This window comes from Syntrophobacter fumaroxidans MPOB, from assembly GCF_000014965.1.
GTDB classification, from domain to species: domain Bacteria; phylum Desulfobacterota; class Syntrophobacteria; order Syntrophobacterales; family Syntrophobacteraceae; genus Syntrophobacter; species Syntrophobacter fumaroxidans.
This window is the reverse complement of sequence record NC_008554.1, coordinates 4941478-4990251: the sequence shown is the minus strand read 5'-3', so window position 1 is coordinate 4990251 and position 48774 is coordinate 4941478. Positions and strand designations below refer to the sequence as shown.

General features: G+C 60.7%; 37 protein-coding genes and 2 pseudogenes (1 of these 39 only partly in view). 14 read left to right on the top strand and 25 right to left on the bottom strand.

The window, feature by feature from the left end; all coding sequences use genetic code 11:
* Positions 1-663 precede the first annotated feature (663 nt).
* Positions 664-1254 carry an HD domain-containing protein gene (locus tag SFUM_RS21145; protein WP_011700881.1) on the top strand — a complete coding sequence of 197 codons (591 nt, stop codon included), beginning with the start codon at positions 664-666 and terminating at the stop codon, positions 1252-1254.
* Entirely contained in the window at positions 1244-2179 is a 936-nt protein-coding gene (locus SFUM_RS21140) for a D-alanine--D-alanine ligase family protein (protein ID WP_011700880.1), read from the top strand. Before SFUM_RS21145 ends, SFUM_RS21140 begins: the two co-directional genes overlap by 11 nt.
* Before the next feature lie 3 nt (positions 2180-2182).
* Here the strand turns inward: SFUM_RS21140 and SFUM_RS21135 are convergent, their stop codons facing one another.
* The 4 genes from SFUM_RS21135 to SFUM_RS22250 all read right to left on the bottom strand — a co-directional run bounded on the left by SFUM_RS21135 (position 2183) and on the right by SFUM_RS22250 (position 6102).
* Positions 2183-3772 carry a bifunctional aminoglycoside phosphotransferase/ATP-binding protein gene (locus SFUM_RS21135; RefSeq protein ID WP_011700879.1) on the bottom strand — a complete coding sequence of 530 codons (1590 nt, stop codon included), beginning with the start codon at positions 3770-3772 and terminating at the stop codon, positions 2183-2185.
* An 81-nt stretch (positions 3773-3853) separates the two neighbouring features.
* The gene (gene folE2, locus SFUM_RS21130) at positions 3854-4627 is read right to left on the bottom strand and encodes a GTP cyclohydrolase FolE2 (protein WP_011700878.1); all 774 of its coding nucleotides are present in this window, start codon (positions 4625-4627) and stop codon (positions 3854-3856) included.
* A 43-nt stretch (positions 4628-4670) separates the two neighbouring features.
* Positions 4671-5435 (bottom strand): ATP-binding protein, encoded by a 765-nt coding sequence (locus SFUM_RS21125; protein ID WP_011700877.1) that lies wholly within the window; start codon positions 5433-5435, stop codon positions 4671-4673.
* A 10-nt stretch (positions 5436-5445) separates the two neighbouring features.
* Entirely contained in the window at positions 5446-6102 is a 657-nt protein-coding gene (locus tag SFUM_RS22250; protein WP_011700876.1) for a DUF3786 domain-containing protein, read from the bottom strand.
* Between the two features lie 625 nt (positions 6103-6727).
* On the opposite strand from SFUM_RS22250, the gene SFUM_RS21110 reads away from it, so the two are divergent.
* Positions 6728-7180: a thioredoxin family protein gene (locus tag SFUM_RS21110; RefSeq protein ID WP_011700874.1), complete on the top strand. Its 453-nt coding sequence runs from the start codon at positions 6728-6730 to the stop codon at positions 7178-7180.
* Between the two features lie 162 nt (positions 7181-7342).
* Here SFUM_RS21110 and SFUM_RS21105 read toward each other — a convergent pair whose 3' ends face one another.
* From SFUM_RS21105 to SFUM_RS21090, 4 genes are all read right to left on the bottom strand, one after another.
* Complete coding sequence (locus SFUM_RS21105) at positions 7343-9010, bottom strand: FAD-binding protein (RefSeq protein WP_011700873.1); 1668 nt, start codon at positions 9008-9010, stop codon at positions 7343-7345.
* Between the two features lie 64 nt (positions 9011-9074).
* Positions 9075-9869: a 4Fe-4S dicluster domain-containing protein gene (locus SFUM_RS21100; protein WP_011700872.1), complete on the bottom strand. Its 795-nt coding sequence runs from the start codon at positions 9867-9869 to the stop codon at positions 9075-9077.
* Between the two features lie 69 nt (positions 9870-9938).
* Complete coding sequence (locus SFUM_RS21095; RefSeq protein WP_011700871.1) at positions 9939-10829, bottom strand: CoB--CoM heterodisulfide reductase iron-sulfur subunit B family protein; 891 nt, start codon at positions 10827-10829, stop codon at positions 9939-9941.
* A gap of 8 nt (positions 10830-10837) precedes the next feature.
* Complete coding sequence (locus SFUM_RS21090) at positions 10838-11245, bottom strand: 4Fe-4S dicluster domain-containing protein (RefSeq protein ID WP_167321388.1); 408 nt, start codon at positions 11243-11245, stop codon at positions 10838-10840.
* Positions 11246-12650: 1405 nt separating this feature from the next.
* Here SFUM_RS21090 and SFUM_RS21075 point away from each other — a divergent pair.
* From SFUM_RS21075 to SFUM_RS21060, 4 genes are all read left to right on the top strand, one after another.
* Positions 12651-13418, top strand: a complete 768-nt coding sequence (locus SFUM_RS21075; protein ID WP_011700867.1) for an MBL fold metallo-hydrolase — start codon at positions 12651-12653, stop codon at positions 13416-13418.
* Positions 13419-13471: 53 nt separating this feature from the next.
* Positions 13472-16645, top strand: a complete 3174-nt coding sequence (locus SFUM_RS21070) for a 6-pyruvoyl-tetrahydropterin synthase-related protein (protein WP_011700866.1) — start codon at positions 13472-13474, stop codon at positions 16643-16645.
* A 230-nt stretch (positions 16646-16875) separates the two neighbouring features.
* Positions 16876-18252: a B12-binding domain-containing radical SAM protein gene (locus SFUM_RS21065; RefSeq protein ID WP_011700865.1), complete on the top strand. Its 1377-nt coding sequence runs from the start codon at positions 16876-16878 to the stop codon at positions 18250-18252.
* Positions 18249-18956: a glycosyltransferase family 2 protein gene (locus SFUM_RS21060; protein ID WP_011700864.1), complete on the top strand. Its 708-nt coding sequence runs from the start codon at positions 18249-18251 to the stop codon at positions 18954-18956. Before SFUM_RS21065 ends, SFUM_RS21060 begins: the two co-directional genes overlap by 4 nt.
* A gap of 6 nt (positions 18957-18962) precedes the next feature.
* On the opposite strand, the gene SFUM_RS22245 is transcribed toward SFUM_RS21060, so the two are convergent.
* Together SFUM_RS22245 and SFUM_RS21050 are read right to left on the bottom strand one after the other, a co-directional pair.
* On the bottom strand, positions 18963-21203 hold the full coding sequence (locus SFUM_RS22245) for a CHASE2 domain-containing protein (RefSeq protein WP_011700863.1): 2241 nt from the start codon (positions 21201-21203) through the stop codon (positions 18963-18965).
* Positions 21204-21399: 196 nt separating this feature from the next.
* Entirely contained in the window at positions 21400-22578 is a 1179-nt protein-coding gene (locus SFUM_RS21050; RefSeq protein WP_011700862.1) for a hypothetical protein, read from the bottom strand.
* 133 nt (positions 22579-22711) lie between these two features.
* On the opposite strand from SFUM_RS21050, the gene SFUM_RS23870 reads away from it, so the two are divergent.
* Complete coding sequence (locus tag SFUM_RS23870) at positions 22712-23212, top strand: hypothetical protein (RefSeq protein WP_244148086.1); 501 nt, start codon at positions 22712-22714, stop codon at positions 23210-23212.
* Between the two features lie 128 nt (positions 23213-23340).
* On the opposite strand, the pseudogene SFUM_RS24180 reads toward SFUM_RS23870, so the two are convergent.
* Positions 23341-23757, bottom strand: a pseudogene (locus SFUM_RS24180) (FecR family protein); the annotation flags it as partial.
* 35 nt (positions 23758-23792) lie between these two features.
* A complete protein-coding gene (locus tag SFUM_RS21035; RefSeq protein WP_011700860.1) occupies positions 23793-25322 on the bottom strand; it encodes a tetratricopeptide repeat protein in 1530 nt (509 codons plus the stop codon).
* A 955-nt stretch (positions 25323-26277) separates the two neighbouring features.
* Here SFUM_RS21035 and SFUM_RS21030 point away from each other — a divergent pair.
* Positions 26278-27099 (top strand): hypothetical protein, encoded by an 822-nt coding sequence (locus SFUM_RS21030; protein ID WP_011700859.1) that lies wholly within the window; start codon positions 26278-26280, stop codon positions 27097-27099.
* A gap of 267 nt (positions 27100-27366) precedes the next feature.
* On the opposite strand, the gene SFUM_RS21025 is transcribed toward SFUM_RS21030, so the two are convergent.
* Complete coding sequence (locus SFUM_RS21025) at positions 27367-27675, bottom strand: DUF167 domain-containing protein (RefSeq protein ID WP_049766480.1); 309 nt, start codon at positions 27673-27675, stop codon at positions 27367-27369.
* A 531-nt stretch (positions 27676-28206) separates the two neighbouring features.
* Between SFUM_RS21025 and SFUM_RS21020 the strand changes: the two genes are divergently transcribed.
* The 3 genes from SFUM_RS21020 to sfsA all read left to right on the top strand — a co-directional run bounded on the left by SFUM_RS21020 (position 28207) and on the right by sfsA (position 31765).
* Positions 28207-29943 carry an aldehyde ferredoxin oxidoreductase family protein gene (locus SFUM_RS21020; RefSeq protein WP_011700857.1) on the top strand — a complete coding sequence of 579 codons (1737 nt, stop codon included), beginning with the start codon at positions 28207-28209 and terminating at the stop codon, positions 29941-29943.
* A 349-nt stretch (positions 29944-30292) separates the two neighbouring features.
* Positions 30293-30877, top strand: coding sequence for a DUF4412 domain-containing protein (locus SFUM_RS21015; protein ID WP_011700856.1), 585 nt, complete (start codon positions 30293-30295; stop codon positions 30875-30877).
* Positions 30878-30979: 102 nt separating this feature from the next.
* The gene (gene sfsA, locus SFUM_RS21010; protein ID WP_011700855.1) at positions 30980-31765 is read left to right on the top strand and encodes a DNA/RNA nuclease SfsA; all 786 of its coding nucleotides are present in this window, start codon (positions 30980-30982) and stop codon (positions 31763-31765) included.
* A 167-nt stretch (positions 31766-31932) separates the two neighbouring features.
* On the opposite strand, the gene SFUM_RS21005 is transcribed toward sfsA, so the two are convergent.
* The 8 genes from SFUM_RS21005 to SFUM_RS20970 form a co-directional block, all read right to left on the bottom strand.
* Positions 31933-32550: an indolepyruvate oxidoreductase subunit beta gene (locus tag SFUM_RS21005; RefSeq protein ID WP_011700854.1), complete on the bottom strand. Its 618-nt coding sequence runs from the start codon at positions 32548-32550 to the stop codon at positions 31933-31935.
* On the bottom strand, positions 32550-34430 hold the full coding sequence (gene iorA / locus SFUM_RS21000) for an indolepyruvate ferredoxin oxidoreductase subunit alpha (RefSeq protein WP_011700853.1): 1881 nt from the start codon (positions 34428-34430) through the stop codon (positions 32550-32552). Before iorA ends, SFUM_RS21005 begins: the two co-directional genes overlap by 1 nt.
* 21 nt (positions 34431-34451) lie before the next feature.
* The gene (locus SFUM_RS20995) at positions 34452-35765 is read right to left on the bottom strand and encodes a phenylacetate--CoA ligase family protein (protein ID WP_011700852.1); all 1314 of its coding nucleotides are present in this window, start codon (positions 35763-35765) and stop codon (positions 34452-34454) included.
* A 163-nt stretch (positions 35766-35928) separates the two neighbouring features.
* On the bottom strand, positions 35929-36660 hold the full coding sequence (locus tag SFUM_RS20990) for an ABC transporter ATP-binding protein (protein WP_011700851.1): 732 nt from the start codon (positions 36658-36660) through the stop codon (positions 35929-35931).
* Between the two features lie 60 nt (positions 36661-36720).
* Positions 36721-37506, bottom strand: coding sequence for an ABC transporter ATP-binding protein (locus tag SFUM_RS20985; protein WP_011700850.1), 786 nt, complete (start codon positions 37504-37506; stop codon positions 36721-36723).
* On the bottom strand, positions 37503-38486 hold the full coding sequence (locus SFUM_RS20980) for a branched-chain amino acid ABC transporter permease (RefSeq protein WP_011700849.1): 984 nt from the start codon (positions 38484-38486) through the stop codon (positions 37503-37505). The genes SFUM_RS20985 and SFUM_RS20980 overlap by 4 nt, the downstream gene beginning before the upstream one ends.
* Positions 38487-38499: 13 nt before the next feature.
* Complete coding sequence (locus SFUM_RS20975; protein WP_011700848.1) at positions 38500-39387, bottom strand: branched-chain amino acid ABC transporter permease; 888 nt, start codon at positions 39385-39387, stop codon at positions 38500-38502.
* Positions 39388-39805: 418 nt separating this feature from the next.
* Complete coding sequence (locus tag SFUM_RS20970) at positions 39806-40987, bottom strand: ABC transporter substrate-binding protein (RefSeq protein WP_011700847.1); 1182 nt, start codon at positions 40985-40987, stop codon at positions 39806-39808.
* A gap of 571 nt (positions 40988-41558) precedes the next feature.
* Between SFUM_RS20970 and SFUM_RS20965 the strand changes: the two genes are divergently transcribed.
* Positions 41559-42857, top strand: coding sequence for a helix-turn-helix domain-containing protein (locus SFUM_RS20965; protein WP_011700846.1), 1299 nt, complete (start codon positions 41559-41561; stop codon positions 42855-42857).
* Between the two features lie 88 nt (positions 42858-42945).
* On the opposite strand, the gene SFUM_RS20960 is transcribed toward SFUM_RS20965, so the two are convergent.
* Positions 42946-44538, bottom strand: a complete 1593-nt coding sequence (locus SFUM_RS20960) for an FMN-binding glutamate synthase family protein (RefSeq protein WP_011700845.1) — start codon at positions 44536-44538, stop codon at positions 42946-42948.
* 668 nt (positions 44539-45206) lie between these two features.
* Here SFUM_RS20960 and SFUM_RS20955 point away from each other — a divergent pair.
* Positions 45207-45980: a polyprenol monophosphomannose synthase gene (locus tag SFUM_RS20955; RefSeq protein WP_011700844.1), complete on the top strand. Its 774-nt coding sequence runs from the start codon at positions 45207-45209 to the stop codon at positions 45978-45980.
* Here the strand turns inward: SFUM_RS20955 and SFUM_RS20950 are convergent.
* From SFUM_RS20950 to SFUM_RS20940, 3 genes and pseudogenes are all read right to left on the bottom strand, one after another.
* The gene (locus tag SFUM_RS20950; protein WP_041441191.1) at positions 45893-47899 is read right to left on the bottom strand and encodes a glycosyltransferase family 39 protein; all 2007 of its coding nucleotides are present in this window, start codon (positions 47897-47899) and stop codon (positions 45893-45895) included. The genes SFUM_RS20955 and SFUM_RS20950 overlap by 88 nt on opposite strands.
* Positions 47900-48011: 112 nt before the next feature.
* Positions 48012-48662: pseudogene (locus SFUM_RS20945) on the bottom strand (RHS repeat-associated core domain-containing protein); the annotation flags it as partial.
* Positions 48663-48750: 88 nt separating this feature from the next.
* Positions 48751-48774, bottom strand: the 3' portion of a protein-coding gene (locus tag SFUM_RS20940) for a hypothetical protein (protein ID WP_041441188.1). The gene runs 312 nt beyond the window's last position; the window shows 24 of its 336 coding nt (coding positions 313-336); its start codon lies beyond the right edge, outside the window; the stop codon is at positions 48751-48753.

Below are 48774 nucleotides of genomic sequence, written 5' to 3'. Positions count from 1 at the left end.
GCCATGATTGCAGGCTCTTATATTGTTTCGGAGAGTCAGTTCTCCGAAAAGCCGTAGATTGAACTTCTCTTTTCTCCATTTTTCACACAAAATCGTCATCTCATCGTAACAATCGTGAGCGGCGTCCCCCAAGTGGTTCCTCCAGGCTCGGAAACCCCGGCAGGGTGAGTTGTTTTAGACATATTGTTTATTTCCAAGTACTTGGAGCAAACTCATCCTCAGGATCCCGATTCTGAAAGGCTATACGGCGCATCATGAAAATATTTTGAATTTTCCGATTTTCCAGGATTTCATATTTTTAATGCTTGCCAGCGCCGATGACCCCAAGCCGGCTTTCGGCCGCCGGTTGTCGAAGCTTGGGCCTTCCCAAGCGAGCGTATTTTGACTATATTGTAACGACTAACATGCAGCCGGAAAACCGGTTCCCCGGGAATTGCGGGAAGAGGCGGGTTCGCGTCGAGGCCCGGCACCGGAAACAGCCACTTCGTCTGAAAATCGATGCATGCAGCGTCTTCGGATGCGCTTCACATCCCGGCTGGGCGCGAGCGGGGCAGGCGCAGCGAACCCGTCTGAAGGTCTCCGAATGGAGCTGGTTTTTCGGACGAAGACGGACCGTGCATGTGCTTTATTGCAGCCAGCTATCGAAAAGGACGCCGGTTCCCCATGATTATTCCCTCGAGGGTTGAGTGTCTGGCGTTGATGAGCCGGATGGAAATGCCCGTTCATATTCGCAAGCACAGCATGATGGTTGCCATAACGGCCGTGTTCCTGGGCCGGATGCTCAACGGAAACGGCGTTAGACTCGACCTCCGGTTGCTGGAAGCCGGCGCGCTCCTCCACGACATCGCCAAGGCAAGGGGCCTGCAAACCGGAGAGAACCACAGCCAACTGGGAGCGAAGATGGTGGGCGAGCTCGGATTCGAGCTTCTGGCTCCCATCGTCGAGGATCATGCCACGCTCGACGAGGCGAAGCTCCGGGGACCAGTCGACGAATCCCTGCTGGTCAACTACGCGGACAAGAGAGTCAAGCACGACCGGATCGTCACCATCAGCGACCGGTTCGAGGACCTCGTCCGAAGGTATGCGAAGACGGAGAGCCACCTGAGATTCATGCGGGAGAAACTCATCCTGTACCAGGAACTGGAATTGAGGATTTTCGAGCATCTGAGTGTGACTCCCGACAGCCGGGAGATCATGGGTCTTTCCTTGAACGACAACAGCTACGAAACCGGATCGGAGCATTATGAGCACTGAAAAATTGACCGTCGCGCTGCTCTCGGGTGGGGCGTCCGCGGAACGTGAAGTTTCGTTGAAAAGCGGGGAACAGGTTTTCAATGCGCTGGACAAGCAGCGTTACCTCGTCCTCCGCTACGACCCGGCTCACGATCTGACGCGCCTTGCGGCAGACGCGGAAAAGATCGACGTGGCGCTGATCATTCTGCACGGCAGAATGGGCGAAGACGGAACGATCCAGGGACTGCTCGAGTCTCTGGGAATTCCCTACCAGGGGAGCGGCGTTCTGGGGAGCGCCGTGGCAATGAACAAGATTTTGAGCAAGCAGCTTTACATCCACGCCGGCCTCCCGGTCGCTCCACACCTGGTGGCGGACCGGCGGGAACCGCCGGATCTCGATACCGTGGCGGACCGTCTCGGGCTGCCGGTGGTGGTCAAGCCGGAGCACGAAGGGTCGAGCATCGGGCTGAGCATCGTCAGGAACCGGGACCAGCTCGCTGCAGCGGTCGAAACCGGCTGGCAATACGACCGACGCTGCCTCATCGAGAAATACGTTCACGGCATCGAGATAACGGGCGGGGTGCTGGGAAATGATCATCTGCAGGCGCTGCCGCTGATCGAAATCATCCCCGGCGAAGCCTATGAGTTTTTCGACTACAAAGCGAAGTACACTCCCGGAGCCTCCAGGGAAATCTGTCCTGCCAGGCTCTCCGACACCATCACGGCCAAAGCGCAGGAATACGCGAGGAAAGCGCACCAGGCGCTGTGCTGCAAGGGGTACAGCAGAACCGACATGATCGTGTCGGGCAATGACATCTTCATTCTCGAGACCAACACGATCCCCGGCATGACTGCAACCAGCCTGTTTCCACAGGCGGCGGCGGTGGCCGGCATTTCCTTTTCCGCTCTACTGGATCGCCTGATCGAACTGGCTCTGGAAGACTGAATCTCACAGCACCGATGAAACCTGGCCACATATCAGAATGTAGGCGCGTTCGAGCAATTCGACCAGCGTCCCGGCGGCGGGTTCGTCGGTATCCACCCGCAGACGGTTCGCGGGCGGCACCTCGTCGGGCGGCTGATAGTGTGCCATGATTTCGGGCAGTTGCAGCAGGCGCGCATCCGATTCACCCTTTTCCCGCCCGCGTTTCTCCAGCCTGTCGCGAATGCTCTCCATCCTCGCGGCGCATTCGACGAAAACCAGGTTCGCGTCAAGATCCCGTGCCAGGCGCGCCGCTTCATCGCGCCAATGGCGCTCCCCGAAGGTGGCGTCCAAAATGACCGAATGCCCGCTTTTCAGCTGGTCCTGGGCCAGGGCCAGGAGCCTTGAATAAACCCGCCCCCTCATTTCGGGACGGTAGATGCCCTGCCCGTAAGGAACCACGTGTTCTCCGGGAATCGTTTGCTTTCGGACGGAGTCCGAGCTGAAGCGCCGCAGCCTGAGCGGCCCGGAAACTGCCGCCGCAAGCGAGGTCTTCCCCGTCGCCGGCAGCCCGCAGAAAACCCAGAGCGTGGGTCGGCTGAACCGGATCGCATATCGATAGGCCAGTTCCTCGTATGTCCTGACGAGCGCCGCCGCGTTCGCCCTGGCTGCCTCCTCCTCCAGCGCGTCGTACCCCAGGCAGGCCACCTTGAGTTTCACGACGGCGCGATAGGCGGCGTAGAAGTCCAGGAGGGCATACAGTTCGGGATCATCCGCCTGCCGGACGTATGCGGCCATCACTGCCCGGCTCAGGTCCGCATGCCCCAGCCTTTCCATGTCCATGTGCAGAAAAGCCAGATCGATTGCCGCGTCGCCGTAACGGAAGCGATCGTTGAACTCGATGCAGTCGATGATCTGAAGTCCTCCGTGCCAGTAGATGTGCTCGACTCTCAGATCACCGTGACCGTCCCGGATGCGGCCGTCCCGGATGCGGTCGAGAAAGAGTGCTTCCCGGTTCACCAGAAACGTGCGGCTCACCTGGCGGATGAATTCCCACTCTTCCGCCTTCACGAGGCTCCCGACATACGGTTCCACCTGATCGAAGTTTTCCTCCATGTTGTACCCGACGACTTCCGGATGACCGTATCGATCGATTTCCCGGCCGACGGCGCAACATTGGTAGAAGATCGCCAGATGCCGCCCCAGGGCTTCCATCTCGGCGCGCCCCGCGACGTTCCGCTCCAGGAGATTCCCCAGGCACGCTTCTTCGGGGAGTTGCTTCATTTTGACCGCGACTTCGACCGTCCGGCCGCTCCCCTCCAGGGACAGCCGTCCGGACTCGTCCCGGCGGACAGCGACGACCCCCATATAGACATCGTGGGTGAGCCTCTGGTTGAGGGACACTTCCTGCCGGCACAGTCGCTGACGCTCTTCGAGCGTGGTGAAATCGAGAAAACCGAAGTTGACCGGTTTTTTTATCTTGTAGGCCCAGTCGCCGGTGAGAAATACCGTGGAAATGTGCGTGTCGCGGCGCTCCAGGCGGGTCACCCGGTGAGGGTAGAAATCGCGGTCGGACATGGCCCGACAGACTGCTTCGAATGATTCCGATCTATGCATCGGCTGGTCCGGCGAAAGGTCCCGGGTGAAGGCAAAGTAAGGTTCAAAGGAATTCGGAGGAGTCACGGCCGGCAGGCGGGATCATTTGCTGCGCTCGATGCACGCGTAAGCGCTGTGATTGTGTATCGATTCGAAATTCTCCACATCCACCAGGAACCAGCTGATGTTCTGGTCTGCCTTGAGCTCCTTGGCGATGTCGCGCACCACGTCCTCGACGAATTTGGGGTTGTCGAAAGCGCTTTCCGTCACGAATTTTTCGTCGGGCCGTTTCAGCACGGAGTAAACTTCCGATGACGCCGCGCACTCCACCAGCCTCACCAGGTCTTCAATCCAGACGAATTTCTTGAACCGCACCGCCAGTCGGACCATCCCCCTCTGATTGTGGGCGCCGTAGCTGCTGATTTCCTTCGAACAGGGGCAGACCGTGGAAATCGGCACGTTGACTTCCAGGACCAGATCATGCCCACGATTGGAGTCCAGGGAGCCGGCCACCCGACAGCCGTATTCCATCAGCCCGGCACAGCCCGTAACCGGAGACAGCTTCTTGATGAAGTAGGAGAAACTGAGCTCCAGGTGAGCGGATTCGGCGCTCAGGTGCTCCTGGACGGATTGCAGTATGGACGGAAACTCCCGGATGTCAAGGTTTCCGTGGAATTCGTTGAGGATTTCAATGAATCGGCTCATGTGAGTCCCTTTGAATTCACGCGGAAGATTCACGTACATATTGACGGACGCCACCGTGTGCTGGATCCCGTTGGTCTTGTCCATCACGGTGATCGGATAACGGATGTCCTTGACACCCACCTTGTCCACCCTGATGTTGCGGCTATCGAATCGGCTCTGTACGTCTATCATCAATCCAAACCTTTTCCTGCACCCAATTCGGGGGGGGGTGCCGTCAGGCCGCTATTCCCACGGCGATTTCTTCAAACGCAGCTTTGGTTTCAGGCTTCACCGTTTCAGGGAAAACCCCTTGCAAATCCGCTTCCACGAGTTCTTCATCATAGGGTATGAAACCGAGGAATCGGAAGTCCTTCAAGCTGCCGGCAAGGAACTCGCGATCCCGCGGCCCCCGTGTCTTGTTCCCCACAAGACAGACCCGCGTGAGCCCGAGGTCTTTCCCGAGAGCCCTTATTCTGCCCGCGGTCTCGATGCTCCGCCTGCCCGGCTCGACAACGATGATGAGGCAATCCACTCCCTTCGACGTCCCCCGGCCCAGGTGCTCGATTCCCGCTTCCATGTCCATGATCACCACGTCGTCGCGCCTGAGAACCAGGTGCTGCATCAGGTTCTTGATCAGCACGCTCTCCGGGCACACGCAGCCCGATCCCCCTTTCTTGACGCCGCCCATGACCATGAGCCGGATATGTTCTCCCGCCCGGATCGCCAGCTTTTCCGGCAGATCGTCGACCTTCGGATTGAGTTTGAAGAACCCGCCGTAGCTCCCCGGAACGGATTCCGTCCTCTCGGCCACCAGTTCCTTCATCTCCGAAATGGGGGTGATTCCGGTTGGATTGGGAAGTCCAAGACCCTGGGCAAGGTTCGCATCGGGGTCGGCGTCGATGGCCAGCACCTCTTTCCCCTTCGAGGCAAACCACTTCACCAGAAATGCCGAGAGGGTGGTCTTGCCGACCCCACCCTTACCGCTGACGGCGATTTTCAAGTCACACTCCTTACGATGTGCATTTCAGTTCCGGATATAGTTTGCAGGCCAGGCCCACGAGCCGGTAGACGAGCATCCCGCTGAGCACCGCGATGTCTTCTGCGGATAGCCGGGTCTGGATGCTCTCGTCGAAGAGGACACTGGCCTCCGAGGGGAAATCCTCATCCCCCTGCCACAACACCAGCTGCACCGTTACGTGGGGCAGCAGGTCGAACTCCATGCCCACGTCCCCCACCGGCACCGGTCTCCCGCCCACCGTGGTCGCGCAGGTTCTGAACAGGTCGGCGTTGTTGCCGAAGGTCACCAGGAACGGGTCGCGGGCACGCCTCTGGAATGCTTCGAAATAGAACATTCCGTCCGGTATCTGCCGGTAGGAAATCATCTTCCCGGTCGGGCAAATCCCGCTGGCCCCGAGCAGGTAATGGACGATGAGAATCCTTTCCGGAAGCGACATGTCCTTCTCGCTGTCCTCTCGCATCACCTCCACCCGGTCGCCGACCCAGATCAGTATCGGAGTGCCGAAGAACAGGAGCCGCAAAGCGGTTGTGCCGTCTTCCAGTTTCTTGAACTGCGCCCCGGCGCTCTCAGCGATCTCGACCAGGTCCGACTGCCGCAGCTCCTCCGAGGCCAGCCTGAACGATTCGATGTAGTCATCTATCCGTGCCATTTCTTCTCCTCCTCTGATCGCTATCGCCGCGACACGCCCTCAAGGCATCCAAGGCGGGTGCCATTCTTCCTCGCCCCATCCGACACGTTCACTCGATGCCGAAACCGGCGCCGGCCGCCCCGGCGTCGATGCTGAAAACCGCATTCCCCCAACCCCGACTCCGTCACCTCGAGGAGAATTGCTTCGGGCCCTGCACTCACCACCGTGAACGGCCATGATCGGGGACAGCACAACGAAACGTCGGGATGTGGCAGCCCAGGGCATATGCTCGCGGACAGCTCGGCCTCGGAATCCGCATGCACGGCCATGGAGCACCCGCCCCGCAAGAATCCCGGGAAATCGGTTTCCCCGGGCGAACACCGTGCAATTATAAGGTTCGCCCGTTGCGCAAATCAACCGCCGGTTCCGGTAAAGATTTCAGGAACGGCACGCAGGGGTGCATCTGCCTTGAACTCGGCATCAAGCGTGATTATCGGTATGCAGAAGCCTGTGACCGGGTGTTCGCCTGGAACGATGTGAAGCGCGGGAGATGAAATCCATAGGAGATGGTGTCAGAGAACAACGGATACGACCACCATTATAAGTCCTCTTTCAAAAACCTCCAGTCATCCGAGGACATTCTGAGATGAACGGTCGGAATATCATCGCAAAATGCGACAAGTGCGGAGCCCGAAATCGGATTCCCGAAAACCGAATGCGGGACAGACCGGTTTGCGGCAAGTGCCGCGCGCCTCTTACCACGACTTTGATTTATCCTGAATATCCCCTCAATGTCAATGACCAATCATTTTTCAACGAGGTTGTACAGTTCCCCGGAGCGGCGGCGGCCTTTTTCTGGGCCCCTTCGTGCCCGCACTGTGTGAGGATGTTGCCGGTCATCGACGAACTGGCGAAACAGTACGCCGGGAAAATCAAATTCGTGAAACTGGTGACCGAGCAGAGCCCTGCGACCGCTTCCCGGTTCGACGTCCTGGGCGTTCCCACCCTGATCCTTTTCAAAGCGGGAAGGCAGGTCAACCGGCTTTTCGGGGCCATCCCGAAGGAACAGCTGGAGTACCATCTCCACGCTTTGCTGTAGGCTTCGAGGCCGAGCGGTCCCGCAGCCGGCCTCCGGAGAGAGGCGCAACGGACCTTCAGGGGAAACGGGAAAAACAGGAGAGGGCATCCGGGACAAGTCCCGAATACCCTCTTTATGACTGAAGCCGACTTCGCGTTCAGCACCTCGACGCCGTATTCTTCCCTATTCGGCTTCCTGAATCGCTTCGGCCATCCTGCGGCTCGCAACCTCGTCGGTGGCGTAGTCGGGCAGCAGGATCGGGGCAACCATCGGGTTGTCGATTCCCGCCTCGGCCAGTTCCTTTTCGTACCCGGCCACGTGGTCCAGCGTCAGCTTCTTGAGCTCGACGCCCTTTTTCACGTATGCGGCGGCACTGACGCCCGCCCGGCGGCCGAAGGTGATGACGTCCTGCAGGCTGTTCCCCATGAGGCGGTTTTCGCCGTGGACGCCGCCCGTGCACTCGCCGGCGCTGTAAAGACCCGGGATGACGGTTTCGCAGTCGGCGTTGATGGCAATGCCGCCGTTCTGGTAGTGCAGGGTCGGGTAGACCAGCATCGGTTCCTTGCTGATGTCGATGCCGTGCCGCGCGAACTGGATGAACTTTGCAGGCAGTTCCCTGCGGACCGTGCCTTCGCCGTGCAGCAGGTCGATCATGGGCGAGTCCAGCCAGAGGCCGTAGCGACCGGTGGGCGTGAGCACGGCTTTCTGCACTTCGACGGCTTCCTTGATCAGCTCGGCGGATTCGACGTCGCGCGGCTCGAGGGGGAAGCAGAACTGCTCGCCTTCGTTGTTGAGGACGTGTGCGCCCAGGCCGCGGACCTTTTCGGTGATGAGCAGGCCGACGTTCTGCTCCGGGTAGGCCACGCCCGTGGGATGATACTGGGTCGAAGGCAGGCAGGTGGTGCCCACCCCGGCCCGGTAGCACATGACCACGCCGTCCATGGTTGCGCCGTAATGGTTCGTGGTGGCAAAGCCTTTGATGTGGAGACGCCCGTTGCCGCCGGTGGCGATCACCACGGCCTTGGCGCGCGCAATGAAGAATTCCCGGGTTTCCATGTTGTAGAGGATGGCGCCCGCGCACTTTCCGGTTTCATCCAGGAGCAGTTCCACGGCGGGACAGAATTCGAGCACCGTGATTCGGTCGCGACGGTTCCTCACCTCGTCTCTCAGCACGCGCATGATTTCAGCTCCGGTCATGTCGCCGGAGGAATTCATGCGTTTGCGGGAGGAGCCGCCGAAGTGCCGTGCGTCGAGCCGTCCGTCGGGAAGCTTGTTGAAGATCATGCCCAGGGATTCCAGCCAGGCGATGGAGAGCGGTGCGTCATGGGCGAGGGCCGCGACCAGGTCGGGCTGATTGGTGAAATGACCGCCGCCTATGGTGTCCAGGTAATGATAGAAGGGGGAATCACATTCCTGGGTGGCCGCCTGGATGCCGCCTTCGGCCATCATCGTGTTGGCGTCGCCGTGACGGAGCTTGGTGGCCATGATGACCTTGAGGCCGGAATTGGAAGCGAGAAGCGCCGCGGAAGAACCGCCTCCCCCCGCGCCCACGATGAGCACGTCGGTGTCGAAATCGATCTTGGTGAGGTCCACCTTGTCGGGGCGCAGCATGGAGCGTGATTCCAGCATTGTGGCGATTTCGTCCGGGAGAACCAGCCCCTTGTCCCGTCCGACCCGCACCGCGCGGCGGCCCTCCTTCTGGTAGTCGGGATGGAACTTCTCCAGCACCACGGCACGCTCTTCCAGGCTCAATGCCGGGAAATTCTCTCCGCGTCGGGCTCTTTCCACGCGCGCCGGCCGCGTTGCCTCAACCCGTTTGATCAATTCTTTCATTTCCGGAGTGTAACCCATAACTATTCTCCTCAAAATCCCCGGAGTCGGGGAATGATTGGTTTCGTCCTCGAAAATCCCGTTCCTACAGATACTGAGTGTCCTTGGGCATCCAGGTGCCAAGAGGCGCCATATCGGGTTCGCGCTCGCGCTCCTTGTACAGCTTCTCCAGCTTTTCCTTGTCCATGCTCTGCAGGTCTTTCAGCGTCGCATCGTATTTTCCGGATTCGATTTCGGCAACGCGCTTCTCCAGGTGTTCGGCCCGGGGCTGGATGTACTTCCCGTAGATCCTGCGGGTCAACTGGGCGATGTGATACTGCGGCAGCTCACCCATGCAGCGACTGGCGCACATTCCGCACTGAATGCAGTCGAAAGACAGCCTGGCGGCCCTGGCGATGTCGCCCTGCTTGATGGCCGAGATGTAGTCCAGGACCTCGACGCCCATGGGGCAGGCCTTGGTGCAGTTGTTACAGGCCACGCAACGGAACAGCTCGGGGTAGAGCGCATGGATGGATTCGGCCGCAGGCTTGATCGTATCGATCTCGTATTGGGCGCGGTTGGCAGGATAGAAGGGAATCTGCGCAAGGTACATATTGGGTTCGACCACCGTCTGACAGGCGAGGCCGAAATAGAGTTTGTAGTCGCCTTCCTTGCGATAGACGGTCGGGCACGCGCCGCAGATCCCGCCGCGACACCCGGCCCCTCTCAGAAACTTGAAGCCCGCGAATTCCATCGCCTTCATGATGGTCAGGGTCTCGGGCACTTCGTACCGCTTGCCCATGACGTAAATGGGGATCGTTCTGGCCCCTTCCGGCAGAATTGCGCGGTCACCCGTGGCGACCTGCCTTGGCGTTGCACAGCTGCATTCTTGCTTGGACATCGTCTGCTTCTCCTTGATGTGTAACTGTTTAATCCCGCATTCCGTTCGTTATCGGATCGTCCCCTGCGTTCAGACCGAGGCTGCGACGGGAACGTTCTTGGCCTTCAGGAACTCGACGGCGCTCTTCTCGTTGAGATCGAACCGGCAGGCTTCTCCACCCAGTCCGAGCGCGACGGCCAGGAGCTGCGTGAAATAGAATACCGGAATCTTTTTTGCGATCTTGTTGCTTTCCAGGAGATGCTCCTGCTTTTTGGCCAGGTTGTACTCACACAGGGGGCAGCTCAGGATGAGGGCATCGGCTCCCGCCGAAACGGCGCTCCCCAGGATGCCGGAAACCACGTCCAGGGCGGCCTCCGGGTTGGAGAGGATCTGATAGGAACCGCAGCACAGCGTGGCGTCCGGGAAATCGACCGGGGTCGCCCCGAGCGCCTCCAGGAAACTTTTCATCAGCTGACGGTCGCCCGTCGGTTCGATGGACACGTCCCGGGGCCGGACCAGCGTGCAGCCATAGTACGTGGCCACCTTGAGGCCGTTGAGAGGGGTCTTCACTTTGGCGCGCAGGGCGTCGAATCCAACCTGGTCCCGCAGAAAGGTCAGGAAATGCAGGACTTCGACTTCCCCGTGATAGTCTTTCTCTTCACTCATGAAGTCGTTGATCGTCTTTCGCTTCGTCTCGTCCTGCCTCATCAGCATGTTGGCCCGAGCCAAGGTGTTGTAGCACATGGAACAAAGCGTCACGACCGTGTCGCTTCCCTGCTCCATGGCGCGAACCAGGTCGCGGACCGGCGCCACATGATGAATGAGATCGTCGTCCGCAAGCGAATGAACGGCACCGCAGCAGTTCCACCGGCTCAGTTCCTCGAACTCGATCCCGAGAGCCGCCATTGACGCGACAGCCGCTTCCTCCAGGTTCTTTGCCTTCGTTTTCAGAGTACATCCGGGGTAATAACTGATCTTCATGTCTCTCCTCAGCTTGTCAATTTTCTGAAGCAACTGACCAGGGCTATCTGCGGCAACTCCTCCACCGTCTCGGCCGGCAGCCCGGACACTTCCACCATGTTCAGGTTCTTCCTGAGAGTGAGGAGCCGGATCGCTTCCATCACCCTGGCCAGGTCGATACCCCGGGGGCAGTTCACGCTGCAGGAGTGGCAAGAGGCACAGGTCCAGAAAGTCTTGCTCCCGGTGACCGCCTCCTCCATGCCGAATTGAGCCATTCGCATGATTTTACGGGGCACCGCATCCATGTGGTCGGACATCGGGCAAGCGCCGCCGCACGTTCCGCACTGGTAGCATTTGTAGACGTCCTGTCCGCTCAGCTTGCTGATCTTCTCGATGAAGTCGCGTTTGACCGTTTTCTCGGAAATTTCGATCGGCATGATCTCCCTCATTTCGTAGAATATTCTCGACAAAAACAACCGCCGGCCTCTGCCTCCGGCCCGCCCCCGTCAAAACCTCCAACAGACTCCGCCCTCCCCCGCTCCAAGGGCGTTCAAAGCCTCTCCCCCGGCGCCTAGGCGAAAGCGATGCCTACGATGCGATACGTGTGGGAAAAAACGCTTTCGGCCAACCCTGTCCTTATTGAGACCAAGCCGTTGACAACATCAAGGCCCGGGTCGCGCCGGATCGACAGCAAGCCGGCGACATCGGGCGGGAAGGCCCGCGGCCCTGCTCCGCGATTGCGCGGGTCGCATACAAGGGCGGGGTTTACCCCTCTGCCTCACCCTGCGCGGATCCCTTGTTCCGCGACCTTGAACGCGAATCGGTATCTCAAGGGACTTTCGACCGCTTCGATACGGAAATGACCCACCCGGAACTCTCCGCATGGTCCGGGATCAGCCGTCAGCAGAAGCCTTGGACCGAACCGGGACTGACGGAGGTTGCCAACCGCCCGGTTCCTCTTCTTGTACCAGGTGATCGGAAATCCGCGGAGTTCCGGCCGGACCCGCCGGGACGTTCCTTTCCATGCCGCGCGGGGCGGCCGAGCCGCTTTCACGAATCGGCTTCTATCCCGCATGGATTATAGGGTTCTGCAAGCGATCGGTTGTGCGGAAAGCAGGAAATGTGAGACTGACTCTTCGACAAATTCCGCGGATGGGAACCCAAACGGTGGAGGGGGCCACCATGGGGCGAGGTGTGCAATCCTGCCTTTTTGACTGTGCAAGACTTCAAGTCCAACGTCTCCAACCGGAATGCGCGAGCAATCGAACCGCCAAAACCTCGTAGACACAATGTTCGGAGGAAACCTGAAAAGCCTGTGAGATACCTTTCCCGGCGCTATATAGAATACTTGACCGATGGCTGTCAATTATTGTGAAAATGTTCTCATATAACTGACATGAATATCCGATTTGAACAAGAACGGACACGGCCCCGGTTCGCCGATTCAGGATGCATGCGATGCCCGTTCGGCTCGGCACGCCGCGACTCATGAAGCCATGGAGGACCGTGGGGCATTCTTGTCCGCCCATGGCGGAGGCGCCGTGAAAGGCCACCAGACGGCGCATCGCCCCCGGAATCCCGTTGACTCGATACACGACCGCACTTTCTTTGCGGGGGAAGAGCAAATTTCTTCCTAAACGGCAAAAAACTCTTTAGAATCCCAAACGGTTCGAAGGGGGGTCGCCGGCAAGACCGCAAAGGTCCCCGGTGTTCATGAGGTTGGCCCGCGGCGGGTTCTCCTGCATCGGATGTTCATGGATTCGGAACATGTCGCTTCGGGCCGGCAGGCGCGGGATCGGTTCTTGCGGCACCGGGAATTTCCGGCAAAGGAGATATTGGAGTATGCAGATCAGGGTCCTTGGAGCATCCGGCTCGGAAGAACCGGGCTACAGATCGCCGGCGTTCCTCGTCGACGATTTTCTTCTGATGGATGCCGGAACGGTCTCGCTTTCCCTCGAAAGCGAGGAGCAATGCCGGATCACTCATATTTTCCTGACGCATGCCCATCTCGACCACATCAAGGGAATCCCCTTTTTGGTCGACAACATCGTGTCCAGCGGCCAGGGCTGCCGGCTCTCGATTCTCAGCGGCAAAGACGTCATCGCCGACCTCAAGAGGAACATTTTCAACAACAGGATTTGGCCGGATTTTTCGACCATCCCCGACGCGGAGAACCCGGTGATGCGGTACCGGGAGATCTCCACTCGAGGCCGAATCCAGGTGGGTGATTACTCGATTTATGCCACGAGGGTCAACCATGCCGTTCCGACTTACGGCTACATGATCGAGAACCGTTCATCGACAGCCCTCGTGTACACCGGAGACACGGGACCGACGGAGCGTATCTGGAAGCGCATGCGCGGCCACAGGGTATCGGCTCTTATCGCCGAGGTTTCCTTCCCGGACGAGTTGGAGGAACTGGCCCTGGCTTCCGGCCACCTCACTCCGTCTCTGCTGGAGACCGAAATCACCAAAATGCCCGTCATTCCGCAGACCATCTACATCACTCATCTGAAGCCGTTCCACAAGGCGACCATCAAGAAACAGCTGGCCAGGATCAGGAAAACGCGCATCGAGATCCTCCGGGACGGCATGGTCATCACGGTCTGACTTCCGTCAACCCCTTCTTTCTGCGCAGACCAACAAGCAAAGCGGCCCCGACGATGCGCTCACAGCTCCTCGCGAAGATACGACAACGCAAAGGCCTGGTCCTGCTGCTCGCCGTCGAGGGGTTTTTGCTCCTGTTGTTTCCGCCGTCGTTGATCCTGAGCGCCTCGCATATCGCCGGCGGAGACACGCCATCGCACCTGCCGGCGGCCGTTGCGCTGAGCGAGAGTCTCGCCACGGGCGGCCCCCTTGTTACGTGGATGCACGGCAATTATGCCGGATATCCCCTGTTCCTGAATTACTTCCCCTTCCCCTTCTTCATCATGAGTCTGCTTGCCGCGGCGGTGCCGCTGCAGGTTGCTTTCAAGCTCGTCACCCTACTGCCGGTATTCGGGCTTCCCGCCGCGATTTATTTCTGCCTGCGCAGATTCGGGTACGCGGACCTCGTGGCCGCCCTGGGAAGCGCACTGGCGCTGCCCTTTCTGGTCATGAAGGAAAACGCCATGTGGGGCGGAAATATCGCGAGCACCCTGGCGGGTGAATTCTGCTACGGGATTGGACTGGTCATCGCCGTGGTCCTGACCGGGAAAGTATTCCATGATATCCGGGATGGACGCTCCCTGTTTCGCAACAGCCTGCTCGAAGGCCTGGCGGCTTTGAGCAACGGATATCCCCTGCTTCAGTTCGGTTTCGCCAGTTCCTACTTCCTGTTGCGCGGGCGGTTCATTCCATACCTCGTCGCCCTGCATGCCATTGCCTTCGGAATCATCTCCTTCTGGATCGTACCCCTGATCGCGCGTCTCCCCTGGGACACCTCGTTCAACCACGCCTGGAAGTTCGAAAGCTGGACCGAGCCGCTGCCCGTCGCGCTGTTTCCCGCCCTGCCGGGCATTCTTTTCGGCTGGGCCGCCGGCCGTGCGTGGTTCGGAGGAAATGGTCCGGCCGGACAGCGTAAGATGCCCAGCGGGGGGCCCGAGCAGTACCTTTGGTGGAACGTCGGCATCGCACTGGCCTGTTTCGGCCTGGGGCCCGCCTTCGGATTGGTCGACATCCGCTTCTTGCCCTTCGCGCATGTTTTTCTCATTCTGCTCGGGGCGATCGGATGGGGAAAGGTTCTGGAGCGGTTCCGACACCAGGGGCTTTGGACGGCCGTCGCGGTGCTTCTGATGCTGGGTTGGGCCGCTGCCGGATCGTCCACGGTGAGGACCTGGATTCAATGGAACTACTCGGGATTTGAAGCCAAGCCGTTGCGGCAACCGTTCGAGCAGGTCAATATCCACCTGCAGGGAACCGAGAACAGCCCTCGCGTGGTGTACGAACACGCGGAAGAGAACAACGGCGCGGGCACGGTGCGAGCGTTCGAACTGTTGCCCTGTTTCTCGGGAAGATCGACGCTCGAAGGGCTCTACATGCAGTCGAGCATCACTTCTCCTTTTGTTTTCTACCTCCAGTCCGAGCTCACCCGAACCCCTTCGTGCCCCTTTCCCGGCTATTACTATTCGCGCTTCGACGCGGATCGGGCGGCAAAGCACCTCAGCTTGTTCAACGTCCGCCATGTGATTTCGGTGAGCGGCGAAACCGGGGCGGCCCTCGACCGCAGTCCGCATTATCACCCCGAAATCGCTTTCCCTCCCTATCGAATCCACACGGTCGTGGACTCCGGGAATTCCTACGTCGAGCCTCTGCGCTTCCGGCCCCACAGGATCCCGTGGGAGGGCTGGAAACAAACCCAGTTCGAGTGGTTCCGGAAATCGTCCCTGGACGTGGTTCTCGTCGTCGCGTCCGAGGATTCTCCGGGCAACTACTGGCGACAGCTCCCGCCTTATGACGGCACCCCGGAGAACCTGCCAAGGGTGGAGCTGACGGATGCGTCCGCACCCTTGGTGAAGGCCTCGGCAACCCTGGAAAAGAACCGTATCGTGGTCGAAACATCCATGCCGCGCCATCCGCTGTGGCTGAAAATCTCCTTTCATCCGGACTGGCGCATCGTGGAGGGAGCGGGAGAGCTCTACCTCGTCTCCCCCTCCTTCATGATGCTGGTGCCGGACACTCCGAGGGTGGTCCTGCGCTTCGACACGAGCGGCGGGGTCTATGCCGCGGGGCGATACGCGACACTGCTCACGGGCCTGTTGACGGTGATTGTCTTCTGCCTCAGGTTCAGGCAACGACGACGCGCTCGCGCCGGTCCCGCGACCGGTCCGGGGGCCGATCGCCCCCAGCCGGAAATCCCGTCTTTGCAGGGCGAGGCGGAAAGCCCGGCTTCCGGCACCGGGCAAACCGGCGACCGTGCAGTCTATCCCGCGGTTCCCGCTTTGGTCTGGCTGGTCCTGGCCGCCGCCGTGGCCCTGTATGCCTGGCACAGGGATGAGCGGGACCCGCTGCTCCTCTACCACAAGGCCCTCCGGGCATATGAACGGGCTGAAGCGGGCAACCCCACACACGGTGACGACACCCTTCCCGGCAGGACGCCCGCAACCCGTCCGGGAACGACCATGGCCCAGGCTCGAGAATGGTTTCTGCGCTGTCTCAACCGATATCCCCTCTCTCCCGTCGTCGACCATGCCGCTCATTACGTCGCCGCCTCGTACATGACGGAAAACAAGTGGCAGGATTTGATCGATTTCTATGAATCTTTTCTCGCCGCCTACCCGGAAAGCCGAATCTATCCGGAAGCGCTCTATGAAATGGGAGCGGCCGCGTCCCTCCTGGGCCGGACGGACGTCGCATCCCGCCGCTACTGGCAGGCAGTGACGTTCTTCCCGGAATCGGAACGTGCCGGGGCGGCCGCCGCTCGCCTGGTGGAAATCAGCTCACCGGGGGAAATCCTCGGAGTGGCCCGCGAGTACTATGCCCGCAAGGACTTCTTCAGTGCATACCCGCTGCTGAGCGCCCTCTCCGTCGGCCCCCCGTCACCGGTGCAGACGGAGGCTGCCCTGCTGTGCGCCTATGTGCTGTTTCATCAGAATCGTTGGCCCGATTCGGCAAAGATGCTCGTCGACTGGCTCCGGATACACCGGGCCTTGGCGGATGCTCCCGGGGCCTTGGTCACGCTCGGGCAATGCTACCTGTTCATGGGGTTCCACAAGGAAGCGCGGCATTCCTTTCGGGAAGCCCTGGCCCTTGACCCCGGTCTGGCGAACACACAACCTTTCCGGGCGCTGCTCCGCACCGCCGACGAATTGGCCGGATCGGGCGGTCAACCCCTTGATAGCGGGGTGCGTTCAAGATGACACAACACCCGCCCGGCGAAAGGTGTGACGCGGACGGGCATAAACCCCGCCCCTGCGGACCGATAGGCCGGTCAGACGTAGCGGGAGATGACGCGGGTGGGGATAAAGCCCGCTCCTCGGGCGGGCCGATGTGCCGGTCAGACATACAAGGGGCGGGTTTTATCCCCGCCCGCCCAATTGGACCCATCTTGAATGCAACCTGGTATGAAAACTGAGTCGAGGGAATCGGGATGAGGATCCTTCTGATCAACCCCTCCTGGGGCGGACGCCTGGAGCGGCAGCGCTACAACCGGGCATGGCCGCCGCTCGACCTGCTCTATGCGGCATCCCGCTTGAGGGAAAACGGATGGGACGTGCATCTTTGCGATGCGAGGGCTTCGGGGATTTCCCCGGAGTCCGCGGCAGCCCGGTACGGAAACGCCGATTGGGTGGTCGTCAGCTCATCTCCCCTGGACCGATGGCAGTGCCCCAACCTCGACATCGATCCCCTGCTTGCCTGGACGCGCGTGTTCCCGGCGGAAAGACTCATTGTCTACGGAGTCCACCCGACCCTGTTCCCGGAAGCGGTCCTGGACGCGAGCGGGGCGAGAGCGGTCCTCAGGGGAGAACCGGAAGACACGCTTCCGGCGCTCTGTTCGGCGCTGGTCGGAGACGACAGTCGCCTCGAATCGGTCCCGGGCGTTTCGTACCGAGCGGGCGGCCGGACGATCCACACCCCCGCGGCGGCGCCCGTCGACCTGTCGGCCCTTCCCCTTCCCGCCTATGACCTCACCGTGTCCCGCGACTACGGGTACGAGCTCCTGGGCGCGAACATGGCCGTCCTGGAGACCGCGCGAGGTTGTCCGCATTCCTGCACGTTCTGCCTGAAGGCGATGTACGGCCACGGAATGAGGGAGAAAAACGCGGCACAGGTCGCGGCGGAAGTGGCGCTCGTCGGGAATCTGGGCTATCGATGCGTCTATTTCATCGACCTGGAGCTCTGTCTCAAGAGGCACCGGACCCTGGAGCTGTGCGGGATCATGCGGAGATCGCGGCTTCCCTGGGCGTGCCAGACGCGGGTCGATGACGTGGAGCCGGAGCTTCTCGGAGAAATGGCCGCTTCGGGATGCCGGCTGATTCATTTCGGGATCGAAAGCGGCGCTTCGGGAACGCACCGGAGGCTTCGGAAAAACATTTCCGTCACTCAAACCGAGAATGCCGTTCGGTGGGCCAAGGCAGCCGGCATTGCCACGGCGGGTTTTTTCCTGCTGGGATTCCCCTGGGAAACACCCAAGGACTGGCTGGCCACGGAAAGTCTTGCTCGAAGGCTGAATCTCACCTATGCTTCCTTCCACCCGGTGACGCCGTATCCCTGCACGAAACTGGGCGAAATGCTCGATCTGAGCGGCCCATGGTGGGAAAATGCGGGTGCCGCGCGCATCGACGACGCGAGGTTGAAGCGCATCGTCCTGAGATACTGCCTGCGGCCCTCCTACGTAGCCGAGTTCCTTCGCCGCGGCACGAACCGGCTCGCCGCGGCGGGGCTTTTCCTCGAATTTCTGAAGGGTGTCCGTGCACGTCTTCCAGGAACATCCCATCCGGGAAGCTCAAGAAAGGCCGGCCGATGACAACGTATGACTTCACGGTTCTCATCCCGGTCTACAATGAGGAAGAATGCCTGGTCCCCAACGTGGCAAAGCTGCTGCGATTTTTCCGGGACCGTGCCCTGCGCGGGGAGATCATCCTCGGCAGCAACGGCTCCACCGACGCCACGGTCTTCCTGGGAAATCTGCTCGGCCAGGCCAAACCCCTGCCCATCCGTTTCTTTCACCTCGAACGGCGCGGTACCGTCGGCGTGGTATACCGGAAAGCGCTCGATCTGGCTGCGTCCCCTTTCTTGATTTCACTGGACATGGATTTGTCGGTGGACCTGGAATTCGTTCCGCGGGCCCTCGACCTGCTGCGGCAACACGATCTGGTGGTGGGTTCCAAGCGTTCGGGTTCGCAGCGGCGTTCGGCCTGGCGGCGGCTGGGAAGCCACCTCTTCATCCTGTGCGCTCAGTTGCTCCTCAATCTCCCCTACGACGACTATTCCCTGGGAGCGAAGGCGTACCGGATCGACAAGGTTAGACCGCTGGCCGAAAATATCAGTGAAGACACCAATTACGTCCTCGAGATCCTTTGCGCAAGCAGGCGGGCGGGGTTGTCCACAGTCGTTCTGCCCGTGGCGTGCCGCGATTACCGCAGGAGCCGCTTCAACCTTTTAAAGGAAGCCGTCGTGCGGTTTTCCCACCTGTTCGGCACATGGTTTCGCGTGATGTTTCGGCGCTGAAGCGGCTCATTTCCGGTCAAGAACGGTCACGTGGGACCATTCGCCCTCCGGCGGCCGGTTCAATAGACCGCGGCACCTTGCCTGGTAGAGCGTTGAAGGGCGATCGGCGGGCAGCCACTCTTCCATCCTGATGAACAGTTCCAGGGCTTTTGCCCATTCGCCCCGCCGGTACAAATGAAGGCCTTCGTGATAGACATCGAGGGCTTCCGCGGGTATCCCATCGCCCTTCCTCCCCATGATTTCATAGATCGCCACAGCGTGGAGCCTGCCCTTCACCCGGACGACGTCCAGTTCGCGCCCGATAAAGTTCCCACGGACCAGGTTCCAGGTGCTCTCGCTCACCACGATGGCCACGCCGTAAACCTTGGTGAGACTCTCCAGCCTGGATGCGAGATTCACGTTGTCCCCGATCACCGTGTAGTCGAAACGCCGGTCCGATCCCATGTTGCCGACCATCATCGTGCCGGTGTTGATGCCGATCCCGATGTCGAGAACGGGCAGCCCCTCTTCCTCCCAGGTCCGCTTCAGGCTCCGCAAGGTATTGACCATGTCGATGGCCGTTCCACAGGCCCGGTCCGGATGGTCCTCCTGGGGCCACGGCGCCCCGAAGATGGCCATGATCGCATCTCCGATGTACTTGTCCAGGGTGCCGTGATGATCGAAGACCACCTGGGTCATCCGGGTCAGGTAGTCGTTCAATTGAGGAACCAGCTTCTCGGGGCTGTATTGTTCCGACAGGGTGGTGAACCCCCGGATGTCGGAAAACAAGACCGAAAGCTCCCGCTTTTCTCCGCCCAGCTTCAGCCGTTCCGGATGAGCCAGCATCTCGTCCATCACGGACCCGTGGACGTAGAGGCTGAAGGTTTTTCTGATCTTGTTTTTCTCCCGCTCCTCCTCGAGGTACCGATGCACGGAGGTGCCGAGGTATGCGATCGCCAGGTTCATCGGCGGGTACAAGTGGTTGAGCCAGACCCCGGGCCCCAGAAAGGCATAATGGGTGAGGAAGACGTAGCTTGCGAGCAGCGCCGCCACCGAAACGACGATCAGGACGCCGTGCAGGCAGGACTGCAAAACGAGGAAAATCACCGCCAGCCCCGCCAGCGCGCCGAGGTCCCAGAGCAGGACGGACCGCTTCGACCGCCTCAGGAAATTCTCCTGAAGCACATTCTCCAAAACCGTGCAGTGCAGCTCCACCCCCGGAAAAACCTGGTCGAAGGCCGTCGGTCGCATGTCATAGAGGCCCATGGTGGTGTTTCCGATCACGACCAGCCGATTCGCCAGGCAATCCGCGGGAACCTCGCCGTGCAGCAACGCGGAGGCGGAATAGTGGGGAAAGGTGTACCCCGGCCCATAGAAGTTGAGCAGCAATTCTCCCTGGTTGTTGGTGGGAATCGAAACCGGACCGAGACGGATGTCCTCGACGCCCGCGGCATCGAGCTTGACGATCAGGGGAAGCTCCGGCAGGGAAACCGTCAACATCCGCAACGCAAGCGAGGGGAAGATACGCCCCTCGTACCGGAACACCAGGGGCATCCAGCGCACGGCCCCGTCCGGGTCAGTCTTGACGTTGAAGCTCCCCGAATGCCGGGTTGCATCCCGCACCACGGAAATGTTCGTCTCGAGACCCGCCGCTTCGAACAACCGGTCTTTCTCCGGTTCTTCCCTGACGTGAACGATCGGACACACGTCCCGCTCGAAAACGTCTTCGGGCGGAGGCGGGGGGAGGTACCTGCTGGCGGAATCGTAGAAGAAATGCCCGAGAACCAAAGGAGCCGACAACCGTTTTATGGTGCCCGCAAGGATGGCGTCGTCATCTTCCTCCCGTGCGGCATCCTCGAGCAGCGCCAGGATGTCGGGAGAACCGGCGGGATTGCCCCTGAGGCGATCCCGCACGTCCAGTACCGCCTGCTGCCGGAGCTTGAGATCCGGTTCGAAGAACCCCATGTCCAGGCCGATGACCCTTGCGCCGTGCCGGTCCACCGCCTCGATCAGCCGTGCCATGCGGCGCCTGGGCCACGGCCAGCGCCCTTCCCGGTTAACGCTCTCCTCATCGATGGTAACGAAAGCCGTCATGCCGGATGGGGTGACCGGGCCGCGCTCCCTGAAATGAAGGTCCCAGGCCTTCAGCTCGACCAGGCCGATGAAATGGACTTCAAGGATGTAGAAGACGGCCATGATCAGGGTGGTGATCGCCACGAAGATCACTTCCCACGAAAAAACGGAGCTGAGCTTGCGGCTGCCGATCAAGAAAAGAACTCCCCGGAATCCGGTGCACGAGCGAAGAGCCTGCCGCCGCGAGAATCACGCCGCACCGCCGGCTTTCCGTTGCCCGCAGAAGTATAAAACAAGGGCGCCGCACCAGGTTGCGCGGCGCCCGCACACATTCCGTGTTCCCCCTTCGGGTTCCTCTCTTTCCGCACTCAATCGAACGTCACCCGTAAATTCATTTCTTTTCCACCACAACTCTCAGTGTGCGCGCTGTAGTGTGGGCCGGCACCACCGCGGTGTAGGCGCTGCGCGAACGCATATCGACCGAACGGTCCGCCGCGACGTCAATCAGCGTGGCCCTGACCCCGGAGGGCAGATTTTGGAGGTCCCATCGCACGATGTACGACGTCGCGCCGCTCCTGTTCGGGACCTTGAGCGTGACCCGGAAATTCACCGGTCGATCGCCCAGCGGCCTGAAATCCCTGGCATATTTCCCCGGGCGCGTGGCCCAGCCGCTGTGGTCCACGTATGCCCTCGGAACTTCCGATGAAATCGGAGGCGGCGACATGCAGTCCAGTCGATCCGGTCCGATGGAAGCCGCGGGGCTGAGCCCCAGGAAAAGAGTTTTATCCGCGTACGTCTTCAATCTCTCGTTGACGCGCAAAGAAATGCCCATGTCCGGGGCAGCCGCCGAAGCCTCGGCTGAAGCTCCGTCGACCGGTTGGCGCGGGCGCGGGGAAGGCACCGGCACGAAGGGCTCATAGATCAGAATTTCCACCGGCCCCGTGCTGGAATTGTACATCCAGTACGCGTTCCAGGGTTCAAAATTGCCCGGTGCGGCAGTCGCCGGAATCACCGTGAAATACCCGTTGTTGTAGCCCCACGCCTGGTTGTCGACCCAGGTATTGAATTCGAGAGGCACCGGAGTGGTGCTGGCGTCCGGCCGCACGTAAATGTTGGAAGTGCTGGTGGTCGTGTTGAAAGGGCAACCGATGATGTTCCATCCGGGAGCCGCCGTTGTCGTATACGGGTCCGTCGTAACCGGCGTGCCCTGGACCAGCAGGTCCAGGTCGATCGCGGTGATCACCCAGTAGCCCCCTCCGGGAACGACGGGGGCCAGCCCGTCGGTGTAGCTCAGGTAGTTTCCGGACCCCGGGTCGTACTGGTAAATCCCTATTTGAGTCGGATCATAGGAGGTCGCCCCGCCGCCGAACACCGCCAGCGGGTCGCCGTTGTCGGGCATCAACCAGGGCAGCCCGATCAGGTGATAGTCCTGGACGTCAATCGTGCCTTCGCCGGAAACGTCCGCGACCAGGTGGTGGGAAACTTCCTCGGCCCGGCCGCTCATCGGCCAGATCAGCACGGCAATCAGCGCAACGACTGCAATGCTTCTACGCCTGCCGTTGGTGGTCATGCTTCGCTCCTGTGCAATCCTCCCGCAACGTTCGGGTGTGCGGACACCGGGCACGGAACCCGGCGCTCGGAACCCCGGAACCGGCCTTCTGCCGAACCGCAGCGACGATCACCTGCCCCGCGGACCACCTCTGATGGGAGGCTGTGGAGGCTGCGGGAGTGTGGTCGTCGTCGAGGTGCTGGTTGTCGACGTGCTCGTCGTCGAGGTGCTCGTTGTGGACGTGCTCGTCGTCGTGGTACTCGTTGTCGACGTACTGGTCGTCGATGTGCTCGTCGTGGACGTGCTTGTGCTTGTGGTGGACGTCGTCGTCGGCATCGTGGTCGAAGTGGTCGAGGTGGTCGTAGTGGTCCTCGGCACTTGCCACGGCAACGTGGTCGACGTCGTGGTGGTCGATGAGCTCGTTGTCGTTGTCGTCGTGGACGGGAAAATGAATGGCGGCACGATCACTTCAGGCGGAGGGGTGTGCGTGAGACCGGTCGAAGTCTCCCCTCCGCTCGTTTCGGGCACGCCGATGCCGGTCTCGGCGCGAGGCAGCTTCCTGGAGCCGATTTCCTCCAGCCCCTTCAGCAGATCGGCACGCTCGGCGGGAGTCGCGAACCGGGGCGGGGTGGGCGGATTCTTCCCGCAGACCTGAGTGATCATGTTGGTGGTGATGACGGCCCCCTTATCGGGGGTAGTGCGGTTGACGGCTATGATCACATTCTCGATGCACAGAGCTTCCAGCAGTTCCTCCCTGCATATGCTTTCCTTCGCCGAACCCGAACGCACCCGCACCACGAAGTCCGTGTCGCGGGTGCCCACAACCGCCGTCTGACCTTGCACCCGGAACCGCTTTTCCTTGAAATCCTGCAAATCCTGCACAACGAAACGCGCTTTCCCCGACATCATGGACAGAAGCCCCTGACGGCTTTTTTGCGAAGGATCGTACAAATACTCAGTGATCTCCATCACCGATCCCGGGGCCATTTTTACCCGGCTTTCATCAAGGAAGACGATCTCCACGGAACCATCCCCCTTCGTCTGCCACTTGTCCTTGAGAAAGACGGATTCGCCGGCTTTCGCCGCAATGCTCCTTCCTTCCCGCTCCACGAACACGGCGCCTTTCAAGACCGCGGCCTTTCCAACGGGGCCTGAAGCACCCCGGGCGATGCCCGCGCACGCCACGGCACATAACACCATCAGAAAAGTAAAGCTCGTTTTGAACCGATTCTTTCCTAATAGTCGAATGTAAGGAAGCATGTGAATATCGCCCTTCTGTAGTTGTACGGATCGAAAGACTCGTTGTTCCCCATCTTCACTATATTCGAATCATTCCAAATATATTGAAAGAGAAAATTCATCTGCAGGTTCGAAGTGATGGGCCCTCGAAGCAAAACGTTCAAATCCTGTTCGGTGTCCTTGCGTGTCCTGGTCAGGCTGATCACGGGATCGAAATCATAGTCCCTCCACATGAACAGCCCGGAAACGTCAACGAACCATTCCCGGTAGACGGGATACTGGAACCCCACCAGGCCCCCGTGGCTCACATACCCCGTGCGTTCCGAATCGACCAGGTCATCCAAAGTCATGAGATAACCCGCGCGGATGTGGGCTTTGCCTCCCTTCATCATGTACATTTCGGTGATCCCGATGTTGTACACCCGGTCGTCGGGAGTCACGTCCCGGAAGAACCGCCAATTGGCTTCGCCCCTGATGTAGGTCCGCCAGTGCTCGTCATGGACGATGGTCAGATTCGGGACGACCGTCTGGACATCGGCCTTGGAGTCCCCCCCCGCCCAGAAATGGCTGTACTGGTATTCGAGCCCCGGGTAGAAAGGCGCTTTGTTCAACTGCGCATACAGCGCGGGTCTGGCGCCGATCACCCCTGAGTCCGACTGTGTGAAGTAGGTGACCTGGTAGTGGTTGTATGCGGCCCCCACCCTCCAGGAATCATCGCGATAAAAGTCGTAGCTTCCGGTCACATTGGCGACAAAGGCCCCATCCCCTTCTCCGGAGGCGCGTGCCGCCTCATCGAGGGAATCCTGGAGAACGTTGCTGTCGTATTGAAATCCGACCGCCCCGGTGACATGCCAGGGCTTGCCCACACGTGCGGCATTTTCCACCGCTGCGAGCAGTTTGCGCAACTCGGCGGCCGTTTCGGGAGGCTGATCCATTTTCAGTGCGGCCTCGAGCGATTTGCGGGCTTCCTTGTATTCCTTGAGATGGGCAAAGCAGATCCCTTCCTGGGCGATCGCCCGCGGAGCCAGGTCGGGCCTTGCGGCCCCGGCCTTCCTGAAAGATCCGATCGCTTCTCGATACTCGTTCAGCTTCATGCGGCACAGACCGATCTCATAGTCCGCACGCCCGGGGTCTGCCGGCCTCGCTTTTCCCAGTGCCTCGACGGCCCCCGCGTCGTCCCCTCGCCGGGAACGGATGTGCGCCACGTCGAACCACGCTTTTCGGTATGCCTCCTCATTCTGAGCGATCAGCGCGCGGAAAATGACTTCCGCTTCGTCCAGCCGTCCCAACCGGAGATAAATACCGCCCAGTTGATACTGATATTCGAGGTTCTCAGGGTCTTCCAGGATCGCCTGCTGCATCGGTCCGAGGGCATCCTCGGGCTTGTCGATCCGGATAGCCTGGCCGGCATTCCGGTAGGCCGCGGCACCGGCGCCCGGGTCCTGCGCCCGGATGGAGCAAGGGAGAAGGCAGATAAGCAAGACGCCGATCAGCACACCACCCAGCCGAAAGCCACGGATTCCCATCGTGCATCTCCTCAAGTCGCTTCACCCGTCTCAAATGCCCCACACTTGCTTTCGCTTCCCCGGCAGGACGCCGCGCGCTCGGCACTCAAGACTGCCCCTCGCGGCTCCGGGATCCTTCGCAAGAACGCATCGCTGTATCCAGGAAGTTCGGGAACTTAGGCGAATGTTGCCTTAAGAAAGAATCAATGTCAATTAAAGAATATTCCATCATATATATTCGCGCAGGGCCGTCCGCGATTCCAGCCCATTCACACACAAGATTCAAATCCGCAGGCCAATTTGGCCCACTCCGTATCAAGGGATGAAAACGTCCGTGCATCGGCTCCGACAACACATGTGTGCCTGCGCTATACGGCATACGGCGAAGAAAGCGATTGCATGGCGTATTGATGCACCGTCGAGGAATGATTAGCCTTTTGGCAGTAAAACCGCCCTCGGGCATGAATCATGCTCGACTGCGAAGGCAATCTCGCGGAGAAAATGGGAAAAATGTCCAAGACTTTGAAAACAGTGGACTATAGCGGTTCCATCTGCGATAATTGTATCGATCTGAGAATTGATGCACCGTGGCTCCGGAGCGTCAATACCGCCCCGCCCAGCAGGCTTTGCACTGACCCCAACCGACCCGGCCGCCTCTTAGCCGAAAAGCAAAGGACGGCTGGTTCCTGTAGAAGTTTCAGTTGATCGAGGAACCCGGCGCAAGCAAGGATTCCGGCTCGTGATCCCTGGAAGCTGCGACGATCTGCCGTAGCGACAGTTCGCAACCAGCGTTTGGAGTGGCTACGATGAAGGAGCGTCCCCACGGCGGGAAAGTACCCCGATCGAGGAACGTGAGCCTTCAGAGGTCGGGGCCCGACCCGCCCCAATTACTTTGCGCCTTCCGAGAAGTGAGGATCTGCGTTCCCAGAGGGTCTCATCATCCGGAAGAACGGCATCAACCAGACAAGGAGGCAACATGATGAAAAAACTGCTTTTGGGGACAATGCTTTTGGCGTTGGCCATGGTCGTTCCTGCTTCAACAATGGCGCAGGTAGGCGTGAGTGTGGGAATCGACCTGCCGCCACCCATCGTGTTCCAGGCGGCTCCCGAAGTGGTAGTGCTGCCTGAAACGGACGATGTGTACGTCGTTCCCGACATCGACGTGGACGTATTCTTCTGGAGCGGCTGGTGGTGGCGCCCATGGGAAGGCCGCTGGTATCGTTCACGCTATTATGACAGAGGCTGGGGTTACTACCGTCATGTTCCGTGGTTCTATTTTGACGTGGATCCGGGTTGGAGGGGATTCTACAGGGACCGATACTGGCACGGACACCCTTGGCGGTATGAGCGAATTCACTACCGTCACATGCATGACAATTGGAGGAAATGGCACAATAGCCGGCATTGGCGAGGAAAAAGGGCCTGGAACGTCGAGAATTACAGACCGCGACCGAACAAGGAGAGGAATCATCTCAGAAATCAAAGGCGGGTGGAGTATAACAAGAGGCCCGAGGTTCAGAAACATCACCAACTGATTCAAGAGCAAAAGAAACGACCCAGAGTATACAAGCCCAAAGGTGAGCAACAAAAACAGCCCCGCGCGCAGAAACCCAGGGCTCAGCAACAGAAGCAGCCCAGAGCGCAAAAACCCAGGACCCAGCAGCAGCGGCAGCCCAGAGCGCAGAAGCCCGCGCGGCAGCAACAAAGGCCGCCTCAGCACAGACAGATGAGGCAGCAACAGAGGTCGCCTCAGACGCAGAAGTCCATGGGCCACCAAGGTGGGGGTGGACAACAGTAAGGCAGACAAACCGCTCGATAGCGTTTTCAATTTTGAGCCGGCAACACCATCCGGGAAGCGGAACATGACCTGTCCCGGGAAGAACCGGGAGCGAAAAACGATGAGCCTCGCGGCTCCCGGGACAGGAAACACGGAAGCGTTGCCGGCTCGAAGTTTCCGATTCGTTACTCGTGTCCTGCTATCTTGGACCCAGCCCGGTATCAGCCGATGCTCAACCCCGGGAAATCGTGTTTGACGAGAACACAGGCGACGCCCCATCCGGGCGAGTCAGAGAACGCCGGTTTCCAGCAAGACCGCTCTCAGAATCTCGGGGGTGGAGTTGCGGATCAGAATCGTCTTGCGGCGGGATTTGTGTCCCCGGATGATTTCAACGTCGGACCGGGAGACTCCGAACGCCCCGGCGAGGAATTTCACGCACTCCTTGTTCGCCTCGCCTTCCACCGGAGGCGCGGTGAGCCTGATCTTGAGGCAACCCTGGTGCATCCCCGCCCATTCGTTCTTCGATGCCCTCGGCTGAAGATAGACGTCCAGGAGAGTTCCCCCCTCGCCCGCACGCAGAAATGAACCACTCTTCATCAGACCCACAACTCGAATCCTTCTCTGAACAAGACCGAAGTGGTGCTCCGGCGTCAACCGGCGTTAAGGACCGTGTATCGATGCTCCGCCCGGACGGAACCGGTCCGGAAGTATTCGACGAACCGTGAGAAACCGGCCGGGACAGGAAGATCGGATGCGTCTGCACGCATGCGCGTGACGGCCCCGGGACCGGGTCAACCGCCCGCCGTCGTCGGACTGCAGCGGCGGCCGTCGGCAGGTCGATCGGTCCATCATGTGAAACCGGCATTTTGTACCATGTCGGCGTATAAAGATCCATCTCCGGTGGGCATGTCTTCGACAGGCTCTCCCGTGAGCTTTCCAAACGCCGCAAAGTCAGGCGTGGTGCCAAAAATGACATGTTTACAACGATTCGTCGCGCCCCTAGTATTAGTACACGGCCCGCAGTTTCATGGGGTTCTGCTCGGATCCGGACCGCGCGAGACGTTCGGGTCGGAGTCGGCCGGGAGATGAGGGAAATGCATCGGTTCCGTCGTTGGCAGGAGGATTTCAATGAACAAGATATTGAGAATCGACACCGGGGCTGAAGGCGGTCCGCAGGCAACCGTCGGCTCCCCGGGAGAATACGCCGGACTTGGAGGAAGGGCTTTGACATCGACGGTGGTCGCCCGGGAGGTGCCTCCGTTGTGCCACCCGCTCAGCGCCGAGAACAAGCTGGTGATTGCGCCCGGACTGCTGAGCGGGACGAGCGGGGCCATGTCGGGCCGAATATCCATCGGGGCCAAGAGTCCGCTCACCGGAACCATCAAGGAATCCAATGCCGGAGGCCAGCCTTCCCAGGTATTGGCCCGCCTGGGATATGCCGCGGTGATCCTGGAAGGCAAGCCCGCCACAGACGATCTCTACAAGGTGGTGATCGACAAGGAGGGGGTCCGGATCGTCCGGGACAACAGCCTCAGGATGCTGCCCAACTACGACCTGATCGAAAAGATGAAATCCGAACACGGGGAGCACATCGCGTGCATCTCCATCGGACCGGCCGGTGAGATGAAGCTCGGCGCGGCTTCCATCGCATGCACCGACACGGAGTTGAGGCCCACCCGTCACGCGGGGCGAGGGGGTCTTGGAGCCGTTATGGGTTCAAAGGGAATCAAAGTGATCGTCCTGGACGATTCCGGGATGAAGACGAGACAGCCCAAGGACCCCGACAAATTCCACGCGGCCAACAAGAAATTCGTGGAAGGTCTGCGAAACCACCCCGTCACCGGGCAGGGCCTGCCGGCCTACGGAACGAACGTCCTGACGAACATCATCAACGAAGCCGGCGGTTATCCCACCTGCAATTTCCGGCAGGGCCGATTTGAGAAAGCCCACCAGATCAGCGGCGAGACGCAGGCCGAGACCGAAACGGTCCGGGGCGGCCTTGCCACTCACGGCTGCCATCGCGGCTGCGTCATCCGCTGCTCCGGCATTTACAACGACAAGGACGGCCGCTATCTGACCAAGCAACCCGAATACGAGACCGTCTGGGCGCACGGCGGGCAGTGCGGCATCAGCGATCTGGATGCCATCGCCATGCTCGATTTTCTGGACGACAATTACGGGTTGGACACCATTGAGATGGGCGTGGCCCTGGGAGTGGCCATGGAAGGCGGCCTGCTCAGGTTCGGAGACGCCGAGGGAGCCGTCAATCTGGTCAAGGAAGTCGGCAAGGGAACGCCCCTCGGCCGGATTCTCGGCAGTGGAGCGGAGATCACCGGCAAGGCCTTCGGAGTCGCCAGGATCCCGGTCGTGAAGGGTCAGGCCCTGCCCGCCTACGACCCGAGGGCGGTTCAGGGGATCGGCGTGACCTACGCCACCTCCACCATGGGGGCCGATCATACCGCCGGGTATGCGGTCGCCACGAATATTCTGAAGGTGGGCGGCGACGTCGATCCATTGAAACCCGAAGGGCAGATCGAGTTGTCTCGCAATCTCCAGATCGCAACCGCGGCCGTCGATTCCACCGGGATGTGCCTGTTCATCGCGTTTGCCGTTCTCGACCAGCCCGATACGTTCCAGGCGCTGATCGACATGATCAATGCGTTCTACGGGCTGCAGATGACGGCCGACGACGTCGTGGCGCTCGGCAAGCAGGTGTTGAAGACGGAACGGGACTTCAACGCCCGGGCCGGGTTCACCGCCCAGCATGACAGGCTGCCGCGCTTCTTCAAGACGGAACCGGTCGGGCCTCACAATGTGACTTTCTCGGTCCCTGACGAAGAACTGGACAGAGTGCACGACTACTAGCCTTTTCTCTCGCGGGTTCCTTCCGCTCCCGTTTGGGGGCGGAAGGGCCTTCAGCAGCCTGCGCGCCTCGCGGTGCTTTTCGTCATTCCCGCCCGGCCCTGATCTCGGGCCAGTGCACGGTGGCCATCGAAGATTCCGGTTTACACGCATGCGCGACTAAAATATAAAGCTGTAGCGGTTGAGTTGATTCAGTGGGTTCGAGTCACCTTTGCGCCGTTTTCCCGCAAGCCGCCCGTTCGCGGCCTTCCCCGCCGCGGAGGATGAAACCCTTCGGGAGATCGCGGCCAAAGGCAATTGAGGGTGAGTTGCGGCCACTCGCTCGGAACACTCGTTGAAAGAGGTGTGAACGATGAAAAACAGCAAACTGTTGATTCCGCTCTGTCTGGCCATCGCAATGGCTTTTTCGACAGCCCTGTTCCTGCCGGGTTCCTGCGGGGCGGTTGAATTTTCCGCCGATCTGGTCATTCAACCCAAGGGCGAAGAAGCCATGAAGGGCAAGATCTACGTAAAGGGAGACAAGGTCCGGCAGGAGATTCTGGAAGAAGGCGACAACCAGATCATGATCATCCGCCCGGATAAGAAGGTCACATGGATGATCTCCCCGGACGAAAAAACGTACATGGAAATGCCATACCAGGCTGAGGACAAAACCTTCGAGGAATGGACGGAGAACAAGGAAAAGAATTCGAAGTTGATCGGCGAAGAAACCATTTCCGGCATCCAGACCAACAAGTACGAGAACATCGAAGACGGGGAGAAGACTTATTTCTGGATTTCCAAGAAGTTTCCTTTTCCCATCAAAGTTGAAGATGCTGAAATCACGATGGAATACAAGAATATCAAGGAAGGCCAGGTGGACGCCGCCCTGTTCGAGCTTCCCGCCGGCTACGAGAAAATGTCCATGCCGACGTTGCCCGGCAAATCCGAGGAATAGCTGCCGCTGTGCCGGGGAAGGCGAGAGCCGTTCGGTCCCCCTCCCCGGTACGCCGCACTCCCGGCTCCGCTCCTCCTGCCGTTGCTCCACGAGCCCGCCGTCATGACCGATTCCGCGAAGCCGCAGAACCCCGATCCCGGGCATGAGAGCCGCCGCGTGGCCCCGCTCGCGGGTTCGCCGAGATCCCCGTTCCTGATCGAATTCCCGGAGGACAGTTTCACCGCCGTTTTCCTGGGGCGGGAAAAACGTTTCCTTGTCGAGGCCGAACGAAACGGACACCTGTTTCAGGCACACTGCAACAATTCCGGGAGCATGCTCGGCCTGCTGCGGCCGGGAAGCGACATCCTGCTTTCCGTATCCCCCAACCCCTCGCGTCGACTGCCCTACACGCTCGAATCCATCAAGCTCGGAAGCCACTGGGTGGGAGTGAACACGCTCGTACCCAACCGGATCCTCAGGCTCGCCTGGGACAGGGGAATACTGCCGGAGTTGATAGGTTACGATCGATTTCAGAACGAAAAAACCTCCGGCGAGAGCCGTCTGGACGCCTTTGCGGAAGGACCCGCGGGGCAGGTCTGGATCGAGGCGAAAAACGTGACGCTGGTGGAGGACGACGTCGCCTGTTTCCCGGATGCGGTGACCGTACGCGGGCAAAAACACATGAGGGAACTGACGGCGCTGGCGCGCGCGGGCCGGAGGGCCGCCTGCTTCTTCCTGGTCCAGCGACCGGATGCTTCGTGCTTCGCTCCCGCCGATTTCATCGACCCGGTTTATGCCGAGCTTTTTCACGCAGCAGTGCATGCGGGCGTGGAGATCTGGCCGTACGAGGCGGTTGTCACCCGGCAGGGGATTGCTCTGGGCCGCAGGCTGAAAGTGGTGGGGCACTGATACGAACTTGCGTTCGGCATTGACGGGAAGGCATGAAGCCCTCCCGCCCAATGCACTCATCTTGAACGCAACGTTGTGTAAGAGCACCAGTGATTCCCGTCTTCCCGGAATCCCGCTTGAACGGCGGGGCAACTGGGAAGACGGGGCTTTTCCCGTGACGCGGAACGCTACAGGGAGCCGCCGCCGGCCTCGAAGCCCAAATCGAAGGCTTTCCGGTTGACGTCGATCAATCGGGCCGGGATCGTTTTCCTGATGGCCGCATCCCAGCTCCGCCCGGAGATCGGAAGCTGACCGGTCCCGGCCAGGACGCCCACCATGGCGAGATTGGCCGCGCGCTCCGATCCCGCCCGGCGCGCGATTTCGCGGGTATCCACCTTGATGAACCGGGCGACTTTCTCCCGGACTTCTCCGTAGAGCGTTTCCAGCTCGGGATACACGGCCTGGCCGGTTGCCACCGTGAAGGGCAGCACGGGAACCGTGCTGGAGATGACGATGCTCTCCTGGTGGCACTTGGGCAGTGCCCGCGCCGCCTCCAGCGGTTCGAACGCCAGTACGATATCGGCTTCCCCGTCGGCGATGGTGGGGCTGAAAACCTTACCCATGACCACGGACGACTCCACGACGCCCCCGCGCTGGGCCATGCCGTGAATCTCGCTCATCATGACCGGCAGCCCTTCCTCCAACGCCGCTTCACCGACAAGACGAGTCGCCAGGAGCGTTCCCTGTCCGCCGACTCCCGTGAAAAATATGCGCACGGCCTCCAGGCCCCTCTTTTCAGTCGCCATTATTCGCTCCCTCCCCTCGACTCTTCGATGCGCTTGGGCTTGATGGATTTGCACAGTTGCGAGCAGACGCTGCACCCGCTGCAAAGGGCCTCGTTGATGCGGACGCACATTTCCCCGGACGCACCGGGTTCCCATGCGAAAGCGGGGCATCCCAGCTCCTCGAGACACCGCTTGCACAGATCGCAGGACGCATCCACCTGGAACACTACCTTTTGCCTCTTGCGCAGCATCCGGTTCTCGAACAGCGGACAGGGACTCTTGGAAATCAGCACCGATACGCCGGGTTCCTTCAGCGTCCGGCGCATATCCTCGAGCACTTCCCGGGTCTTTTCCATCCGGAGCGGATTCACCACTTCCAGGCGCTTGACTCCACAGCCTCGAATGACATTCTCGAGGCTGACCCGGGGCTCGATCTTCCCCGCGGGCGTCAGTTCGATCCCGGGATGAGGCTGATGCCCGGTCATGGCGGTTGTCCCGTTGTCGAGCACGACCAGGAGAAACCGGTGATCGTGGGAAACTCCGTTGATGAGCCCGGTGATCCCGGAATGAAAGAAGGTGGAATCCCCGATGAAAGCCACCACCGGTTTGTCCTGCACCTTGCTGAACCCTCCGGCCGTGGACACCCCGGAGCCCATGCAGATGAGAAAATCGGCCATGCGCAGAGGCGGCAGAATGCCCAGGGTGTAGCAGCCGATGTCGGTGGGGTAGATGGCATCGTCTCCGAACACTTTGCGCACGGAAACATAGGTGGCGCGATGGGGACAGCCGGGGCAGAGGTTGGGAGGTCTTTGCGGCAGCGCCGGCGCGGTGAAGACCCGCGGAGGTTGGTAATTCAGGCCGAAAAAGCTGCTCATGGCCCGCTTGACCTTCACGCCGTCCAGCTCGAAGGCGCGCGGCGTCAGTTCGGCGCCCTTGCCCGCAATAGCGACGCGCAGACCGAACTCCTGCGCGGTCACCCGTACCGCTTCCTCCAGGAACGGTTCGAGTTCCTCGACCACGAGGACTTTTCCCAGTCCACGCATGAAGTCCCGGATCAGGGCTTTCGGATGCGGGAACGTGAAACCCAGCTTGAGCACCTTGACGCGATCCCGGAGCCCCAGGTCGCGCACGGCGTCCAGCACGTAGAGGTACGAGACGCCGCTGGTGACGATCCCCCATTTCCCTTTGCCGGTGCTGAAATTGAGCGCGCTTCGCTCGGCCTCCTCCTGCAGCAGGGCGAGCTTGTCGAGCAGCGCCAGCCGAAGCTTGCGGCCCACCATCGGGACGACCACCAGGTTGAAGGGATCCTTCTTGAATTCGCCGCGCGGCGTTCCCGAAGGGATCTCTCCCAGGGTTACCGGCCCTCTGCAGTGATTGACCCTCGTGGTGGTGCGGAGCATGACCGGAATGTGATACTTCTCCGAGACCGCCAGGGCCTCGAGGGTCATCGCCTTCGCCTCCTCGGGCGTGGACGGCTCGAACATCGGGACATTGCCCAGCTTCGCGTAATAGCGATTGTCCTGTTCATTCTGGCTGGAATGCAGGGAAGGATCGTCCGCGACGACCACCACCATGCCTGCCTTCACGCCCACGTAGGCCAGGGTCATGAAAGCGTCCGCAGCCACGTTCAACCCCACGTGCTTCATGGCGCACAGGCTGCGGACCCCTGAAACGGCCGCCGCCCCCGCCATTTCCACCGAAACCTTTTCATTGACCGAGTACTCCACGTAAACGCCGGCATCGGAACCGATCCGGTGGAAACGGTCGATGATCTCGGACGATGGAGTCCCGGGATAGGCCGCAACAAAGCGGACGTTCCCTTCGAGAGCCCCGCGGACAATGGCTTCATTGCCCAGAAGGAGATGCTTCTTCTCGCTTCCGGGCATCAGGAGTTCATGCATTCGATACCTCCCTGCAGTCGTTCATGATTTCATGTTTCTTCGGTCCACAAACAGCTTGACCTTACCGTTTTCCCGCTCCAGCGAACCCCTTTCAACCAGCTTGACGCGGGGCGTGATACCGAAGTGGTTGGTCACCGTCTTGCTCATGATATCCACCAGGGCACGCTGTTCGAGCATCTTGTCGTAGAAGAACCGTTCGGTGACCTCGACCCAGATCTCGAGCCGGTCCCGGTGTGCGTGCCGGACCGCCACGATCTGATAGAGGGGGCGTTCGCCCTTGATCTGTTCGAGCACGTCGCCGATGCGCTCGGGGATGATGTTGATCCCCTTGATGACCACCACATTGTCGCAGCGTTCGAGAATCCGGCTGATCTTCCGGAAAGTGCGCCCGCACGGGCACGGTTCATCGATGATGCGGCAGACGTCTCCCGTGCGATAGCGGATGACGGGGAAGGCTTCCTTGGTGAGGGTCGTGACGACAAGCTCCCCCTCTTCGCCGGGTGAAAGCACCCTCCCCGACGCCGGATCGATGATCTCGGCATAGAAGTGGTCTTCCTGGAGATGCATGCCGCTGCGACCCTCCAGGCATTCCCCGGCGACCCCCGGACCCATGACTTCACTGATTCCATAATTGTCCGTCGCCTTGACGAAGAGCCTTTCCTCGATCTCCCCGCGCATGGATTCGGTCCAGGGCTCCCCGGCGCAAATGCAGTACTTGAGCGAGAGCTTCTTCGGATCGAACTTCAGTTCCGCCATCTTGTCCGCGATGACCAGGCAGTAAGACGGGGTGGACGCGAGCACCGTGGTCCGGAAATCCTGCATGATCTTGATCTGCCTCTCGGTCCGGCCCACGGACGTCGGCAGCACGGAGGCTCCGATGCGCTCCGCGCCGTAGTGAATCCCGAGGCCGCCGGTGAGAAGCCCGTAGGCGAACAGCACCTGGATCACGTCATCCTGGGTGACGCCGCCGGCGCTCAGGATACGCGCCACCAGGCCGCTCCAGGTGCGCAGATCCTGGCGCGTGTACCCCACAACCCGCGGGTTCGCCATGGTGCCCGACGACGAATGCACCCGCACCACTTCACGCAACGGCACGGCAAACATGTCGTAGGGGTAACTGTCGCTCACATCCTGGCTGGTGGTATAGGGCAGTCGCTCGAGGTCCTTGAGTTCCGTGAGGTCGTCCTCCGGCCTGAAGTCGATCTCCTTGAAACGGCGCCTGTAAAAAGACACGTTTCGATACACGCGGTTCAAGGTGGCCTGCAAGCGCTCGAGCTGGAGCTGTTCCAGCTCGTCTCTGGACATGCGTTCCTTTTCGGGTTCCCAAACGGGCATAAACAGCTCCTTTTGGAATCGATCTCGGCTCGTGGTGCGACAAAACACCATGGAATACCGGAAGCCGCCTGCCAAGCCTCATTCCGTTACGGTTTCCGGATGCTTTCCCCTCCGCCGGCCCTGGCCGCGCATCGGCCTTCACAGCCCGTGAACCGCGGATGCCTCACGCATCCCAAATCTGCCTGGCTCCCTTGCCAAGATAGGCCCTCTGCACTTCCCGGTGTTCGAGCAGTTCGGCCCCCTCTCCCTGCAGGACGACTTTGCCCGTTTCCAGCACGTACCCTCGGTCGGCTATCTGCAAAGCGGCCTTGGCATTCTGTTCGATCAGGAGAATGGTGCGCCCTTCCTGCCTCAGTTCCCGCACGATGGAGAAGATCTCGCGGACGATGAGCGGAGCGAGCCCCATGGACGGCTCGTCGAGGACCAGCAGCCGGGGCCGGGACATGAGCGCGCGGCTGATGGCGAGCATCTGCTGCTCGCCTCCGCTGAGCGTCCCCGCAAGCTGTGTGCGACGCTGCCCCAGAATGGGAAAACGCTCGAACATGCGACCGATGTCCTCCCGGACCTGACGACCGTTCCGGCGGTGGACGAAACCCCCCATTTCCAGGTTCGCCTCAACGGACATGGTGGCGAAAATCTGGCGTCCTTCCGGAACGAGGGCAATTCCCAGCCGCACGATGTCCTCGGGCGGCATCCCTTCGATGGGAGCGCCTTCGAACTCGATCTTCCCTTTCAGGGGTTTCACCAGGCCGCAGATGGTGTTCACGAGGGTGCTCTTGCCGGCCCCGTTGGCCCCGACCAGCGTGACGATCTCGCCGGAACGCACGTGAAGCGATACGCCTTTCAGCGCTCGAATGTTGCCGTAGTGCGTGTGAAGACTCTTGATCGTGAGCATGTGTTTCCACCCGGGAACAACGGACGATCCGAAAAATACGGGCCGATCCTGGACGAACGACTACTCCCCTCCGAGATAGGCCTCGATGACCGCGGGGTGATCCTTGACTTCATCCGGGGTCCCGCTGGCCAATCGCTGCCCGTAGTGCAGCACGAGGATGCGGTCGGAAATCTCCATGACAAGGTTCATATCGTGCTCCACCAGCAGCACGGTCACGCCGCGCGTGCGAATGCGCCGGATGAGCTCCCCAAGCTCCTCGGTTTCCTTCATGTTGAGGCCGCCCGCGGGCTCGTCGAGCAAGACGAGCGAGGGCTCGGTGGCCAGGGCGCGGGCGATTTCGAGAATCTTCTGCTTTCCCAGGGGCAGGCTTCCGGCCGGGAGCCCCCGGGCATCGCTCAGTCCGACGAACTCGAGATACTCCTCGGCGTCCTTCCTGATGCGCCGTTCCTCGGACCTCATGCCGGGCAACCGCAGGCCGGTGGACAGGAAACCCCGATGGGTCCTCGGATGGCGGCCGAGCATCACGTTCTCGAGCACGGTCATGGACCGGAACAGCGCCACGTGCTGGAACGTCCGGGAAATACCACGCCGGGTGATCCGGTTCGGAAGCATGCCGTCGATCTCCCGCCCTTCGAAGACGATGCGCCCCGAGGTGGGCCTGAGCAGGCCGCTGATACAGTGAAAGAGCGTCGTCTTCCCTGCGCCGTTCGGCCCGATCACCGCCTGGATGATGTTTGCCGGGACCTCGTAGGTCAACCCCCGCAGGGCCGTGATGCCGCCAAACCGCATCTCCAGCTCGTGGAGTTCCAGCAGCGCGGCTTGGGAATCTCTGGAATCCTCTTTCATGAGCCCCCGTCATCCGGCGCGGCAACGGTCCGAGACCCCGCCGACGTCCACCTGCCGGCAAGAGACATCAGGCCGCCGGGCAGGAACAGGGCGACCACCAGCAGGATCGCCCCGTAGATCACGATCTCGAAATCGGCAAAAACCTGCAGCCATTCATTCCCCACAAAGGTCAGCAGGACCGTCCCGACAATGGCTCCCCAAAGGCTCTGCATGCCGCCCACCATCACCATGAGGACGAAACGGATGGACCACATCAGGTTGAACGAGCCGGGATTGAGGCAGGTCACATAATGGGTGTAAAAGCTTCCGGCCAGGGCCGCAAAAACCGCGCTCAACACAAACACCTGGAGCTTGTACCGAGCGGTGGGAACTCCCATGGATTCCGCCGCCGTCTCCTCTTCATGGATGGCCCGCAGCGCCCGCCCCACCCTCGAACGCAGGATATGGAAGCAAAAGACCAGTCCGATGAACACCGTGACCCAGACAATATAGTACCAGGCGATTTCGCCGGTGATCCTGACGTCGCCGAAGCGCAGGCGCGGAATGTCCGACATGCCCGACGGTCCGCCGGTCCATGCCACTTCCTCGCCGAGCACGATGTGGACGATGACTCCGAACCCGAGGGTCGCCATGGCAAGGTAATGGCCTTTCAGACGCAGGGCCGGAATTCCGATCAGCCAGGCGACGGCCGCCGAGGCAAGCATGCCGATCGGCATCGCCGGCACCGGGTTCCACCCGAAGCGGCTCGTCAGGATGCCCGAGGTGTAGGCGCCGATTCCGAAAAAAGCCGCCTGGGCCATGGAAATCTGCCCCGCAAAGCCCATGAGCATGCTCAGACCGAGCGACACCAGGCTGAAAATCCCGGCGAAGACCATCACGTCCACATAGTGGGAAACCGCCTTGAACGGGACGACAACCCAGGGGAAAACCCCGATGAACAGCGCGGCGCAGAGAAAACCCAGCCATTCCCTTCGGTTCATCCTGTCGACCTTCCTAGAACCTTTTCAGCTTGGCGGCCTCGCCACTGCCGAAAAGGCCCTCGGGTTTGAAGAACAATGCCAGCAAGAGCAAGACGAGGGCCACCGCGTCCTTGTACCCCGAAGACACGTACCCCGCGCAAAACGATTCGGCAAGCCCCAGGATCGCGCCTGCCACCAGCGCCCCGAAGAAGCTTCCCAGCCCTCCGAGCGCCGCGGCCCCGAAACCCTTCAGCCCGAGGAGGGCACCTCGATCGAATTCCATCATCGATATTGGGGTAATGATCACCCCGGCGGCCGCCCCGATGCCCGCGCTCAGCACAAAGGACAGCAGCACCATCCGACGGACCGGGATTCCCACCATGCGCGCCGCGTTGGGATTGTCGGCGCAGGCGAGCATGGCCTTGCCGTAGGTGGACCTGTGGAAGAAGACGGTGAGACCGATCACGATCAGCGCGCTGACGCCCACGACCCAGAACGCCTGGGTCTGGATGGCGGCGCCGGCCACAAGAATGGGACCACCGGCGCTGAAGGCGGGAACGCTGTGAGGGTCCTTCCCCCACCAGATCATGGCGCCCCCTTTGAGCAGGATCGAGAGGGCAATGGTGATGATGATCAGCGAGAGTACGCTCGCGTTTTTCGCCCGCCGGATCACGAACCGCTCCATGACGAGACCCACCAGGCCGGTGGCGAGAACCGCGCCGAAGAAGCCCACCACGATAGGAAGCCGGAGGACGCCAATAAAAAAGGCGGCAAAAAGACCGCCGAGCATCACGAACTCACCCTGAGCGAAATTGATGATTTCAGTGACGTTGTAAATGATGTTGTAGCCAAGCGCCACCATGGCGTAGATCACGCCGATGGTAAGACCGCTGATGGTGTACTGGAGTATGTCCGTTCCCATACTGAAACAATCCGCCCCCGCCGGGGTACAATCCTTTCGTGTCCTGTGACCGGGTCAGGTTCAAGACGATCCCGCGACTCCGCCTCAGCCCCGTCCGGGCCGGTTCAGAATGGCAACCGGATTCCAGCGGTTCGGGCACGAGGCTGAACAAGTCCCCGGAAGTCTTAAAACTCAACGGACCGTTCATGTCAATGATTTTGGTGTGAAATCGGATCACAATCCCTCATCCCCGCCGGGCCGGCCGGGTTGTCGGGAGAAAACCCGCCACAGCCGCTCCCGCGGGCCGGGCTCCGGGACGAAAGCCCCCGGCGGGCGCCGGTGGAGGGCTTTCGTCCGATCGTCGTCTCTCAGGCGGACCCCGGCGAGGCATCCGCCCGCCCCTTCAGCCCGAGGCGGGCGGCATGGGCTCCGCGCCGCATCAAGGCGTGGCCAGCGCCCACTTCCCATCCTTGACCACGATCATTTCCAGGTCGTCCTTGCTCAACCCGCAGTGGTCCTGCGGGGAGAAATTGAAAATACCGTGCATGCCGACGAAACCCTTGGTCTGTTCGATATGGTCGCGGATTTTGGCCGGATCGGGCCCAACCGCTTTGAGCGCGGCCATGGCGAGGTGCATCGAATCCCAGGCGTGACCGCCGAAAGATGAGATGGGTTCCTTGTAGAGCGTCTCGTATGCCCTGGTGTATTCAAGGATGATTTTCTTCTGGGGCTGGCTGTCGGGGAGCAGGGAGCCGACATTCACACGAGCCAGGGGCAGCAGCACGCCCTCGGCCGCTTTTCCCGCCAGTTCCAAATTTTTCAGGCTCCCGAAACCGTGGCTCTGGAAGAGCGGGATGGCATCCATCCCGAGGTCTCTCCACGTCTTGATCGCCAGGATCTGGGTGGGGCCGATGGACCAGTTCACGACGGCCTGCGGCTGGGTGCCGCGGATTTTGGTCATTTGGGCCGTGAGGTCCGTGTCCTTGGGATCGAACCGTTCATCCGCCACGATGGTAAACCCGTATTCGGGCGCCAGCCGGAGCAGCTCCTCCCGCCCGCTCGCTCCATATCCGCTGGAGTCGGTCATGATGGCGACCTTCTTCACCCCCTTGCCCTTCATGTAGTCGTACATCTTGCCGACCACGTGGGCGTCGGAGCCCGCAACCTTGTACACCCATTTGCGGCTCTCGATGGGGGTCACGATCTTGTAGCTGGTCGCGCACGAGATGAGAGGCACCTTGGACTCTTCGGCGACGGTGGCCACGGCGATGCTCTCCCCGCTGCGCGTGGGACCGATGATCACCGGGACTTCGTCCTTCTTGATCAGCTTTTTCACCGCGAGCGTGCACTTCGTGGTGTCGCTCTCGTCATCGTAGATGATCAGCTCGACCGGATGCCCGTTGATTCCCCCCTGCTTGTTGATCTCGTCGCGAATCATTTCCGCCGTTTTCTTCTCCGGCTCGCCCAGGAACGAACCGACCCCCGTGATGGAAAAAACCGCGCCGATCTTGTAGGGCTCCGGAGCGGCCAGGACATTCGGACCGATGATCGGAGCAAAGAGCGCACCCAGGAATGTGCAGATGGTGAGCGCCGCTGCAAGCCAGTTTCTCCGTTTCTTCATGATTGTTTTCCTCCGTGTGCCGGTACAGGGCTCTAAGGGTTGAAGCGGGTGCGCCCCGCCGGGCGCACCAAACAAAAAAGCCGCGGCAACAAAGACCACGGCTCCAAAACGAAAAAAGCCGTGGGCGAACCGGCATGCGGTCTGCCCACGGCCTGTTCCTACAGGCTCATTCACGCAAGGGCAGACCGCCTCGAATAAATATAGGAGTAGTAATAGCGATCCTGCCGGTCTCCACCCTTCATTGTCTTCATTCCTCTTGCTCGAATCTCCAAAAGATAGTTTCGCGAACGGCTCCTTATACTCGACTCCACGCGGCCAAGTCAAGACAAAACGACTGAAATATCAACGGCAAAAGCCCGATCGCCATGGCCGAAACCACGGGGACTCCGAATCGAGGAACCTTTCGCGGCGGCTTCCGGCGGGACGCTGGTTGCTTCGGGCCGGCGCTTATTGTGGATTGAAGTGATGATGAGAATGAGGTATTGATAACGCGAAGTGAGAAACTGCGGCTCGCATTGAATTTTTCCTGGAATTCCAGACTGTTCATACCGCATCGACAAGGGATCAAGACATGTTGAAGAAACTACGGATCAGCTCGGGAGTCAGCCAGTTGGATCGCCTGCTGGGCGGTCTGCGCATCGGCGACAACGTCGTTTGGCATGATGATTCGGGGAGTCTCGCATCCGCCTTCTGCCTCAGCTTCATCCAGACCTCCCTGGCAGACAAGAAACCCCTAGTCTACGTGAGTTTCGACAGGTCGCCGCGAAACCTCATCGACAAGCTCGGCCCTTTTTCCTCGGACCCCTCGCTGACTGTTCTCGATTGTTTCACGAGCGGCAAGGGCGCTTCATCGTCCATCTTCCTGAAGTTCTATGACGAGGCCCCCCCGGAACTGACGGGCCGGATCGTACGCGTCAAGGATCCTCGGCGCGTCGACGAAGTCGTGGACGTGCTGTACGGAGTGCACGCCGGCCTGAAAGGAGACGTCCGGTTCGTTTTCGAGAGCATCACGGGCATGCAGGAGCTCTGGGGCGGCGAAGATCACATCCTCAACTTCTACTCGCATTCCTGCCCGCGGTTGTACGAACTGAACACCGTCGCCTACTGGATCATGGAAAAGAAGGCGCATACCCCGCGGCTGCGCGCCCAGATCAGTCAGATCGCCCAGGTGGTCATCGAGCTTTCGATCCGGCGGGGAACCACTTCCCTCTCCGTTCTCAAGGCGGAGAAACGGGAGCTCGAAACCCTGCACAAGCCGTACAATTACTGGGTCAAAGACTCGGTCGTCACCTTCGACGAGGAAAAACGCTCCCACGGAGGCATCGATCTCGGTCTGCGTCTGAAGGAGCTTCGCACCAAGCGAGGAATCTCCCAGACGGAACTGGCCAAATCCGTGGGCGTCACTCCGAGCACCATTTCCCAGGTGGAGAGCAACCTCATATACCCTTCCCTGCCGGCGCTCATGAAGATGGCCGAAGTGCTTTCGGTGGATATCAGCTCTTTTTTCCAGGAACGCCTTGCAGGAAAGAAGAAATTCGTGTTCTCCGCAATGGAGTCGCTCCAGGTGAAGTTCGCGGACTTCCCGGAAGGCAGTATCTATGCCAGGGCGCTGACGCCCATCGACTCGGATTTCAAGGTGGAACCGTACCTCATCGAGATTCCATCCGAAAAGACCGTTTTTTCGCACTTTTTTTCCCACAAGGGCGAAGAAATCGGCTACCTGATCAGCGGGGAGCTGCAGGTGCGGCTGGAGAAGGAAGTGCACACGGTTCGCGCCGGCGACACCGTCTACCTGACTTCGGACATCCCCACCCAGTGGAAAAACCCCGGAACGACCCCGGCCAAAATGTTGTGGATCAAGGTGAGATGACCGGACGACCCACGGTTGAAAACAAAGGGCGCTCCTCCCCGGAACCGGGAGGGGCGCCCTTCTTCTGTTTCCTGTCGTGACGGGACGGTTAACCGTTCAGGATGGCTTCCGCCTCCTCCCGGTACGCATCCAGCACGTAGGGAATCTTGGTCACCTTGGAGCATTCCTCGGTGAGCGACATCAAGTCTCTGCGGCTGATCGCGCTCACCTTGAACCGCCTGGCGCCGGCCATCAACTGCTGCAGACCCACTTTCAGTTTGTCCGCATAGCTGTAAAACCCGATGGCCCCAAGCGGTATCTTTTTGATCTCGTCTTCGCCGACCATGTCCTTGACGGCCTGATAGCCCACGAAAATTTCTTCGACGGTCTTGCCGTACTGGCTGACGGTCTTGGGCAGATCGTCCTTCTTGAGCCACTGGGCGATGTTCTTCCCGACCATTCCGGGTATCATCAACGCGCGACCCATGCAGACCGCCTTCACGTAAGGCGCGCCAAGGGCAAGCGCCTTGAAGATGCCGTCTTCGCTGGAGAACCCGCCGGCAAAGGCGATATCGGGCACCCGCTCTCCCTTTTGAGCAAGCTTATCGCAGAACTCGTAGGCCACCGAATGCAGGTACAGGGACGGAATGCCCCACTCCTCCATCATCCGCCAGGGGCTCATGCCCGTGCCTCCCCCGGAGCCGTCAATGGTGAGCAGGTCGACCCGGGCCTTGGAGCCCCACTTGATCGCCATGGCCAGTTCCCGGAGGCTGTAAGCTCCCGTCTTAAGGGTCACGCGCTTGAAGCCGAGTTTTCTCAACCGCTCGACCTCCTTGAGGAAACCGTCCTCGCTCACGAACCCAAGACGGCTGTGGCGCTCGAATTCCTTGATCGCGCCTTCGTGGTAGGCGGCCTGGATGATCTTGCTGGAGGGGTCCGGCGTGACGATGTAACCCCTTCTCTGCAGCTCCAGGGCGCGCTCCAGGCTGTCGACCTTGATTTCCCCTCCGATGCACTTCGCCCCTTGACCCCATTTCAGCTCGATCGTCTGCAGCTTGTGCTTGTCAATGACGTATTCGGCCACGCCCAGCCGGGTGTCTTCCACGTTCATCTGGACCAGGAGCTCCCCGCGGCCGTTGTGGTAGCGCTTGTAGGTTTCGATGCGGCGGTCCATTTCAGGCGACTTGACGATGCGGTTGGCATCGTTGAGCACCAGGTAAGGATCGATGCCGCACACGTTCTCGCCGCAGACCAGGGTCACCCCGCTGATCGCCGCGCCCACGGAAAAATGATCCCAGTTCGCCCGCGCGATCTCGGTGGAACCGAGGGCGCCGGTGAATACGGGCATATCCATCTTCACCTTGACGTCCCAGCCGTATTCCGTTTCCGTGCTCACGATGGGGAAAATCGCGGTGTCGGGACCCCCTTGGACTCCCGCCGGCAAACCGTGCGCTCCCATGGCGTAGCCCTGGATGTTCAGGTGCGAATAGTCCACCGGGAAGGTCTTGTCCCCGCCGGCGGTGATTTGCCCGAACGGCCCGGGATAAATGACTTCACGACCTCTGAAGGTCGCCCGGAAAACCTCGCAGTTGCCGCGGCATCCGTCGATGCACCGGCTGCACAGACCGCTCATCGGAACGACGTTTTTCGAGCGGTTGAAGGTTAGGGTTGCGTCGTTGGAATTTGGTGTGGAATAGTTCATTCTGGTTTCTCCCTCCGTCATGACGAATTGATACGCGCCTTCACTTGCCAGGTGCCTGTAGGTGGACTCGGAACGCGGAGAAGAACCTGGTATGAATCGAGGAGAGCCTCATCACAACCCGGAATCCCGCCGGAACCTGATCCCGCCGCTCCGGATCGGAGCCGCATTTTCCCGCGGATTCCCCTGCCTCCGGCCGGAAACATCCTCCAGCCCGTACACATCCGGGCTGGACGGTTTCCGGTCCGGTAGTTTTCCACGCCGGCCGAACACGAATTCACCCGCTGTCATTCAAACTGCATTTCCAAAGGACTCTATTAGTGTGACATAACTTAATTGTCAAGAATTTTCAACGTCGGCGCGCAGCGCGGGCTACAACCGCGGAATGGCTCTCCGAGCCGCTCCATAAACGCAACGGCTGACGACCCCGGGGGATATTCCGGTTTATCGTGGAAGCACAACTTCACCCGGCCGTTTTTTTTCGTTCAGTCGGAGGACGGCCCGACGATCTATATAGGCAGGAGATTCGGCGACTGACGCGGTTTGTCGCTCAAAACGATCGACCCGGCGTGCCATGGGAAAGTCGGCACGCACTGCCCCCGCGCGCTTCCGGGTCCTGCCCGCGTGCGAGGGCCTGGGACCGGGCGCTCGGCGCTCGTGGAGAAATCGGAATGGTTGATGTTTCGGTGATCGTTCCCACCTTGAACGAGGCGGAAAATATCGACGCCCTGCTCGCAAGGGTGGAGCGATGCGTCGAGGGCGCAGACTTCGACGCGGAAATCCTGGTCGTGGACGACGGGTCGACGGACGGCACGGTGGAGCGCGTGCGACGATGGGAAACCCGCCTGGGAGTGCGTCTGCTGGCGCGCAACGGCGGCAGGGGATTGTCCGACGCGGTGCTGACCGGCGCAAAGGCCGCGGCAGGGGCCGTTCTCGTGGTGATGGACGCCGACCTCGGTCATGAACCGGAGGCGATCCCCGAACTCGTCGGACCGGTCCGCGCGGGCACGCACGACATGGTGATCGGCAGCCGCTATGTTCCCGGCGGTTGCGCGCCAAACTGGCCGATTCACAGACGCGCGGGTTCACGGCTCGCCGCGATGTTCGCACGCGCGTTCACAAGCGTTCGGGACCCGCTTTCCGGTTATTTCACGGTGCGCCGGGAAATCCTCCTGGCTCTTCCCTCAGACCTCAAAGGCTTCAAGATCGGCCTCGAAATTCTCGCCAGGAAAGGGGAATCGTTGCGTGTGAAGGAAGTGCCCATTACCTTCCACGGCCGGGTCGCGGGCACATCGAAACTGAATCTTGCGGTGATCCGGGATTTCTTCCGGCAATTGAAGGCGCTGGCCGAAGCCGGTCACGGGCCGGGGCGCCGGCCGCCGGGAGTCCCGCTTTCGGGAGGCCCTGCATCCAGCTGCCGCAACAACTCGCGGGACCGGGCATAGCCAGGCTCCCTGGATGCGACTTCCCGGAGCCATTTGAGCGCCTCCTCCCTGTCCCCCGTCATGGCGCACGACACGGCGTAATCGTATTGGAGGCGGATGTCCGCCGGGCCGACCTTCAGCCCTTCGGCCAGCACGGCCCGCGCTGCCCGATGGTCCCCGCCGTTTCCCAATAGCGCCCCCAACCGCAGGTACGGTTCGGGCTCCCGGGGGCGCAAAGCCACGGCTTTCCGATAACTTCGAATCGCCTCCCCGTTCTTCCCCGCGGCCCGGTACAGATCGGCCAGCGCCAGGTGAGCGGAACACTCCCCGGGAAACTTCTCCGCCACCTGCAGCGCCCATGCGATCACGTCGTTCTTGTCCGCATGGGACGCGTCCAGAAGCTCCGTCTTTTTCGCGTGGTTCCGGTAGCTTTCGGGGTTGATCGCGATGGCTTTCTCGCTGGCCCGGAGCGCCCTTTCGCATTGCCCCTGTTTTTCGAAGGCCACGGCGAGATTCGCCCAGTATTCCCCGTCGCCCCGCATCAGCTGCGTTTCATTGAGCGGCAGAAAAGGCGGCAGCGAAACGATGAATAGGGCCGCCGCCGCGGCCAGGATCAAGCTCGCCCGCCTTGCGTTTCCGAGGCTGTCCAGAAAGGTCGCGATTCCGCCGCCCGCCATGATCACCGCCGCCGTCGCCAGGGGCATCCGGAAACGCGTGCTCACGTAGAAGAGGACCAGCATGGCGAAGGTTCCCAGGAAAGTGGCGAGGAGCGCGGCCGCGCGCGGTGCTCCGGGCCGGATGAGGGGCACCAGGCCGACCACGGCCCAGGCCATGATGAAGCCGAACGGGATGAAGGCCAGTTTGAGCGCCGGCGTCAGGGCTTCCTCGACGCTCATGAGGTAATTGTTTCCCAGCTCGCGGTTGTTGAAGACGAGAAGAACCTTGTCCAGGAGCAGCCGCAGGTATTGGCCGGGGTGTTCCCGGATGAATTCGAAGGCGCGGCGAAACCAGAACGCGCTGGTTTCGGAAGGCTTGAGCGGCCGGCCCATCTCTTTTTCCGCGATCAGGGTTTCCTCCCGGCGCTGGTTCGGGGATGATCCCGAAAAACCCGGGAGCACCACCATGGCGCCCCGGGCCATGGCATTGTTGCCCTGGGCGAAGGTCACCCCGGCGCTCGAGCTGATGGGAACGAAATCCCGGCCCACGGCGTAGTTCCTGGCCGCCACGACTCCCACGATGAGGCAGGGAATCAGGCCGACCGCAAAGATCGCGGGGATCGCCTCGCGCGGCCGGTGGCGGTGGCGCGCCAGCAGAATCAGGATCACGAGCGGCACGACCGGAAGGTAGTTGGGCCTGCAGATCACGGCGAGGCCGAGAACGGCGCCGCCCGCCGCCCAGCAGCCGATGCTCCGTTCCTGTTCGGCCCTTACCAGGAGGTACATGCTCCCCAGGCCCAGGAACATCTCGGTTGCCGTCGTGAGGATCTTGGTTTCCAGCATGGTGAAGGGAGCGTAGGCCAGGCACAGGGCGGCCGAAATCAGCCCGGCGCGCTCCCCGTATGCCCTTTTCCCGACGAGGTGAACCAAGCATACGATGCCTGCGCCCATGAGAAGCTGGATGACCGTGACGGCCGGAAAACTCTCACCGAAAATCGAGAACACGACGCTCAGGAAATAGGGATAGAGCGGCGCCTGGTAGAAGACTTCCGTGCCGAGCCGGCCGTCCCGGTTGATTTCCCTCGCCCAGTCGACGTAGACGCCGGAATCCAGCCGGGCGATGGCGAAATAAGGACTCGAATGGGAATAGGACCAGAGATAGAACACCTTGAACAGAAGCGCGAGCGCGAGAATCGCTCCGAACGCCGCGAGGTTGAACGCTCGCCGCCGGGCTTTCGCGCCCGTTGCGCACTTGCTTTCTGCTCTTTTTCTCTCGTGGCTCACCGGCGGCTATCTTTCCTCCTGCTGATCATCAAGGGTGCCACGGCCAATCCCGCGCGTCCCGTTCCCGCCGCTCACCCCTGGGATGGGCGTCCTCCGCGAGAGCCCCAATTGCTCAATACGCTACGTCGTTTCCGTCAAAGACCGCAAGCAACCGGGTACGCCCCTGCCATAGGTATTTTTGCGTGGTCGTCCCGTTCACTTTCTTGGCGATCCGCCTCCCCAGGGGATCGTTGACGTACTCGATCCGTTTCCCGTCCGGCAGGGCCACGGACAATAGCTCTCCACGGGAAGAATACACGTAGCGGGTCACCGCCGAGCCTTCCGTCCGGGTGGTGAGAAACCCGTCGGCGTCGTAGCGGTAGACGGTCCCGCCCGAAGTCAGCAGGTGGTCCTCCTCCGAGTAGGTCGAAGTCCTTCCGATGATGCCCCGCGGAGTGTTGGTCTCCTCCACGCGGTTGCCGTTGACGTCGTAGCGGTACTCCTCCGCCGGCACTCCGTCCAGCCGGACCGCCAGAAGCCTCCCAAGGGAATCATAATCGTAAGTGTACTCAACCGTTGAACCGTTCACGGTTTCCGTTTTGGTCGCAATCCTTCCCGCCGCGCTCCGGGAAACCGACCAGGAATGAACGGGATTGTCCACCGACCGGTACTCCACCCCGTCCAGCTCCCCGTAGCCGTTGAACGCCCGGCTCTGCGCAGTGGTCGCCCCATGGACCACTTCCGGCAGGCCGTTTCCAGCGTCGCTATTGATGCCAAGATACTGCTGAACACGCCCAGTACATCAAAAGTGGAGACGAAATCCCTTCAACACGCTATGAGCATAGTTGACAGATTATGAATATCACAGCCTATTAGCTCAATGATGAATCAGTATT

Excerpts from the sequence above, each read along its gene's own strand:
- folE2 (WP_011700878.1), bottom strand. The coding sequence starts at position 4,627 with ATGATAGACGTACAGAGCCGATTCGATAGCCGCAACATCAGGGTGGAC.
- SFUM_RS20980 (WP_011700849.1), bottom strand. The coding sequence starts at position 38,486 with ATGAACCGAAGGGAATGGCTGGGTTTTCTCTGCGCCGCGCTGTTCATC.
- sfsA (WP_011700855.1), top strand. The coding sequence starts at position 30,980 with ATGACCGATTCCGCGAAGCCGCAGAACCCCGATCCCGGGCATGAGAGC.
- SFUM_RS21020 (WP_011700857.1), top strand. The coding sequence starts at position 28,207 with ATGAACAAGATATTGAGAATCGACACCGGGGCTGAAGGCGGTCCGCAG.
- SFUM_RS21035 (WP_011700860.1), bottom strand. The coding sequence starts at position 25,322 with ATGGGAATCCGTGGCTTTCGGCTGGGTGGTGTGCTGATCGGCGTCTTG.
- SFUM_RS21100 (WP_011700872.1), bottom strand. The coding sequence starts at position 9,869 with ATGTCCAAGCAAGAATGCAGCTGTGCAACGCCAAGGCAGGTCGCCACG.
- SFUM_RS21015 (WP_011700856.1), top strand. The coding sequence starts at position 30,293 with ATGAAAAACAGCAAACTGTTGATTCCGCTCTGTCTGGCCATCGCAATG.
- SFUM_RS21140 (WP_011700880.1), top strand. The coding sequence starts at position 1,244 with ATGAGCACTGAAAAATTGACCGTCGCGCTGCTCTCGGGTGGGGCGTCC.
- SFUM_RS21065 (WP_011700865.1), top strand. The coding sequence starts at position 16,876 with ATGAGGATCCTTCTGATCAACCCCTCCTGGGGCGGACGCCTGGAGCGG.
- SFUM_RS20975 (WP_011700848.1), bottom strand. The coding sequence starts at position 39,387 with ATGGGAACGGACATACTCCAGTACACCATCAGCGGTCTTACCATCGGC.
- SFUM_RS20965 (WP_011700846.1), top strand. The coding sequence starts at position 41,559 with ATGTTGAAGAAACTACGGATCAGCTCGGGAGTCAGCCAGTTGGATCGC.
- SFUM_RS20990 (WP_011700851.1), bottom strand. The coding sequence starts at position 36,660 with ATGCTCACGATCAAGAGTCTTCACACGCACTACGGCAACATTCGAGCG.
- SFUM_RS21005 (WP_011700854.1), bottom strand. The coding sequence starts at position 32,550 with ATGGCGACTGAAAAGAGGGGCCTGGAGGCCGTGCGCATATTTTTCACG.
- SFUM_RS20955 (WP_011700844.1), top strand. The coding sequence starts at position 45,207 with ATGGTTGATGTTTCGGTGATCGTTCCCACCTTGAACGAGGCGGAAAAT.
- SFUM_RS21075 (WP_011700867.1), top strand. The coding sequence starts at position 12,651 with ATGCAGATCAGGGTCCTTGGAGCATCCGGCTCGGAAGAACCGGGCTAC.
- SFUM_RS21030 (WP_011700859.1), top strand. The coding sequence starts at position 26,278 with ATGATGAAAAAACTGCTTTTGGGGACAATGCTTTTGGCGTTGGCCATG.
- SFUM_RS21090 (WP_167321388.1), bottom strand. The coding sequence starts at position 11,245 with ATGCCGATCGAAATTTCCGAGAAAACGGTCAAACGCGACTTCATCGAG.
- SFUM_RS20985 (WP_011700850.1), bottom strand. The coding sequence starts at position 37,506 with ATGAAAGAGGATTCCAGAGATTCCCAAGCCGCGCTGCTGGAACTCCAC.
- SFUM_RS21060 (WP_011700864.1), top strand. The coding sequence starts at position 18,249 with ATGACAACGTATGACTTCACGGTTCTCATCCCGGTCTACAATGAGGAA.
- iorA (WP_011700853.1), bottom strand. The coding sequence starts at position 34,430 with ATGCATGAACTCCTGATGCCCGGAAGCGAGAAGAAGCATCTCCTTCTG.
- SFUM_RS22250 (WP_011700876.1), bottom strand. The coding sequence starts at position 6,102 with ATGGCACGGATAGATGACTACATCGAATCGTTCAGGCTGGCCTCGGAG.
- SFUM_RS20995 (WP_011700852.1), bottom strand. The coding sequence starts at position 35,765 with ATGCCCGTTTGGGAACCCGAAAAGGAACGCATGTCCAGAGACGAGCTG.
- SFUM_RS21105 (WP_011700873.1), bottom strand. The coding sequence starts at position 9,010 with ATGGGTTACACTCCGGAAATGAAAGAATTGATCAAACGGGTTGAGGCA.
- SFUM_RS23870 (WP_244148086.1), top strand. The coding sequence starts at position 22,712 with ATGGGAGGCTGTGGAGGCTGCGGGAGTGTGGTCGTCGTCGAGGTGCTG.
- SFUM_RS21025 (WP_049766480.1), bottom strand. The coding sequence starts at position 27,675 with ATGAAGAGTGGTTCATTTCTGCGTGCGGGCGAGGGGGGAACTCTCCTG.
- SFUM_RS21050 (WP_011700862.1), bottom strand. The coding sequence starts at position 22,578 with ATGACCACCAACGGCAGGCGTAGAAGCATTGCAGTCGTTGCGCTGATT.
- SFUM_RS20970 (WP_011700847.1), bottom strand. The coding sequence starts at position 40,987 with ATGAAGAAACGGAGAAACTGGCTTGCAGCGGCGCTCACCATCTGCACA.
- SFUM_RS21145 (WP_011700881.1), top strand. The coding sequence starts at position 664 with ATGATTATTCCCTCGAGGGTTGAGTGTCTGGCGTTGATGAGCCGGATG.
- SFUM_RS21135 (WP_011700879.1), bottom strand. The coding sequence starts at position 3,772 with ATGCATAGATCGGAATCATTCGAAGCAGTCTGTCGGGCCATGTCCGAC.
- SFUM_RS21110 (WP_011700874.1), top strand. The coding sequence starts at position 6,728 with ATGAACGGTCGGAATATCATCGCAAAATGCGACAAGTGCGGAGCCCGA.
- SFUM_RS20960 (WP_011700845.1), bottom strand. The coding sequence starts at position 44,538 with ATGAACTATTCCACACCAAATTCCAACGACGCAACCCTAACCTTCAAC.
- SFUM_RS21095 (WP_011700871.1), bottom strand. The coding sequence starts at position 10,829 with ATGAAGATCAGTTATTACCCCGGATGTACTCTGAAAACGAAGGCAAAG.
- SFUM_RS21070 (WP_011700866.1), top strand. The coding sequence starts at position 13,472 with ATGCGCTCACAGCTCCTCGCGAAGATACGACAACGCAAAGGCCTGGTC.